We start from the raw sequence: 47,012 nt of genomic DNA, 5'->3' as shown, positions 1-47,012 counted from the left end.
CCCTGGAGGGTCGCCTCCCCCGCCGCCGAGGCAGCGGGCCCGGCGACCCTCCAGGGACACGGGGGGACGCTCGCCGTGGCGGCCGCCCGGGCGCACGGCGTCCGGGCGATGTTCACCCTCTCCGGGGCGCACGTGTTCCCGCTCTACGACGGGGCGGTCAAGGCCGAGCCGCCGATGCCGCTCGTCGACGTCCGGCACGAGCAGACCGCGGTCTTCGCCGCCGAGGCGACCGCCAAGCTCACCCGGACCCCCGGCCTGGCGGTCCTCACCGCGGGGCCGGGCGTGACGAACGGCGTGAGCGCCGTGACGACCGCCCACTTCAACGGCTCGCCGCTGCTCGTCATCGGCGGCCGGGCGCCCGCGTACCGCTGGGGCACCGGAAGCCTCCAGGAGCTCGACCACCCGCCGCTCCTCGCCCCCGTGACGAAGCGGTCCGCGACGATCGGCGCGACCGACGCGATCGCCGCGGAGGTGGACGCCGCCCTCACGCTCGCGACGAGTCCGCACCGCGGCCCGGTCTTCCTCGACGTCGCGATGGACGTCGTGTTCGGCGGTGCGGACGTGCCCGTCCCGGCCGCCCCCGAGCGGGTCCGGGTCGCCCCCGACACCGACGCCCTCGACCGGGCCGCCGCAGCCCTCGCGGCCGCCCGCCGTCCGCTGCTCGTGCTCGGCTCGGACGTCTGGTCGGACGGCGCCGAGGACGCCGCGGTGGCGCTCGCGACCGAGCTCGGGCTGCCGGTCGTCCCCAACGGGATGGGCCGCGGGATCCTGCCGCCGTCCGACCCGCACCTGGTGACCCGGGCGCGCGGCGCGGCCTTCGGCGGCGCGGACGTCGTCGTCGTGGCCGGCACCCCGCTGGACTTCCGGCTCGGCTACGGGCAGTTCGGCGGCAAGGACGGCGCGCCGCTCGCGCAGGTCGTGCACCTCGCGGACGACGTCTCCGGCCTCGCGCAGCACGTGGACCTCGCCGCCGGAGTGAGCGGCGACCTCACGCTCGTGCTCGACGGCCTGCGCGAGCGGGTCGCCCGCACCGGCCCGCACCCCGACGTCGCCGCCTGGACGACCGGCCTGCGCGCCCGGCACGAGGCGGCCCTCGCGAAGGACGCCGTGGAGCTCACCGCCGAGAGCGACCCGATCCACCCGGCCCGGATCTACGGCGACCTCGTCCCGCTCCTCGCCGACGACGCGGTCGTCATCGGGGACGGCGGCGACTTCGTCTCGTTCGCCGGCAAGTACGTCGAGCCCGCCCGCCCCGGCGGCTGGCTCGACCCCGGACCCTACGGCTGCCTCGGCACCGGGCTCGGCTACGCGGTCGCGGCCCGGCTCGCGCGGCCGTCGGCACAGGTGGCGCTCATGCTCGGCGACGGCGCGGCCGGCTTCTCGCTCATGGACGTCGACACGCTCGTGCGGCACCACCTGCCGGTCGTCATGGTCGTCGGGAACAACGGCATGTGGGGCCTGGAGAAGCACCCGATGCAGATGATGTTCGGCTACGACGTCGCCGCCGAGCTGCTCCCGCAGACCCGGTACGACGAGGTCGTCCGCGCACTCGGCGGGGCCGGCGAGCTCGTGACCCGGCCCGCCGACCTCCGGGCGGCACTGCAGCGCGGGTTCGACTCCGGGGTCCCCTACCTGGTCAACGTCGTGACGGACCCGGCCGTCGCCTACCCACGGAACACGACCGGCATCTGACAGTCACCGTGTGTTTCCCGCGCGTTGCACTGAGGTGTCACGGACATCACTCACCCGGACAGGTGACCCATCTCGCCCGTCGGATCATCGGGTTGTAGGATGAATTCCATGGAACCGATCATCATCATCTCCGTCCTGCTCCTCGTCTCCGTCCTCTCCCCGTTCTTCGGCACCGACACCCGGACCGTCGAGCTGGAGAAGCGTCGCTGGGGCGTCCTGCGCTGACCTGCGCCGACCTCGGCGTGAACCTGCGCCGGAACCCGCGCAGCACCCGCACCACCTGAGCGACCCGTGGCGCACCGCGGCTGCCAGGCGTCGTATGGTCCCGCCATGGACCGCACCGCCGGCACCGCGGACGCCACGACCGCCCTCACGACCGTCATGACCACCCCCGACGGCCTGACCGTCCGCCCCGCCCGGGCCGACGAGCTCGAGGCCGCCGGGCTCGCCGTCCGCGACGCCTACGCGGCGGACGGCTTCGCCGCCGAGGGCGGCTACCTCGAGACCCTGGCGGACGCCCGGTCCCGGGCCCGGGACGCGACCGTCGCGGTCGCCGTCGCGGCGGACGGCACGGTGCTCGGCAGCGTCACCTTCGCCCTCCCCGGCAGCCGATGGGCCGAGCTCTCCCGGCCGGGCGAGGCCGAGTTCCGCGCCCTCGGGGTCGCCCCGCACGCCCGCGGCCGCGGCGTGGGCCTCGCGCTCACGCAGTGGTGCCTCGCCGAGGCCGGCCGGGTGAGCGCCACCCGGCTCGTCCTGTGCAGCCTGGACCGGATGCACGCGGCGCACCGGCTCTACGGCCGGCTCGGCTTCACCCGCCGGCCCGACCTCGACTGGGCCCCCGAGCCCGGTGTCGACCTGCTCGCCTTCTCCCGCGACCTCTGACGCCCGGTCCCGACGCACCGGTCCGACACACACCCGCCCGGGGCACGCCGGGGGCCGTCACCGCCCGTTAGCCTTCGGTGTGACGTCCGTGAGCGACGGACGCCCGGCCGTCCGGCCGGCGGTGCGCAGGGGTGCGGGGGTGGGCGATGGCGATGTTCCGGCGGCGTCCGGCCGCCCGGGTCGGCGACGACCTGCCCGACCCCACGTTCTCCTTCCTCACCGTCGGCGAGGCGGCCCGGCTGCGTGCCCTGACCCGCGAGGCGTTCGCGCGGCACGGCCTCGAGGTCGACGTCCACGCCGACCACCTGCGCTCGGACGACGGCGCCGGGTACGGCCTGCACAACCTCTTCGCGCTGTGCCACAACGCGCGCAAGGGCGAGCGGGAGTGGCCCTCCATCGTCGGCGACCACGTCGCCCGGATGATCCGGGCCCGGCAGGGGCCGGAGCTCACGGAGCTGCCGCCCGAGGAGATCCTCGAGCACGTGTACATCCGGGTCGTCGCGGCGACGTCCCTGCCGGACCTGTCGGGCTTCGGCTACCGGCGCGAGGTCGTCGGGGACCTCGTCGAGCTGCTCGCGTTCGACACCCCGGACGCCGTCGTCCTCATGCCCGACGAGGTCGTCTCCCGGGTCGGCGTCGACGACCTGCGCGCGGCCGGCGTCCACAACCTGCTCACCGAGCCGTTCGGCGGCATCGAGTGGCTCGAGTCCGGCGACGTCCGGTTCGGGGTCGTCGCGGGCGAGTCCGTGCACACCGCGAGCCGGATCCTCACCGTCGACGACGTCCTGCGCCGGGTGCACGGCGAGCCCGACGCCCCGCACGGCACGCTGCTCGCGATCCCCTACCGGCACCAGCTCGCCTTCCACGTCGTGCGCGACGCGAGCGTGCTGCCGACGGTCGAGGCGATGGTGCGGTTCGCGATCGCCGGGTACGACGACGGCGTCGGGAGCATCTCGCCGCACCTGTACTACCGGGCGGCGTCCGGGGCGCTCCAGCAGCTCACGGTGCACGGCGAGGAGGGCGAGGTCTCGGTGCACGTCGAGGGCGCCTTCGCCGACGCCATCGAGGCGGTCATGCCCGAGGGGCCACCGCTCGACGACTGACGGCCCGACCGGCTCCCCCGGCCGCCGGCCCTGACCGACGGACGCAGGTCCTCAGCCCTCGTAGTCGTGCTCGACGACCCCGGCGGGCCGGTCGTAGTAGTCACCTGCCTCGGCGCACCACCACGCCTTGGCGGTGCGCAGCCCGGTCGGCCCGTCGAGGGTCCCGGCGGCGATGACGAGCTTGTCCGGCTGCGCCGACGTCCGCCAGAAGAGCGTGGACCCGCACGTGCCGCAGAACCCGTACTCCACCCCGGGCGCGGGCTCGTACCAGCGCAGCGTCCCGTCCGCGGTGAGGACGACGTCCGCCGGCGCGGCCGCGGTCGCGGCCATGTGGTGGCCGGTGATCCGCCGGCAGCGCGGGCAGTGGCAGTCCCAGACGTCGCGCAGCGGCCCGGTGACCTCGTAGCCGACCCCGCCGCAGTCGCAGCCGCCGCGGGCCCGCGGCCCCGCGCTCATCCCGCGTGCCCGAACGTGCGGCGGTACCGCGACGGCGGCGTCCCGCGCAGCCGGGTGAAGTGGTGCCGCAGCATCGTCGCGGAGCCGAAGCCGCAGCGCCGGGCGACCTCCTCGACGGCGAGGTCGCCGGTCTCGAGGAGCTCCTCGGCGAGCGCCACCCGGCGGGCCAGCAGCCAGGCGTGCGGCGTCGTCCCGGTCTCGTCGCGGAAGCGCCGGGCGAAGGTCCGCCCGGACATCGCCGCGCGGCGGGCCAGCACGGTGACCGACAGGTCCTCGTCGAGGTGCGCCACGGCCCAGTCGAGCACGGGCGCGAGCGTGCGCGCCTCGACGTCCCGCACCGGGCTCTCCACGTACTGCGCCTGGCCGCCGTCCCGCTGCGGCGGCACGACCATCCGGCGCGCCACGGTGTTCGCGGCCGCCGCCCCGAAGGCGCTGCGGACGATGTGCAGGCACAGGTCGATCCCGGCCGCCGTCCCGGCGCTGGAGGCGACCGGGCCGTCCTCGACGAACAGGACGTCGGGCACGAGGTCGACCTCCGGGAACGTCTCCTGGAACTCCTTCTCGTAGCGCCAGTGCGTCGTCGCGCGGCGACCGTCGAGCAGACCGGCCCGGGCGAGCACGAAGGCGCCCGAGCACAGGCTGACGACCCGGCCGCCGCGGGCGATGACGCCCTCGAGGGCGGCGACGAGGTCCGGCCCCGGTCGGTACCCGGTGCCGCAGGCCGGGACGACGACGAGGTCGGCCGTCGCGAGCCGGTCGAGACGGTGGTCGGCGACGACGCCCAGCCCCGCGTCGCCGCGGACGACGCCGGCCCGCGGGGACGCGATCGCGAAGTCCACCGCCGGCACGCCGACGTCGCTGCGATCGATGCCGAAGACCTCGCACGCGACGGCGAGCTCGAAGGGCGAGACGCCGTCGTCGACGACGGCCACGACGTCCGTCAGGGGGTACCGGCCGCAGACGGCCTGGTCGCAGGCGATGGACACCCGGCCATCATGCGCCGGGACTGGCCGGATGTCTACGAGAAGTGACTTTCCTGCCACTGGTGGCAGGGTTTCTCTGCACGCAGACTTTCTGCCATGACACCTCTTCTGATCCTCGCCCTCGTCGTCACCCTCGCGCTCCTCGCGCCGCTGCTCGGCACCGACAGCCGCGACCTCGCCGGCCGCGGCAACCGCGGCGACCACCCGCTCTCCCCCGACCCGCGCTCCCCGGGCCCGCTCTCCCCGGGCGGAACGGCCGTCACCGGCGGCCGGGCCCGGCACCTGCGCCGGCACCGGCCGCGGTTCTGAGCCGGGCGACGGCTCAGGCCTCGGGCAGCCGCCCGACGAACCGCTCGACGTCGACGACCACCCGGGTCACCTCACCGGTGCCGACGAGCCGGCCCGCCCGGTCGGTCGCGGCGACCCGGAACCGCAGCAGCCGCCCGTCCTGGGCGACGAGCTCGGCGGTCACCTCGACCCGGCCGCCGACCGGGGTCGCGAGCAGGTGCTCCAGGCTCACCCGGGTGCCGACGCTCGTGAGGCCGTCCGTGACCGGGCCGGCCGCGACCGCGCACGTGGCGGCCTCGCACCACGCGAGCAGCCGCGGGGTGCCGAGCACCTCGACGATCCCGCTGCCCAGCGCGAGCGCCGTGTCGGCGGCCGTGACGTCGAACACGAGGCGTGCGGTCGGGGGTGCTGCGTCGTCCGGCATGGCCCGAGCCTACGGACCGCAGCCGCCCCTGCACGTCAGGCGACGAGACCGATCCGGCGCAGCTCGACGGACAGGTCGTGCGGATGGCTGGACGCCGCCATCGCGTCGTCGACGGTGACGACCCCGTCGCGGACGAGTGCGACGAGGTGCTGGTCGAAGGACTGCATGCCGTAGTAGCCGCCCTCGGCGACCAGCGCCCCGATCGTGCCGGTCTTGTCCGGGTCGACGATCGCGTCGGCGATCCGGCCGGTGCTCACGCAGACCTCGGCGGTGACGCACCGCCCGAGCCCGTCGGCACGCTGCACGAGACGCTGGCAGACGATGCCCTTGAGGGCACCGGCGAGCGAGATGCGCACCTGCTTCTGCTCGTGCGGCGGGAAGAAGTCGATGATGCGGGTGACCGTCTCCTGGGCGTCCGTCGTGTGCAGCGTCGACATGACGAAGTGCCCGGTCTCGGCCGCGGCGATGGCCGCCTTGACGGTCTCCTGGTCGCGCATCTCGCCGACGAGGATGACGTCCGGGTCCTGCCGCATCGCGGCGCGCAGCGCGGTGGCGAAGTCCTCGGTGTCGACCCTGACCTCGCGCTGGTTGACCATGCCCATCTGGTCCTCGTGGAGGATCTCGATGGGGTCCTCGATCGTCACGATGTGGACCTCGCGCGTGGCGTTGACGAGGTTGACCATGCCCGCGAGCGTCGTCGACTTGCCGGAGCCGGTCGGGCCGGTGACGAGGACGAGCCCGCGCGGCTCGAGGGCGAGCGCGGCGACCGCGGGCGGCAGACCGAGGTTCTCCAGCGGGACGGCGCCCACGGTGACCCGGCGGAAGACGAGGCCGGCGGTCCCCCGGGCCCGGAACGCGTTGACCCGGAACCGGCCCAGCCCGGCGATCGAGTACGCGAAGTCGGCCTCGTGGGTGCGGGAGAACTCCTCGGCGAGGTCGGCGCGCATGACCTCGCGGACCATCGCCTCGGTGTCCTCCGGGGTGAGCACGGGGGCCTGGAGCTTGCGGAGCCGGCCGTCGATCCGGACCCGTGGCGGCGAGCCGACCTTGCAGTGCAGGTCGGACCCGAAGAGCTCGACGAGCGCGCGCAGGTACGGCTCGACGGTCGCGGAAGACGTCAGGGGGTCCACGTCCGTGGTGTCGGCCCCGGCGGTCCCCTCCTTGAGCGCCGCACCGTGAAGGACGTCGACCCGGTGTGGGACGATGAGCCCGTGCGCCGTCGCGCACGAACCACACCTCGAGGAGTTCCGATGAGCAAGCGCGCCCGTAAGCGCCGCGCCCGCAAGGGCAACTCCAGCAACCACGGCAACAAGCCGAACTGCTGACCCGGCGGTCGACGCCGTCCCGCACGGGACCGAGAAGGGCCCCGGCCGTCGGCCGGGGCCCTTCGTCGTGCGTGCCAGGTGATGCGGCGGGCGGGCTGGTCAGCCGAGCTCGAGCCGCACCTCGGTGATCCGGACCATGATCTTCGCGCGGAGCTCCTCCGGGGCGCTCTCGCAGGCGCAGCTGCGGCGCACGAGGGCCTTGAGGGCGACGTCGAGGTCGTACTCCGACAGGCACGGCGAGCACTCGACGAGGTGCTGGCGGATCTTGTCGATGTCGTGGTCGGTCATCTCGCCGTCGAGGTACTCGTAGACGCGGTCGAGAACCTCTCGGCAGTCCGTGTCGTGGGGGTTGCCGCAGCTCATTCCGCACCGCCCTCAGTGCCGTCCGCGCCGGTGCCGCTCGAGGCGGCGACGAGCCCGCGCTCACGCGCGTAGTCCTCGAGAAGAGCCCTCAGCTGCCGCCTCCCGCGGTGCAGCCGGGACATGACGGTGCCGATCGGGGTGCCCATGATCTCCGCGATCTCGCGGTAGGCGAAGCCCTCGACGTCCGCGAGGTAGACCGCGATGCGGAACTCCTCGGGGATCTGCTGCAGAGCGGTCTTCACGTCCGAGTCGGGCAGGTGGTCGAGCGCCTCGGCCTCGGCCGAGCGCAGCCCGGACGACGTGTGCGACTCGGCGCGCGCGATCTGCCAGTCCTCGATGTCGTCGGACTGGGCCTGCTGCGGCTCACGCTGCTTCTTGCGGTACGTGTTGATGTACGAGTTCGTGAGGATGCGGTAGAGCCACGCCTTGAGGTTCGTGCCCGGCTCGTACTGGTGGAACGAGGCGAAGGCCTTCGTGAAGGCCTCCTGCACGAGGTCCTCGGCGTCGGAGGGGTTGCGCGTCATCCGCAGGGCCGCCGAGTAGAGCTGGTCGAGGTACTGCAACGCGTCGCGCTCGAAGCGCGCAGCACGCTGCTCGGTGGTCTCCGTCGCCGGGGCGCGGCCCGTGTCCTCGCTCATCACCCGTGAGCCTATCGGCCGCGGCCGACGCTCACCTTCCCAGGACGGTGTGAGACCCGGACCCAGCAGACCGCCCGGTGCGAGATCGTCGACGGCTGTCAGCAGCAGCACGCGCGAGGCCACCTTCTCGTCGTGGGGCGCCTCGCGGCGCCACCTGCCCTGACGACCCTCCCGGCCGCCGCCGCGCACCTGCAGCGCGGCTCGCCGGTTCAGAACACCGACCCGGCCGGGGGCATTCCTGGCACCCCGGGCGGCCCGCGGGTCAGCCGGAGAACGTGGCGATGACCACCCGGACGGCGGCCGCGACGGCGCCGTCCGCACCGGCCGACGCCTTGAGGCCGTGGTCGCCGTCGACCGCGGTCACGAGGACGCCCTCGAGCCCCAGGGCCTCGACCTCCGCCGGGCCGCCGAACGGGTCCCTGCGGCCCTGGACGACGTGCACCGGCACGCCCGCTCCCGCCAGCTCGTCGGCGCGGGTCTTCTCGGGGCGGCCGGGCGGGTGCAGCGGGAACGCCAGGCAGAGGACGCCGTCGGCCCCGGTCGTGACCGCCGTCCGGCAGGCGACCCGGGCCCCGGCGCTGCGACCGCCGACGACGAGCGGCCCGGTGCCCGTGCCGGGGCCGGCGAGCGCGTCGTCCGCGAGCGCCGCGAGGACGGCGAGCCAGCCGGTGTCGAGCCGGGCCGGGGCCGGCGCGACCTTGCCGCCGGCGACCCGCCAGGGCTGCTCGACGAGCACGCACCGCCAGCCGGCGGCCACCGCGACCGCGGCCGTCACCTGCAGGTCCGGCGCGCCGATGCCGCCGCCGGCGCCGTGGCCGAGCACGAGGACGCCGGTCGGCCGGCCCCCGTGCGCCGGGTCGTGGACGGACGCCCGGGCGAGCCCCACCGGGGTCTCGACGTCGACGAGGGCGTCCGGCGTGCGGACGCCGTCGGCCGGGCCGTCAGAAGAGCGGGGCACTGCCGCCCCCGATGAGCTCGCCGGTCGCCGGGTCGACGACGCCCCGCAGGTCCGCGACGGGCACCGCCTCGAGCAGCTCGGGGCCGTTGTTGCCCACCGCGTTGACCCGGGTCGACACCGCCGTCGCGAGGAAGCGGCCGGCGACGGGCGGCTCGACGAGCGCGCGGACGTCGTCCGCGTCCGTGAGCCCCGGGTCGAGCCAGGCGTCCCAGCGGTCCCGCGGCAGCACGAGCGGCATCCGGTCGTGGATGACGTCGAGCCCGGGCTCGGCCGCGGTCGTGACGATCGTGAAGGAGGTGAGCCAGGCGGCCGGGTCGTCGGGGTGGACCGTCGGGTCGCGCCAGAACTCGTAGAGCCCGGCGAACGCGATGGGCCCCTGCGCGACGGGGTGGATGAAGAAGGGCTGCTTGCGCGGCTTGCCCTTGGCGTCGGTCTCGGTCGGGCTCTTCTGCCACTCGTACCAGCCGTCGGCGGGCACGAGGCAGCGCCGGGTGAGGGCGGCCCGCTTGAAGCCCGGCTTGTCGAGGATCGTCTCGACGCGGGCGTTGATCATCCGGTTGCCGACGGAGCGGTCCTTGGCCCAGGACGGCACGAGCCCCCAGGTGAGGAGCCGGAGCCAGCGCACCGGTTCCGCGGCCGCCGTGCCGCCGTCCCCCTGCGCGTCCTGCGCCTGCTCGACGGCGGCGTCCGCGGTGACGTCACCGTCCTCGTCGCTCGCCTCCGCCGCCTGCTCGTCCGCGACCTCGCCCGACGCGCCCTCGACGGGCCGCGGCCTGCGCTCGAGGACGACGGGCACCTGCTTGGTCGGGGCGACGTTGTAGTCGGGCGCCGCGGCGTCCGGGGTCTCGCCCGGCCCCGGCCCCTCGGTCGCGTCGACCTCGAACTCCTCGACGAGGTCCTCGGGACGGCTGCTCGCCGCGTAACGTCCGCACACCCCTCCCAGCCTGCCACGGCACGCGCGGTCCGCCGCGGAACCCGTGCCGATCCGCGGCCCGGAGCAGGACCGAGGTCGCCGATGGGCCGGGCACGCGTGCGCCCGGGGGCGGATGGGGGTAAGCAGGAGTCATGACCGTCGTCCGGCGCCTCGCCCGTCCCCTGCTCGCCGCCTCGTTCGTCTCGAACGGGCTCGACGCCTTCCGGCACCCGGCGCAGCGCGTCGAGGCCGCCCGGCCGCTCGTGGACCGGGTCGCCGAGCCGCTGGGCCTGCCGCGCGACCCGGAGACGTTCGTCCGGGCGAACGGCGCCGCGATGGCCGCCGCGGGCGCCCTCTTCGGGCTCGGCCGGCTGCCCCGCCTCTCCGCCCTCGTCATGGCCGTGACGCTCGCCCCGACCGCCTACGCCCAGCACGCGTTCTGGCAGGAGAAGGACCCGGTGCGCCGCCGCGACCAGCGCCGCGCGCTCGTCCAGGACGTCAGCCTCATCGGCGCCGCGCTCGTGGCGGCCGTCGACACCCAGGGCCGCCCGGGGCTCGCGTGGCGCGGCCGGCACGCGGTCGAGCAGGCCGAGCGGACCGCGAAGCGCGCGTCCCGGGACGCGAAGCGGGCCGGCAAGCAGGCCAAGCGGGCCGCGCAGCTCGAGACCCGGTACGCCGTCCGGACCGCGCGGAGCACCGCGCGCGACGCCGCGGCCTCGGCGAGGTCGGCGCTGCCGGGCTGACCGGACGGCCTAGGGTCGGGGCATGACCTCCGAGGTCGAGCCCGTCACACCGACCGCACCGCGCCCCGTCGGGCGCACCGTCTTCACCCAGCGCTGGGCGCACCTGACGTTCCTGCACTGGGCCGTCGAGCCCGACGTCGTCGCACCGCTCCTGCTGCCGGGGCTGCGCCCGGACACGATCGACGGTCTGACGTACGTGGCGCTCGTCCCCTTCGTCATGCAGGACATCGGGCTGCTCGGGGCACCCCGGATGCCCTACGTCGGCGACTTCTGCGAGACGAACGTGCGGCTGTACTCGGTCGACGGGCAGGGCCGGCGCGGCGTCGTCTTCCGCTCGCTCGACGCCTCCCGGACCGCCCCGGTGCTCGTCGCGCGCTGGGGCCCCGGGCTGCCCTACGTCTGGTCACGGATGCGGTTCTCCGCCCGGCCCTCGGCGGCCGGCGGGCCGGCCACCCCGCCGACGGACGGCGCAGCGCGGCTGCCACGGACCGCCTACGCCCCCGGGACCGTGCTCTCGTACACGAGCAGCCGCCGGTGGCCCGCGGGCGGTCCGCCGGAGCCGGCGCACCCGGCATCCACCGTGCGGGTCCGGGTCGGCGACCCGGTCACGGCGGGGCCGCTCGAGCACTTCCTCACCGCCCGCTGGGGCCTGCACCTGGCCGACCGGCGCGGCCGCACCCGGTACTGGCCGAACGAGCACCCGCAGTGGCCGCTGCACGCGGCGCAGGTCGTCCACCTGGAGGACCAGGTGCTCGAGGCGGCCGGCTTCCCGGGGCTCGCGGGGCGCCCGCCGGACAGCGTCCTGCACTCCCCCGGGGTCGACGTCCGCTTCGGCCCCGTCCTGCCATAGGCTCGCGGACCATGAGCCTGCCGACCTGGGCGGCCCCGAGGGCCGTCGAACCGGTCGACGCGACGGTCGCCCTGCCCGGGTCGAAGTCGCTGACGAACCGCTACCTCGTGCTCGCCGCGCTCGCGGAGGAGCCCTCCCGTCTGCGCGCCCCGCTGCGGTCGCGCGACACCGACCTCATGGCCGCGGCCGTCGCCGCCCTCGGCGCCGACGTCGTCGACGTCCCGACGACGCAGGCGCTCGGCGCGACCGCCGCCGCCGGGGACGACTGGCTCGTGACGCCCGGCCCGCTGCGGGGCCCGGCGCAGATCGACTGCGGGCTCGCCGGCACCGTCATGCGCTTCCTGCCGCCGGTCGCGGCGCTCGCGGACGGCGACGTCCGGTTCGACGGCGACCCGCGGGCCCGGGAGCGGCCGATGGGCCCGGTCGTGCGGGCCCTGCGCGACCTCGGGGTCGAGGTCGACGACGGCGGCACCGGGCTGCTGCCCTTCACCGTGCGCGGCACGGGGCGCGTCCGGGGCGGGACCGTCCGGATCGACGCGTCCGCATCGTCCCAGTTCGTCTCCGCGCTGCTGCTCGTCGGCGCCCGGTTCGACGAGGGGCTCGTCGTCGAGCACGTCGGGCCGCCGATCCCGAGCGAGCCGCACGTCGTCATGACCGTCGAGGCGCTGCGGGACGTCGGGGTCGTCGTCGACGACGCCGACCCGTCGGTCTGGCGGGTCGAGCCGGGCCCGGTCGGGGCCCTCGACGTCCAGGTCGAGCCGGACCTGTCGAACGCGGCGCCGTTCCTCGCCGCCGCGGCCGTCACCGGCGGCCGGGTCTTCGTGCCCGGCTGGCCGCAGCACACGACCCAGGCCGGCGACGAGCTGCGCGACCTGCTCGACCAGATGGGCGCCGACGTGTCGCTCGAGCGCGAGGGCCTCACGGTCCGCGGCACCGGAGACCTCTACGGGATCGAGGCCGACCTGCACTCGGCCGGCGAGCTGACCCCGGTCGTCGCGGCCCTGTGCGCCCTCGCCGACACCCCTTCGCACCTGTACGGCATCGCGCACCTGCGCGGCCACGAGACCGACCGGCTCGCGGCGCTCGCCCACGAGATCAACGCGCTCGGCGGTGACGTCACCGAGACCGACGACGGGCTCGTCATCCGCCCGAAGCCGTTGCACGGCGGGGTGTTCGCCACGTACCACGACCACCGGCTCGCGACCGCGGGCGCCCTGCTCGGGCTGGCCGTGGACGGCGTCCTCGTGGAGGACGTCGCGACGACCGCGAAGACGCTGCCGGACTTCACGGGCCTGTGGGCGCGGATGCTCGAGGGCGGGGACGCGCGCGGGTGACCCCTTCCCGGCGTCGCGCCATGGACGAGTCGGACGTCCGCGTCCGGCCGAACCCGCGCGGCACCAGGCCCCGGACGAAGGAGCGGCCCCGGCACTCGGACGCCGTCGCGGCCCAGGTGCTCACGGTCGACCGCGGCCGCTACACGTGCCTCGTCGGCGGGTTCGACCGCGACACCGGGGACGCGCCCGTCACCGGTCCGGCGCACGAGCGGGACGACTCCGGCCTGCAGGACACCGGTGTCCCCGGCACGGTCGTCGTCGCGATGAAGGCCCGTGAGCTCGGCAAGCAGGGGGTCGTCGTCGGCGACCGGGTCGCGCTGGTCGGCGACGTCTCCGGCCGCCCCGACACCCTCGCGCGCGTCGTCAGGGTCGAGGAGCGGGCGTCGCTGCTGCGGCGCAGCGCCGACGACACCGACCCCGTCGAGCGGGTCGTCGTCGCGAACGCCGACCAGCTCTGCATCGTGCTCGCGCTCGCCGACCCCGAGCCGCGGCCCCGGATGGTCGACCGCTGCCTCGTCGCGGCGTACGACGCCGGGATGGACGCGCTGCTCGTGCTCACCAAGGCCGACCTCACCGCCCCCGACGAGTTCGTCGCCGGGTACGCGCCGCTCGACGTCCCGTACGTCGTCACGCGGCGGCGCCCGGACGGCGGCATCGAGGGGCTCGACGAGGTCCGGTCGGCGCTGTCGGGCCGGGTCAGCGTGCTGCTCGGGCACTCCGGCGTCGGCAAGTCGACGCTCGTCAACGCACTCGTCCCCGGGGCCGCCCGGTCGGTCGGGGTCGTCAACGACGTCACCGGCCGCGGCCGGCACACCTCGACGTCGGCGCTCGCGCTGCGGCTGCCCGGCGGCGGATGGTGCGTCGACACCCCGGGGGTCCGCTCGTTCGGGCTCGCGCACGTCGACCCGGACCGGATCATCGGGCACTTCCCCGAGCTGGCCGCCGGCACCGACGAGTGCCCGCGGGGCTGCTCGCACGACGAGGAGGAGTGCGGCCTCGACGCCTTCGTCGCGGCCGGCGGGGCCGGCCCGGCGGGGGTCGCGCGGCTGGAGTCGCTGCGCCGGCTGCTGCGGTCGAGGGCCGGCTCGCCGGAGGACCCGAAGGACGAGACCCAGCACCTGTGAGGCGCGGCTGCGCCCCGGCCGGTCGGCGGCTCAGCCGAAGCTGTCGTGGTGCACCCGGTCGAGCTGGACGCCGTGCTCACGCAGCAGGGCCAGGACGGCGTCGGTCATGACGGGCGGCCCGGCGACGTAGAAGTCGGCCTCCCGCAGGGCCGGGAGGCGCTCGCCGAGCGGCTCCGTGACGAACCCGGTCGCGCCGTCCCAGCCGGCGTCCGGGCTCACGAGCGCGCCGTGCAGGTGCCCGTCCGGCAGCGCCGCGGTGTGCCCGACGAGCTCGTCCCAGCAGACGAGGTCGGCCCGGGCGGCGGCGCCGTAGAACACGTGGACCGGGCGCGGGACGTCCTCGCCGGCAACGGATCGCTGCGCCAGCTGCGCCGCCAGCGCCGAGATCGCCGAGATCCCGGTGCCGCCGGCGACGAGCACGGCCGGCCGGTCGCCGTCCCGCAGCCACATGTCGCCGTACGGGAGCTCGACGTCCAGCTCGTCCCCCGGCGCGAGCGCGAACGCCCGCTCGCTGCCGGGCCGGCCTGGGTAGCGCTTGACGACGAACGAGACCTCCGTCGAGCCCGGCAGGCCCGCCATCGAGTAGCACCGACGCAGCCCGGGGGCGAGGCCGAGGACGGCGTGCTGGCCGGGCCGGTAGACCGCCTCCCGGTCCAGGTGCAGCCGCAGCCGGACGATGTCCGGGCCGAGCTCCTCGCGGGTCCCGAGCCGGGCCCGGTGGTCCCGGGTCGGCCGCTCCGCCGCGGGGACGTCGGCCGCCCGCGGCGCCTTGACGACGAGGTCGCTCGTCGGGGTGGACTGGCACGCGACGACCCGGCCGCGCCGCGCGTCCCGGGGGTCCACGGCGGGCGCCCCGTCGAAGAGCAGCTCGGTCGTCCCCTCCACGACCTGGACCTTGCACGTGCCGCAGCCGCCCCAGCCGCACTCGTAGGGCAGCCAGACCCCGGCCCGGCGGGCGGCACCGAGGAGCCGCTCCCCCGGTGCCACCTCGAACGACCGGTCCGTCCCGGCGAGGGTCACGCGGTGCGGCCGGGCCGCAGGCGCGGTGCCCGTCGCCGGGACGGATGCGGTCATCGGCTCACAGCCCCGCGGCGTCGAGCAGCGCGGCCCGCTCGGCGAGCGCGGCCGCGGTGACCGTCGCGGCCGGCAGCGGCTGCGCCGCCGCGGCGAACAGCGGTGCGAGGCCCTCGACGGCCGCGTCGGCCCGCGGCTGCCAGGTCGACAGCCAGCCCTGGACGACGTCCCGCATCGCCGGGTCCTGCGCGACGGCGTACCGCACGAGGGCCGCGGTCCAGTCCCGGCTGCGGGCGGAGTCGAGCTGGAACTCGGCCATGAGCAGCGAGAGGTACTCGTCACCGTTCTGGGCGGCGAGCTCGGAGAGCCGGCCGTTGACGAGGGCGTCGACGACGGGCTTGACGGCGAGGTTGAGGGCGACGAACGCCTCGCCCCAGTCCCGGACGGCGAGCAGCTGCTCGAGCACGCGGCGCAGCGGCTGCCAGGCCTCGCCGTTCTCCCACGGGTCGCGGGCGGCGGCCGTGGCGGCCAGGTCGTCGCCGTGGGCGTTCGCGACGACCTTGGTGGTGTAGGCGATCCGCTGGATGCGGCGCAGCTCGTCGGCCGCCTGGAAGTTCGCGCAGTTGATGACGAACGCCGTCGGCGCCATCTGCCCGACGTACAGCCCGGTCATCTGCAGCACGTGCAGCGGGAAGCGCAGCGGCACGAACAGGTCCCGCAGGGTCGCGACCCACGCCGGGTCGAGGTCCGCCGCCGACTCGGCCGCCTCGTGGTGGTCGGTGAGCAGGTCGACGTACGTCTCGCGCTCGTGCTGGAGCGTCACGTAGTCGGCGTACGTGAGCTTGGCCGGGTCGCGGAAGCCCTCCCAGTCCTCGACGTTGAAGGGCGAGCCCTCCCGGTTGGCGAGGTAGAAGAGGTTGAACGGCGCCTGCGGGTCCATCTCGAACGGGGCAGGGTCGCGGCGGAAGTGGTAGTTGAACTTCGCCGCGGTGACGTCGTAGGCGCTCGGGCGCTTCTTGACGTCGCCGAGCAGGCTCCAGGTCCGGTGCGGCCTGCGCTGGGACACTGCCATGTCAGTCCTGCCTCTCGAGGAACCAGACGACCTCGTCGTCGGTGAGCTTCATACGGCCGGCGAACCCCGCGAGCTGGGGCTCGAGCTGGTGCAGGCGGAAGGTGCGGCCCAGGGCGTCCTCGAGACTCGCGCGCGTCATCCGGCAGACGTTGGGCGTCGCGATCCGGATGTAGCCGCCCTGGTCGTCGACGAGGACCTCGGCGTCGGGGTTGTCGGTCTCGATCGCCGTGATGACCGCCTCGGCGAGGTTGGCGTCGAGGCCGCGGACGACCGGGCCCACCATCTTCACGTGCGTGTCCATGCTCGACCTCTCGGTGGTCACGTCTGGAACCGGTTGTGGTGTCGGACGCCGTCCTGCGGGACGGCGACGCGGATCTCGTCGGACACGACCTGGACGGCGAACTCGTAGAGCTGGCAGCCGACGGGGTTGAGTCCCTTGCCCGTCGCCATGTCGAACTCCCAGCGGTGGCCGGGGCAGACGAGGACGTTCGTGTCGGGGTCCCAGTCGCCGTCGGCGAGCAGCACCTCCTGGTGCGGGCACATCCCCTGGTAGGCCTTGACCGGCCCGCCCTCGAGGTGGACGAGGAGGACCTGCTCGTCGTCCACCTCGACGTCCAGGACGTCGCCTTCCCAGAGGTCGCCGACGTCGGCCGCGTTCACCCACCGGACCTGGCCGGTCATGCGTAGAGGACCTCGAGGACGTCCATCGGTGCGCACCCGAGGCCGGCGATCGTCGAGTCGTCGGCGAGGACGGTGCCGTTCCAGCGCACCTTCAACGGACGGTCCTGCGGGGCGACCCGCTTGCCGATGCCGTGGTAGGCGATCTTCTCGGCGACGACGGTCATCGGGTCGGTGTCGTCCACGGGCACGAGGACGACGACGAAGTCGCCCTCGACGATGCCCTGCACGGGGAACAGTGCCATGCGTGCTCTCCTTCGCTCGGTCTTCGTGCTCGCGTTACCGGCCCACGCCGCCGGCGACGGGCACCGACGCGTGCGCCCACGCGTAGTTCGTGCCGTCCTGGCCGCACTCCTCGGGCGAGAGCCCCATGTAGGCGAGCGCCCCGGGGATCGTCGGCGGCTGGATCACCCCGCCGAGGAACCGGTCGATGATCGACAGGTGGCCCTTGAACTGGCCCGGGGCCTGCTCGAAGACCCACTTGCACGGCTCGGAGCAGAACGTGTACCGCCGGCCGTCGAGGTCGAGCAGCAGGGGCAGCGGGCTGCTCAGGTAGCCGGCGGCGTACCCGGCCGGGGTGCACAGCGGGATCTGGCAGCTGTTGCACACGACGGGGAACGTCTCGGGCAGCGTCAGCTCGGGGTGGCCGGCCCGGACGTTCTCGCCCATGACGTCCCAGTACTTGCCGAAGGAGTCGTTCCAGCCGGGGTACTTCTCCTCGAGCCAGGCGCGCTCCTCGGGCAGGGTGCCGGCGACCGGGTTCCACCAGACCGTCGGGCGCCAGTAGTAGACGCCGAGGTGGTAGGCGTGGTGCACCCAGTTCATCTCGTTGAGCAGCTGGTCCCAGTACCAGGGCGCCTCGAGCCCGAAGTCGCGGAACTGGTCGATGAACTGGGTGTTGATGAACTCCTCCATGAACTCCTTGAAGGAGTGCGTCCGGTGCTCCAGCGGCGTGTAGTAGTCCATGGAGAGCCCGGTGAGGAGGGCGAACACCTTCCACGCGCGCCAGAACATCCGGTCGAAGAGGTTCTGGGCGACGTCCTTCTTGCCGGCCGCGACGAGGATCTTCAGGGTCGGCTCGCCCTGCTGGGCGTGCCGCGCCTCGTCGGTCTGGATCGAGGAGATGAGCGCCCCGAAGTCGATGTCGCCGACCTTCATCGCGTCCGCGGCCATGCCGAGGAACTGCAGGTTCGTGAACCCGGTCTCGAACGTGAAGGTCAGCTGGATCGCCATCGAGACCGCGTCGTTCGCGGTGAACATGTCGTCGAAGAGGTGACGGGCGGCGATCATGCCCCACTCGTTGGTGTGGTACGCCTTGTGCGCCCAGTCCAGCCGCGGCTCCTTGTTGAGCGCCTGGTAGGGGAAGTACGTCTGGAGCTGGCCGTGCCGGGTCTCGTCCAGGCACCCGTAGGTCGCCATGTTGCGCCAGGACGCCGCCCGCCCGAAGCGGGCCATCCGGGCCTCGCCGATGCCGGCCTGGTACTCGCCGACGGCGATGGCCCCGTAGTGCGCGAGGGTGGCCGCCATCCAGCCGGGCTCGAGGTTCTCGAAGATCTTCGAGCGGCCGACGACGTTGTTCACCGTGAACAGCCCGGCGTCCTTGCCGGCCTGGTTGTGGACGTACTCGGCGTAGGTGATCTTGTACGGCTCGTCCCACGTCCACCAGTCCTGCTTCGGGACGCCGAACCCGTTCGACAGCAGCTCGGGGAAGACGTCCTCCTCGGTGACGTAGGAGAAGTCCCAGTTCATGTCCCGGGTGAGGTCGTACCAGTCGGCACGGGGCAGACGCGGCATTGTCGCTCCTTCGATCCTTCGAGCAGCTCGACGCGAGCAGGGTCGCCGGGGGCGGCGACGGCGCGCCATGCCCTCGCAGGGCCAGGAATGCCGTTCCGCTGGCCGGAACCGGCCAGGCGACAGACAGGCGATCACGGGGTCTAATGCCCTGGGTCGACCTGCCCGGGCGTGCCGTCCGGTGCTGCCGTCGTCCCGCCGGCTGCACGGACGAAGGAGTCCCCGATGCCCGCACAGATGCCCGCACGGATGCCCGCACAGATGCCTGCACAGATGCCTCGCCGGGTCGGCGCCACGGACGTCGCCCTCGAGGCGGGCGACCACGTGTGCGGCTTCTACTACGGGGACGACGAGCGCGACGCGATGCTGCTGCCGTTCCTGCGCGGCGGGCTCGAGGCGGGCGACAAGTGCCTGGCCGTCGTCGACTCGACGGCGCCGAAGGACGTCATCGCCGGGATCGGCGAGGGGCTCGACGTCGACGGCCTGCTCGCCTCGGGTCAGCTCGAGCTGTACGACTCGGACGAGACCTACCTGCGGACCGGAACGTTCGACCCGGAGCGGATGATCGAGTTCTGGGAGGACCACGCGGCCGCGGAGAGCGCGAAGGGCCGGTTCGCCTTCGCCCGCGTCGTCGGCGAGATGTCGTGGCTGGAGCGGGTCCCGCCGCTGCGCGAGCACGTCGTCCGGTACGAGACGTGGGCCGACGGCTTCGCCGCGAAGTTCCCGCACGCCGTCCTGTGCCTCTACGACCTGCGGCGGCTCGGCAGCGGCATCCTCCTGGACCTCATGCGCACCCACCCGAAGCTGCTGCTCGGCGGACTCGTCCTGGAGAACCCGCACCACCTCTCGGGCGACGAGTTCGCGGCCGCCCGCGCATGACCCCCGGCGGCTCCGCCGTCGACGACCTCGCGATGCGCGAGCAGGTATCGAGCCTGCGGGGCCTGCTCGCGATGTCGATCCTCATGATGGAGCGCCGCGACGAGCGCGAGGTCCTGCACCTCGCGGCGAGCGCGGTGCCGGGGCTGGTGCGCTGCCGCGCCGTCGGGGTGCACCTCGGCCCGGCGGGCTGGGAGGACGGCACGACGACGATCGGCGGGGAGGGGCTGCGGGGCCGGGTCGCCGTGCAGCTCGCCGGGTGCCCGCGCTCGGGCGGTCCCGTCGACGTCCCGGGCGAGCCGTGGGCCTGGGCGCTCCCGCTGCGCAGCATCGAGGAGCCCATCGGGCACCTGCTCGTCGCCGGCCCGGCGGAGCCGTCGCCGTCCGACCTGCTCCTGCTGCGCACGCTCGCCCAGCAGACCGGGATCGCGATCGCCAACGCCCGGCTGCACGCGAGCACCCGGACGACGAACGCGGCCCTCGCCGAGACCGTCGCCACGCTCCAGCGCAAGACGGCGATCCACGACCGGTTCACCCAGGTGGCGCTCGAGGGCAGCGGCCACGACGGGATCGTCCGGGCGCTCCACGAGCTGACGGGGCTGCCCGCCGGGATCGAGGACCGGTCCGGCAACCTGCTCTCGTGGGCCGGCCCGGAGGCGGATCGGCCGCGGCGGCCCTCGACGACGACCCGGCGCGAGCGGCTCGCGGACCGGGCGGCCCTGGCCGGCCGCCCGATCCGGGCCGACGGCCGGCTGTTCACAGTGGCCCGGCCCCGGGCGGACGTCGTCGGCGTCCTGCTCCTCGTCGACCCGGACGGCACGGCGGGCGAGCCGGAGACCGTCGCCCTCGAGCACGGTGCGACCGTCCTCGCGATCGAGCTCGCGCGGCTGCTCAGCCTTGCGGAGACCGAGCTGCGGCTCGGCGTGGACCTCGTCGCCGACCTCATCGGCGGCACCGACGGCCCGGGGGCCTCCCGGCGGGCGCAGGCCCTCGGGCACGACCTGGCCCGGCCGCACCGGGTGCTCGTCGTGGGCAGCCGCGCGCACCGCGCCGAGCCGGACGCCCTCATGCTCGCCGTCCGGGAGGCGGTCGGCGGCGGACGGCCGCCCCCGCTGCTCATGCAGCGCGCGAGCACCGTCGTCATGCTCGTCGCCGTCCGCTCCCCCGCCGACCGTGGCCCCTGGGAGGACCTGGCGGCCCGGCTGCGCCGCACCCCCGCCGGGCGCGGCTGCCGGATCGGGGTCGGCGGCCTGTGCGAGTCGACCGACGACTACCCGCGCTCCTACCGAGAGGGCCGGCTCGCGCTGCGGCTGGCGGAGTTCACCGGCGAGCAGTCGGCGACGGCGTACGACGAGCTCGGCGTCTACCAGCTGCTCTCCGAGGTGACCGACCCGAAGGGCGTCGACGCGTTCGTCCGCCGTTGGCTCGGGCCGCTCCTGGAGTACGACGCGCGGCGTGGCGCGAGCCTGGTCCGGACGTTGTCCCGGTACCTCGACGTCGGCGGCAACTACGACGCGACCGCGGCGGCGATGGCCCTGGGCCGCAGCACGGTGCGCTACCGGCTCTCCCGGATCCGCGAGATCTCCGGCCACGACCTGTCGGACCCCGACACCCGGTTCCAGCTCCAGCTCGCGTCCCGGGCGTGGTTCACGTTGCAGGCGCTCGCCGAGGGGTGAGGCGGGTGCGGCCCCATGGGCGCGGTGTCGTTCTCCCGGCAGGATGGGAGCGTGGACGGCGGAACGCGGGAGGACCTGTCGGACGGCCCGTCCGTCGTGGCCGGGGCAGCGCTGTCGGACGCCGGCCGGGAGCGTGTCCGTGCCGAGTGGGCGCGGCGGCTGGCGGCCCCGCCGGGGGTTTTCGCCGGCGCCGGGTCGCACGTCGTCGCCCGTGAGGACTCGACGGCCGTCGTGGCCGTGGAGCTGTTCGGCACGTGCGTGGTCACCTGCCCTCCGGCTGCCGCCGCACGGCTCGAGGGTCTGCACCCGGCGGCGCTGACGGACGTCGACGCGCTGGTGCGGCGGCTGCACCCGCTCCGGCTCCGGCCGATCGGGACGGCGGCGCTCTCGTACCGCGACACGGGACTCGCCGCGCGAGCGACCGGCACCGCTGCCCCGTCGCCGGCCGGCGACCTGGCAGCGGCCGGCGACCTGGAAGTGGCCGGCGACGTGGCAGTGGATCAGCTCCGTCGCAGCCTCCCCGCCGACGAGTGGGACGAGAGCGGCCTGGCGGCCATGCCGCTGCGGTGGGCGGCGTTCACCTCCTCCGGTGAGGTCGCTGCCCTCGCCGGCTACGAGCGCTGGGGCGAGGACGTCGCCCAGGTGGGCGTCGCCGCCGCCCCCGCCCACCGCGGGCTCGGCCACGCGTCGGCCGTGGCCCGCCGGGTCGTCACCGCGGCGCTCGACGAGGGTCTCGTCGTGCAGTGGCGGTGCCGGCTGGGCAACGAGGCGTCCGAGCGGCTCTGCGCAGCGATGGGCTTCGTCCGCGTAGGACGGCAGACCGCCGTCCTCGTGGGCGACGACTGACAGGTTCTGCGGGAGTCGTCAGCCCGCCCGTTCCCAGGTGTCGTCGGGTGGTGCCTGGTTCCAGATCGGTGGTGTGAGGTCGATCGGGGTGAGCCCGGTCCGGTTCGGGCCGACGCCGCGGGCGTCGGCGTCCTCGTCCAGAGCGAGCCGCAGCTGCTGGCCGATCCGCTGGGCCGCGGCGTGCGTCTGGTGGTGGAGGTTGCGGGTCCGGCGCCGCTGAGGGTCGATCCAGGACGGCGGTCGCACCCAGACGATCCCGTCGAGCACCTCGACCACCCACAGGCCCGCGTGGACCTGCTGATGATGGGCCGGGCACAGGCTCACCAGGTTGTGCAGGTCCGTCGGACCGCCGTGCTCCCAGGCCTGGAGGTGGTGGGCGTCGGTGCCCTCGTGCGGGACCGGGCACGCCGGGATCACGCACCCGCCGTCGCGTGCCGCGAGGGCCTTGCGCTGTGCCGGGGTCGCGAGCCGATGTGTCCGCCCCACGTCCAACGGTGCCCCGTTCGGGTCCAGCAGCACCCTCGTCAGCGTCGCCGCGCACGCCAGGTAGGCCAGCAGGTGAGACCCGATCGGCCCGTGCCGGTGCAGCGTCGCCAACCCCGCCGCCCGGCCGACCCGGCACGCGACTGATGAGCCGGATCCGTTGTTGGACAACGCCTCCGGGATCGAGCCCGCACCAGCCGCGCCCGCACCAGCCGCGCCCGCACCAGCCGCGCCCGCACAAGTACCAGCGCGTGCACCCGCATCGACGTCGGCAGCGCAGCCGAAGTCCGAACGGGCAGCGGCGTCGGCGGCGGTTGGTTCGTCCAGGTCGCCTCCGGCTCCGGCGGTGGCCCGTCGGCGGACCCGTTCGGCGGCCGCACCGGCGGCGGCGACCTGCTCGACCGTCGCGGTCACCAAGAGGTTCACCAGCGGCGAAGGCGCCTCACCACCGCTGTCGCCGGTGAGGCCGGCGCGGAGCAGTCCCATCACCGCGTCGTAGCGGCGCATCGCCACGGTCCGGTCGTCCTTCACCAGCGTGACCTGCTCGACCCCTTCGCTGTCGACGGTGAGCACTTCACGGGCAGGCCGCGGCTTGCCCGCCGCCGAGAGCATCGCGGACAGCACGGCGGTGTCTGCCGGGGTGAGGGTCATCCGCAGCGACCCCATGCCAGTGGAGTCCTTCACCAACGACAGGCCGCGGCGTAGGTGGGCGTCTTCGTCGAAGTCCTCTTCGCGGTCGGGGTCGAGGACCCGGACGAGTTCGTCGACGAGGCGGTGGATCGCCCGGACCGGGAACCGGCGGCACTGCTCGGCCAGGAACGCGTCCGCGATCTCCATCCCGGACTTCAGCTCACCGGTCGCTTCGTCCTCGAGGAGGACGACGCGGAGGCGTTTCGGGAGCCGCGCTACGGCGCGGACGCAGGCGTCTGCGTGCTCGCGGGTGATCTCACCGGCCGCGAGGGCCGCGCCGACCTGCGGCAGGCTCCCGGAGTCGGCATCCAGGGCGTGCGCGGCCCGCGCGTCGGCGTTCGCCCTGCCCTGGTCCACGTTTAACCGGCCGGTCAGGAACGCGGCCGCGACTTTGCCTTCGCTAGCGCCGGGGACGGCTTCGGGGCGTTCGTCGAGGACCTTGATCACCGCGAGGCGGGCTGCTTCGGCGGAGGCCATCGCCCGGGTGAACGCCTCCACCACGTCCCGTGCCTCGCTGTCCGACAGGGACCAGGCGCACCGCGACGCCTCCAGCACCATCGCGGTCGCGGCCTTCATCGCCGCGACCCCGGCCTGCAGGTCGTGCACCGGCATCGATATGTCGGACACGACATGAGCAGCAGGTATCACGGCGTCCGGCTCGCTGCCGGGCACCTCGCCCTGTGTCTGGTCGTCGCTGCTCACGAGACCAACACTAGGGACGGGGTCCGACAGTTTTGATCTCGCGAGACCCGTTCCAGCAGAACAACTTTGCGTCAGTGATCGTCACTAACCAACAGTCGCAGGAGACCACCTGCGCCTATGCGGGCATCGGGGTCAGGACCAGCTGGCAGGCGAGGGCGAGTAGAAGCGAGCGCGAGAGGGGTGGAGCGCCGGAGGCGAGGGCGAGAGGGTGGAGCGCCGGCAGACGAGGGCGAGAGGGGTGGAGCGCCGGAGGCGACGGCGAGGGAGCGGGCGAGAGTGAGGCAAGCGCGAGGGTACGGAGCCAGAACGAAGACACAGGCGATCAGACGTCGGCGGCTGCCAGCAGCGTCGCGTCAGGGCGCCACCCACGAGAGGTGGGCAGCCCACCACTACTCGTCCGACAACCGCGTCTCCACGACGAGAACCACGTCGACCGCCGACGTCACCGCACCGTCGCACACCCGCTCGACCCGCCCCGTCCCGCGAACATCGCCACCGCCCGCCGCCGCAGAAGCAGCCACGAACGTCGGGCGCAGGAACCGCTCCGCACCCGCTGCCTGCTCCACGACGACGCGGGAGCGGTCCGCCTGAGCGACGGCGACCTGCCCGGGGATCGTGAACGTGCTCTGGAGCACCCAGCCGGGCGGCAGGGTCACGCTCGCCCTCGTCAGGCACGAGTCGGCGAGCCGCAGCGGCTCGTCCCAGCCGAGGAAGGCGGTCGCCGCGACGGCGTCACTGGCGGGCACCCCGAGCGCTGTCGGTCGGCCCGGATCGGTCACGAGCGTCGCCGGGCGGAGCAGCAGCCTCGCAGTCGTCACCCTCGTGTCCTGCCACAGCGCGGGCACCGGCCACACGAGCAGTGCGACCATCGCGCCCACGACAGCGACGCCCGCCGCGACCCCGCGCACCCGACGACGACCCGCCCCAACAGAGTCGGCCTCCCGACCGGGCCCGTCGCCACCCGGCCGGCGGACGGCGTCCGGTGCGGACGACGCAGGACCCACCGTCATGCCGACCCCCTCCAGAACCGCCGCTGACGACGCACCCCGCCGAGCATCCACTCCGGCAGGCATGACCCCGGCGAACCTCACGGTACGACCGCGAACCCCGCCCCCGTCACCGGAACGATCTACAACCGCCCGCTGCCCCGCACCGGCACGACCGCCACACGGTGCCCCACCCGGTCACCCGCCCCGGCGGACGGCGTCCACACCGCAACCGGCGCACCCGCCACCACGAGCGGCGCACCCGAGGTCGACGCCCCCAGGCTGATCGTCAGGGTCCCCAGCGTGTTCGCGTCACGCCCGACCCAGCGCAGCGCCGACGCCCCGGAACCCGCCCCCGAGAACGTCAGCGCCCCACCCGCGACATAGTCACCGCCGAGCGCGAACGACCCCACGTTCGTCACCGCCCCGGCGACGGCGACCGTCAGCACGTCGTCGGCCCCCGCGTCGGTCACCGTGACGACGACCGCGCCGTCCCCGCTCACCGTGCCCTGCGTCGTCCCGCTCGTCCACCCCGAGAACAGCGAGTTCGGGTCGACTCCGCTCACCCCGTCCGCAAGCGTCACGGCGAGGCTGTCGCCGGGCCCGGCCGCGCCGGGCGAACCGCCGTCCGTGAGCACGACCGACGACACGGTCGGCCCCGAGCCGTCCTGCGGCACGTCCGGTGTCACCCGCCCGGGGACGGCGGCGTTCCCCGCGACGTCCCGCACCGTGAACGTCACGGCGGGCCGCCCGTCGGGAGCCGTGAACGAGAACCGCGCCGTCCCGCCGCTCACCCCGGCCACCCCGCTCGGCCCGCCCGCGACCGCCCAGTCGACGAGCGAGACCCCGCTCGTCACCTCGCGGTCGGCGATGCCGGTGACGGTCACCGTCGTCGCGCCCGCACAGACCCCGCCGGTCAGCGCCCCCGAGCACCCGGTGACGGCGGTCCCGGACTCGGGTGCAGTGGTGTCGACGACGGCAGGCAGGGTCTGGACGACGGACCGGTTGCCGGCGAGGTCCACCGCCGCGACTGCGACGGTCGCGTACGCCTCGACGGACGTGATCGTCGGCGTGGTCGCCAGCCCGGCCGCGAGCGGCAGGACGACGCCCGCCCCGGGCAGCGGCACCGGTGCCGGCATGGCGACCGTGCTCGTCGCTGCGGTGTAGACGACCGACGCGATGCCGCTCGTCGTGTCGGACGCCGTGAACGAGTACCGCAGGCCGTCCTCGCCGAGGGACGACGCGGTGCACGTCCACGACCCGCCGGTGAGCACGGCCGGCCCTCGCCCGCACGAGGCCGAGGCGACCGTCGGCGCGGCCGGGGGAGCGATGTCGACGACGACGGTGGTCGCGGGGCTCGCGGACCCGCGCGCGCCGCCGTTGAGCGCCGCCCGGGCGCTGAGGGCGTGGACGCCGGCCCCGAGCGGGCGGCCCAGCGCGACGACCCAGCTGCCGTCCGCGGCGGCGGTCGTCGCCGCGACCTGGGTCGAGCCGTCGAAGACGGCGACGGCGGCGCCACCGAGCCCCGGCGCGAGGTCGCCCGTGAGCGTCGGGGTCGTGACGTTCGTGATCCCGTCGACGGGGGAGACCCCCGAGTCGCTCGCCGGGGCGAGCCGCGGCGCCCCCGGCGGCGGTGCGGCAGCGGTCGTCACCCGCACGGCGAGCCCGTCTGTGCTCGTGGCGGGGCCGAGCGCCGAGCGCACCGTCAGCGTGTACGCCGTCCCGCTGCGCAGCCCGGTCAACGTGCACGTCGCGGCCGGCCCGCCCGAGCCTGCGCCCGAACGACCGCCCGGGGCGCACACCCGCGCCTCGCCGTCCGCCGCCGCGACCGTGTACCCGGACGGCGTCGGCCCGGTCGCCGGTGCGAGAACGGTGAGCGTGATCGACGTCGGCGTCACCGTGCTGCTCAGCGAGGACGGCGCGGCGAGTCCGGCCACGCTGCCCGGCGCCGAGGAGGTCTGCGAGGCCAGCCAGTACCCGGCCACCGGGGCGGCGACGAGCAGCCCGCCCACGCCGAGGGCCGCGGCGAGCGTCCGGGCGCGCGCCACGGCAGGGGAGGTCTCGCCCACCACCCCGGTGTCATCGGCTCACCGGGCCCCCGGCTCCAGTCCGAGCGCCCGGGAGCCCCCGGTCGGAGGGTTCCCGAGCCCGGACGCCGCGCCTACAGTCACCGGTATGACCTCGCCCGTCGTCCCCCGGCCCGCGCCGCCGAGCGCGCCCGAGGCCCGCGACGAGCTCGACGCGCTCACCGACCTCGTCCGCGAGGTCTCCAGCCAGCGCAACGTCGAGGACACCCTGGACGTCGCCCTGCGGCAGTGCCTGTCGCTCACGGCGTCCGAGTTCGGCTTCATCGGGCTGATCCGTGCATCGCAGCACGGGGACGGCGTCGGCGAGCTGGAGATCGTCGCGATCCACGGCTTCCACCCGGCGCCGCACTTCTTCGCCGAGCACCGGGTGATCCCGTTGAAGCCGAACATCTTCAACACGGTCGTCCTCGAGAACCGCCCGGTCCGCACCGCGGACGCCGCGGCCGACCCGCACCGCGTCGGGCAGCCGAGCGGGCACCCGCCCGTCGGGGCGTTCATGGGCGTCCCGCTGCGGCTGGACGGCGCCCCGATCGGCATGATCGGCCTCGCCAACCGCGCGGTGCCGTACGAGGACGACCACGAGCGCCTCGTGCTCACCTACGCCTCGCTCATCTCCGTGCTCGTGCACAACGCCCAGCTCTACGAGCAGCTCCAGCAGACGAACACGTGGCTCGAGCGGCTCGTCACCGAGCGGACGAGCGAGCTCGCCCAGGCCCGGGACGCGCTGGCGGAGAAGGCGTCCCGGCTCCAGGTCGTGCTCACCGACACCGTCGACACCCAGGAGACCGAGCGCCGCCGGATCGCCGCGGACCTGCACGACGGCGTCAACCAGCTCATCGTCGGGGCGCTGCTCGAGCTGACGAGCAGCCGGCACCGGGTCGAGGCCGGGCAGCACGACGCGGCCCTCGGCTCCCTCGACTCGGCCCGTGCGATCCTCTCGGACGTCGAGACCGAGCTGCGTCGCGTCGTCCACGACCTGCACCCGCCGGTTCTCGAGGGCCTCGGCCTCACCGCCGGCATCCGCGAGGTCGCGGACCGGTTCGCCGCGTTCAGCGGGATCGACTGCACCGTCGAGGTCACGGGCCGCCCCGTGCGGCTCGGGGCCGGCGCGGAGACGAGCCTGTACCGGCTCGTCCAGGAGGCCCTGAAGAACGTCGCCGTCCACTCCGGTGCGCGGAACGCGTTGGTACGGCTCGCGTTCGAGGCCGACGAGGGCTGCCTCACGGTCTCGGTCTCGGACGACGGCACGGGCTTCGACCCCGCGGACGCCGAGCGCACCGCCGGCGCCGGCGGCCGGCTGCACCTCGGGCTCGGCAGCATGCGGCGCCGGGTCGAGACGCTCGAGGGCCGCTGGGGGATCGAGTCGACGCCCGGCGGCGGGACGACGATCCGCGCCTGCGTGCCGCTGCCCTGATCCCGGGCCGGTCGCGGCCGCGGAGCGGACGGCGGAAGGGCACGTTCCCGACATACGTGCCGCCGCCCTCCTGTCGGGCGCCGAGGTGCCGTCGACCGTCATCCGTCCGGCCCATGCTCCCGGTCGCGCACCCCGGGACCTTCGACCTACGCTGCCCGCATGGCGACGTGGCCGGGAGCGGCGAGATGACGAGCATCCTCATCGTCGACGACCACCCCATCGTGCGGCAGGGCCTGCGCAGCCTGCTCTCCAACTACCCGGAGTTCGACGTCGTCGGCGAGGCCGCCGCGGTCGACGAGGGCCTCGCCGCCTTCCGCCGGTACCGCCCGGACGTGAGCCTCGTCGACATCCGGCTCGGCACCGGCTCCGGCCTCGACCTCGTCGACTCGATCCTCGAGGAGGAGCCCGGCGCCCGCGTCGTCGTCGTGAGCTCCTTCGACGACGACGAGTACGTGACCCGCTCGCTGCGCGCCGGCGCCCTCGGCTACGTGCTCAAGGTCGACTCGCCGTCCGTGCTCGTCACCGCGATCGAGACGGTCGCCTCCGGCCAGCGCGCGCTGAGCCCCCGGGTCACCGCGCACCTCGTCGAGCAGCTCATGGGGGAGGCGAGCTCCCCGGAGCCCGACCTCGACCAGGTCGAGCTGCGGATGCTCTCGATGCTCAGCCGCGGCATGAGCAACGGCCAGATCGCCGAGGAGCTCTACATGAGCGACACGACGGTGAAGCGCCGGCTGCGGGTCGTCTTCGGCAAGCTCGGGGTCAGCAAGCGGGCCGAGGCGGTCGGGGCGGCGGCGCGGCGGGGGTTGATCTAGCGGTCACGGACTCAGCAGGTCCGTCAGGTACGCCCCGTAGCCCGACTTCGCGAGCGCCTCGCCGTGCGCACGCAGCATCGCGTCGTCGATCCAGCCGTTGCGCCAGGCGACCTCCTCGACGCAGCCGACCTTGAACCCCTGCCGGGCCTCGATGACCTGCACGTACTCGGAGGCGTTCATCATCGACTCGACGGTGCCGGTGTCGAGCCATGCGGTGCCGCGTTCGAGCACCGAGACGCTGAGCCGGCCACGGTCGAGGTACGTCGTGTTCACGCTCGTGATCTCGAGCTCGCCGCGGGCGCTCGGCGTGATGGAGCGGGCGATCCCGAGCACGTCGTTGTCGTAGAAGTACAGGCCGGGGACGGCGTACCGGCTCTTCGGCCGCTCGGGCTTCTCCTCGATGGAGAGCACCCGGCCGTCGGCGTCGAACTCGACGACGCCGTAGGCCCGCGGGTTCGCCACGTGGTACGCGAAGACGTGCCCGCCGTCGATGTCCGTGCACGCGCGGAGCGCCGTCCCGAGGCCCGTGCCGTGGAAGATGTTGTCTCCCAGCGCGAGCGCGACCTTCTCCTCGCCGACGAACTCGGCCCCGATGAGAAAGGCCTGGGCCAGGCCCTCGGGCCGCGGCTGCACCGCGTACTCGATCCGCATGCCGAGCCAGTCGCCGTCCCCGAGGAGCCGCCGGAACGACGCCGAGTCCTCCGGGGTCGTGATGACGAGCACCTCGCGGATGCCGGCCATCATGAGCGTCGAGAGCGGGTAGTAGATCATCGGCTTGTCGTAGACCGGCATGAGCTGCTTGCTGATCGCCCGGGTCACCGGGTGCAGCCGGGTGCCGGAGCCGCCGGCGAGGAGGATGCCGCGCATCAGACGCCCGCCCCGCTGCGGACGGCGAGCGCGCGGCGGTGCTCGAGGCAGGCCGCGTACTGCGGCAGCAGACCGCTGTCGCGGGCCTGGGCGAGCGTCGGCGCCGCGGCGTCCTTGGGGGAGAGGAGCGGCTCCCCGACCCCGAACGACGCCCAGTCGACGGCGACGTCCGGGTCGAGCGGGGTGATGCCGTGCTCGGCGGCGGGGGTGTAGACCTCGCTGCAGAGGTAGACGACCGTCGCGTCGTCGGTGAGCGCCGCGAACGCGTGCCCGAGACCCTCGGACAGGTACACCGCGGTGCGGTCGGTCTCGTCGAGCCGCACGGCCTCCCATGCACCGAACGTCGGCGAGCCGACCCGCACGTCCACGACGACGTCGACGACGGCGCCGCGCACGCAGGTGACGTACTTGGCCTGGCTCGGCGGCACGTCCGCGAAGTGGACGCCGCGGACGGTGCCCGCCGACGAGACCGAGCAGTTGGCCTGCCGCAGGTCGAGCGGGTGCCCGACGTGCTCGGCGAGACCCTCGTGCCGGTACCACTCGAGGAAGACGCCCCGGTCGTCGCGGAACTGCCTCGGGGTGAACGCCCAGGCGCCCTCGATCCCCAGCGGGCGGATGTCCATGGTGGTGCTCTCCTTCAGCGGGGGACGGCGGGAGCGTCCGCCGTCGCGAGGTACCGGGTGAGGGCGTCGCGCCAGTGCGGCAGCGGTGCCAGGCCGGTGCGGGCCCAGGCGTCGTGCCCGAGCACCGACCGGGCGGGTCGTGGTGCGGGCCGGACGAACGCGTCGGAGGTCGTGGGCCGGACCCGCTCGGGGTCGTGGCCGCTGCCCTCGAAGACGGCCCGGGCGAGGTCGAACCACGAGCACTCGCCCGCCGAGGTGCCGTGATACGTCCCGGCGGGGGAGTCGGCGAGGACGAGGTCGACGAGCCGGCCCGCCAGGTCGGCGGACCAGGTCGGCTGCCCGACCTGGTCGGTGACGACGTCGACGGTGGGGCGTTCGGCGGCGAGCCGGCGCATCGTCGTGACGAAGTTCGGCCCGTGCGCGCCGTACAGCCAGGCGGTGCGGACGAGCCAGTGCGCGCCGGGCAGGGCCGAGGCCACGGCCCACTCGCCGGCCGCCTTGGTGCGGCCGTACGCCGATGCGGGCCCGAGGGCCGCGCCTTCCGCGTACGGCGTCCGGCTCGTGCCGGCGAACACGTAGTCGGTCGACACGTGGAGCATCCGTGCCCCGGCGTCGGCGCACGCCCGGGCCAGCAGGTGCGGGCCGGTCGCGTTGACGGCGAAGGCCGCGGCCTCGTGCGCCTCGGCGTCGTCGACGGCCGTCCAGGCGGCGCAGTTGACGAGCACGGCCTCGCCGCGGTGACCGCCGTCCGACAGCGCCGTGCCGACGACGTCCCGGACGGCGGCCGGGTCGGTGATGTCGACGTCCCCGCGGTCGAGGAGCCTGACGTCGTCCTGCCCGGCCGCGGCGAGTGCGGTGCGCAGGTCGGTGCCGAGCATGCCGGCGGCGCCGACGACGACCCAGCGGCGGGTCGCGCCGGGCGATGCGGCGCCGGTCATCGCACGGACGGCGCGGCCGCCTTGAGCGGCTCCCACCAGTCGCGGCGGGCGCGGTACCAGTCGACCGTGTCGGCCAGCCCCTGCTCGAACGGCACCTGGGGCGCGTAGCCGAGCTCCTCGGAGATCTTGCGGATGTCGACCGAGTAGCGGCGGTCGTGGCCCTTGCGGTCCTCGACCGGGACGACGGCGCTCCAGTCCCGCCCGGTGGCGGCGAGCAGCCGTTCGGTGAGCTCGCGGTTCGTCAGCTCGGTCCCGCCGCCGATGTTGTAGACCTCGCCGGCGCGGCCCTTCGTCAGCGCGAGCGCGAGGCCGCGGCAGTGGTCCTCGACGTGCAGCCAGTCGCGCACGTTGAGCCCGTCGCCGTAGAGCGGGACGGTGCCGCCGTCGACGAGGTTCGTGACGAACAGCGGGATGACCTTCTCCGGGAACTGGTGCGGCCCGTAGTTGTTCGAGCAGCGCGTGACGACGACGTCGGTGCGGTGCGTGCGGAAGTACGAGCGGGCGACGAGGTCGGACGACGCCTTGCTCGCGGCGTACGGCGAGTTCGGGTCGAGCGGGTGGGTCTCGGGCCAGCTGCCGACGTCGATCGAGCCGTAGACCTCGTCGGTCGAGACGTGGAGGAAGCGCAGGCCGGGCGCGCCGAGCGTGGCGTCGAGCACCGTCTGGGTGCCGACGACGTTGGTGACGACAAAGTCGGCGGCACCGGAGATCGAGCGGTCGACGTGGCTCTCGGCGGCGAAGTGCACGACGGCGTCGACGCCCTGCACGAGGCTCCCGACGAGCTCGCGGTCGAGGATGTCGCCCTCGACGAAGCGCAGCCGCGGCGACCCGAGCACGGTCGTGAGGTTCGTCGTCGTGCCGGCGTACGTCAGCTTGTCGAGGACGACGACCTCCGCGCCCACGAGGCCGGGCAGGGCGTCCGCGAGGGTCATCCGGACGAAGCAGGAGCCGATGAATCCCGCCCCACCCGTGACGAGGATCTTCATGCCGAGAATTGTCCCATCTGTCGTGTGCGCCGGGTCGTCCTCAGGACGCCGCGGCCGCGTCGGTCCGGAGCTCGTCGCTGGTCGTGCGGCGAGGGCTCGTCGGCCGCAGGGCCGCCGTGAACTCGCCGTTGGTGTCGCCGGAGTTCCGCAGCCCGCCGAAGGCGAGCCGGGCGGCAGACGTGCTGACGGTCAGGTCGAGGTGACCCCGGACGACGGCGAGCGGGGCGCCGTCCGGCAGGTGCAGCACGGTGCCCGCCCCGTGCTCGTGGACACCGAGGAACAGCGGCGCGAGCACGGCCGCGTCGTCGGGGTGGTCCGCCGCGAGGGCGAGGACGGTGCGCAGGGCGACGACGTCCTCGGCGGGCAGCGCGGGCGCCTGCGTGAGCCGGCGTTCCGCGGCGGTGACGACGAACCGGGCGAGCGTGCGGCGGCGCTCGCCGGGGGCGAGCAGCGTGCGGGCGAGCCCGCAGAGCGCCGCGGTGCCGGGGGCGTCGTCCTCGAGCATCTGCGCCGCGTGCAGGGTGGCGCTGTAGGGGCGCAACGTCGGCGGCCCGGCGACCGACCGCAGCAGCCGGAGCGTGGTGTCCGCCGTCCGCCAGCCGTGGAGCGCGACGGTGCGGTCGTGCACCCTCGCGAGACCGGTTGCCGTCGCCGCACCGGGCCGCTCGGCGCCGGTGAGGACGAGAAGCGCGCTCGGCCCGGTGAGCCGCAGCGCCGGCCCGGGGTCAGATCTCATCGAGCACCCGGCCGAGGAGGCGCGAGACCGGGGTGGGCTCTCGCAGGAAGGGGAGCGCGAAGGGACGCTCCGTGCCGGCGCACGTCGCGGGCGGCCCGAACTCGCCGACGGCCGCGGCGCGCCGGCCCCGCCGCCCTGCCGCCGTCGTGCGTCGCGCGGACGGAGGTGCGGTGGCCCGTCCGGAGAGCCGAGCGTCCAGCACCGCCCGGTACAGCGCCGCCTGGCCGGCGGCGACGACCGCCCACGAGCAGCCGGCGGCCTGAAGGGCGCCGGCGTCCCGGAGCTCCTTCCACAGCGCGCGGTTCTCGGCGAGCAGCGTCACCGCAGCACCGAGCCGGTCGACCTCGCCCTCCCCGACGAGCAGCCCGGCGTCGCCGACGACCTCGGGGATCGAGCCGCTCGCATAACCCGCGACCACGGCGCCGGCGGCCTGGGCCTCGACGATGACGCGGCCGAACTGCTCGACCCACGTCGTCGTGCCGGTGCTCGGCACGAGGATGACGTGCGCGGCGCGGTAGAGCTCCGAGACGGCATCGGGGCCCTGCCAGCCGAGGTGCTCGACGTGCTCGCGGACGCCGAGGCGCTCGGCGAGGTGCAGCGCCGGCTCGAGCTCGGGGCCGGTCCCGACGACCGTCAGGCGCGCGGGTGTCGTGGCGGCGACCGCGGCGAGCACGCGGACGGCGTCCCGCACGCCCTTCTCGGGCACGAGCCGGCCGAGGAGCGCGAGCCGGAACGGGCCGTCGTCCGCGTCCTGGTCGCCCGTCCGCAGCGCGTCCGCGGGCACGCCGAGCGGCAGCACGTCGATCCGGGCGTGCGAGCCCTTGCCACGCACGACGGACGCCGCCTGCAGCGAGCACGGGTAGAACCCGTCGACGCGTGCGAGGGCGGCCCGCTCGTACTGGTGGAACGGCGGCGGGAAACGCTTGTCGAGGTTCTGCGCCGTGTACATGACGACGGGCAGGTCCGCGGGGGCGCGGCGGAGCCACTGCCGGGCAACAGCGCTGAACGGCTCCTCGTGGAGGTCGAGGACGTCGGGACGGACGGCGTCGATGACGGCCCGGACCTGCGCGTCGTCCGTGTGCCGGTGCCGGTTGACGTCGCCGGGGCGGGTCACGTCGAGCTCGGTGACTGGGAACCGGGTCTCCGTGAGATGACGCTCGGAGCCGCCGTCCGGCCAGGCGGAGGGGACGACGAGGTGCACGTCGACGCCCGCCGCGACGAGCGCGGCCTCGCGCCGGCGGTGCGCCGCGTCACGACCTGCGTGGTAGACCCGCAGCACTCGCATCCCCGTCGTACCGCTCAGAACCGGTCGCCTGCCTGCACGTCGTGGACCCACTGCTGCACCTGGGCCGCGAACCGGTCGCTGCCGAAACGCAGCGCGTTCGCGCGCATGTCCAGGGGATCCAGGCGGTCGACCCGCCGGACGGCGTCCGCGAGGGCCGTCACGTCGATCTCGTCGACGAGGGCACCGGTCCGGCCGTCGACGACCGTCTCGGCGAGCCCGCCCCGGCCGAGACCGACGACAGGGGTGCCGCAGGCCTGCGCCTCGACGGGGACGATGCCGAAGTCCTCGTGGCACGGGAAGAGCAGCGCCTTCGCGCCGCGCATGAGCTCGCGGACCCGCTCGTCGGTCGGGCGCACCTCGAACGCCACCGGAACTCCGGAGGCGGCCGCACGCTCACGGAGCTCGCCCTCCATCGGGCCGGCGCCGGCGAGCACGAGCGGCAGCCCGGACCGCGCCGCGACGTCGATCATCGTGTCGAACCGCTTGTAGAGGATCCAGCGGCCGACGCCGAGCAGGTACCCGCGGTCGCAGACGGGCGTGGGTGCGTCGTCCGGGGTGAAGAACCCGGTGCGCACCGGCGGGTTGACGACACGCGCGTCACGGCCCCAGAACTCGCGGATCCGTTGCTGCACCTCGACGGAGTTCGCCGCGTAGCTGTCGACGTGCCGGCTCGTGCGGCGCTCGATCTGCTTCGTGACGCCGACCGCGAGGCTCTGCAGCCCCGCACGGCGCCGGCGGTCGATCTCCGGCAGGTGCACGTACCGGGCGGGCGTGTGCACGTAGGACAGGTGCGCGCCGCCGGGGTTCAGCGGGAAGCGTGCCGTGTGGTTCAGCGAGTGGCTCAGGCTGAGGACGACGTCGTACCGGCGCCGGGTCTGGGTGCGCCACACGAACGGCATGAGCGGGAGGGTGAGGGCCTTGCGGCCGCGCAACGGCGTGCGCGCCAGCCACGACTCCCTCAGGTGGGCCGGGGCCTGGGCGCCGGCGTCCTTCCAGAGGGCGTAGCCCTCCGCGCCGGGAAAAGCGTCGAGCATCGCGAGGAGGGTGCGCTCCGCGCCGCCGATGGACTCGAACCACTCGTTGAGGACGACCATCCGGCCGAGGTCGACGTGCGCTCCGGTGGGGGAGGCGGTCGTCGAGGTGCTCGTCGAGCTGGTGCGGAGCGACAGGTCGGACGTCGGTGACGGCGCGACGACGTCCACGGAGAGCCGGCCCTCGTGCAGCGCCGTGGCGTGCCCGGCCGGGGCCGGGATCCGGACGCCGTCGGGCAGCGTGGGCGCGTCCCGCCGTCCGGGCGCACCGGAAAAGCCCGCGTGGGTGCCTGTCGTCATGAAGAATTCTCCCCGTGTGGACGCATGACGTCCCGACCCCCACCGAGAACGGTGAAGGTCGACGTCGACATGAATTGCTGCACACCCCCGCGTGCTCCGGGGCCAGACATTACGCGCGTCTGCGACGACCGTCGGGCACTTCCGCACTTGACATTTTCCTGACACCACAGGTTCTCGGGTGCTCGGGGGAGGCGCGCATTCCCTTCGGGTGACCGGTGCATCGGCGGTTCGGAGGAGGAAATGCGCTCCGTGAGCGTGCTGCCGGGCAAATACTCGGAAATGCCGGCGGAGAGCGGTCCTCGCGTGTGCGCGCCGTCATGGCGGGCGAAACGCAGAATTAACTGATGACCGTGCGTAGGGCGTGTCGGATCTCCTCGGCCGTTCGGACGAGTTGTCCGCGAGAAGGCCCGGCGTGCGGCCAAGTCGTCCTCGCCGCCCGCAGAGGGGCGCTACTGTCTGTTCTGCACTGATCCCTCAGGGTGATCATTGAACTTCAGTGGGGGGAACCCGATGTCGCGCCGGAAGCGTTACCTAGCAATCACTCTCGCCGTTCTGGCGATCGCCGTGCCGGCCACGGCCGCTGCAGCGCTGCCGGGGGAGGCGTCGCCGGTGCAGCGCGTCGCGGCAGGGGTCGGCTTCCTCGCGCACACGCGCAAGATTCCCGACGACTGCGTGTACCCGCCGCACTCGGCGCCCACGGTGACGCTGTCGACGAATCGCTCCTCCGCGAAGAAGAACCAGGAGATCAAGCTCACGGCGGTCGTCACGTACAACGACTGCGGGCTGAAGAACTGGCGCGTCGTGCTGTACAAGAGCCCGACGGCGACAGGCACGTATACCAAGGTCTCCCGCAAGACGACGAACAGCCGCGGAATCCGGACGTTCGAGGACGTCAAGATCAAGGAGACCACCTACTTCAAGGTGGTCACCGAGAGTGCCGCCGGTCTCGGGCCGGGCACCTCGAACACCATTACCGTGACGTTCGTGCCGTAGGAAACGACCATTCTTCGGCGACGCATGTACTCCGCGTGTACCTTGATCCCCGTCGGCACCTCGGGGGTAGGTGTTTCACGAGGGAGTAACTCATATGCGTCGGTCCCGCCTCGTGCTGGGAATGGCTGCCGCCGCGGTCGCCGCTGTCGCGGTGACAACGGCCTCGTCCGCTCTCGGGGCGCAGCCGTCGGGCCGGTCGCCGGCCCTTCTCGCAGACTCCGTCCGGGTCCCGCGCGGCTGCAACTACCCGCCGCAGGTGCGTCCTGTCGTCACGCTGACCGGTCCGTCGTCCGTTCGCCCGGGGCGCTCGTTCACCCTGAGCGGCACGGTGCGGCTCAACGCGTGCGGCCTGCCGGACTGGCCCGTGGCCGTCTACTCGGCGCCGAGCGCCGACGGCCCTTTCGTGCTCGTGAAGCGGGGCGAGACCGGCGAACGTGCCCGGGCCGGGCAGTTCTCGTTCACGATCCCGGGCGTGCGCAGGACGACGTACTTCCAGGTCGTCAGCGCTGCCGGTGGCGGCCTGCAGACCGCCAGCTCGGGCACCGTCCAGGTCGTCGTGACGAACTGACGACGGGGCCGTCACCCGCTGGGTCCGGCTGTCCGTCACTGCCCGTCGCCAACGTGTCCGGAGGTGCGCGATGACTCGTCCGGTGGACGTCGTCCGCGCACCCGAGACGATCACGGGGCCGGCGCGGCACAGCAGGTCCGAGGGCCGGCTCCAGGTCACCAGGGGCACCACCGGCCGCGGACGGGCGGCCCGGCGGCGCCGCAAGCACACGGTGCGGTGGGTGCTCGGCGGCGCCGCGCTGCTGCTCCTGTTCGTCGTCAGCAGCGCGTTGTGGATCGCCTGGACCGGGCTGCAGGCGAAGTCGCAGCTCGAGGGGGCGCGGTCGGACCTGGCCCTCGTGCAGACGGCTTGGTCGAGCGGGGCGGGTGCCGACGCGATGTCCACCCTCGCGTCCGTACAGGTCGCGGCCCGGACCGCGAACGACCGGACCCACGACCCCGTGTGGTGGTTCTGGGGTCACGTCCCGGTCGCAGGCAGCCCCATCGAGACAGTGCGCGGCCTCACCGAGGCCGTCGATGCCCTCGCCTCGGACGCATTACCGTCGTTGGAGTCCGCCGCGGACGTCGCACAGCCCTCCCGGATGGTGACGAACGGCAGCACCGTCGACGTGACGCGGCTCGCGAACGCGGCCGGGGCCCTGCAGACGGCCTCGACGGTCATCGACGACTCGACCGCCCGGGTGCAGGACCTCCCGGCGTCCTACGTCCCGCAGGTGGCCGCGGCGCGCGCACAGCTGCTCGACCAGCTGACCACCGTGGGGCGCACCGCCCGCACGGCGGCGGTCGCTGCGCGGGTGGTGCCGCCGATGCTCGGTGCGCAGGGGGACCGGCGCTACTTCCTGGCCTTCCAGAACCTCTCCGAGACGCGGGGGACCGGCGGGCTCATCGATGCCTACGCCACCCTCGTCGCGTCGAAGGGGTCGCTGGACGTGCGCCGCGTCGGGTCCAACGCGGACCTGCCCGCGCTGCCGCTCGCGATCCCCGGCATCGACCCCGACTACGACGAGCGGTACGCCACACAGGGGGCGACGTCGTTGTGGGTCAACTCGAACCTCAGCCCCGACTTCCCCGAGGTCTCCCGCGCCTGGGCCGCGATGTGGGAGGCGGGAACCAAGGAACGCGTCGACGGAACCTTCGCCCTCGATCCGGTGGCGCTCAAGGGCATCCTCGCCGTCACCGGACCGGTGCAGGCCGGTGAGCTCGGCACGGTGGACGCCGCAGGGGTCGAGAAGCTCGTGTACGACGGCCAGTACCGGCTCGGCAAGGACGTCTACGAGCGCAAGCGGGTCATGCTCCAGGTCGGCACCGCGACGATCGACGCCGTGCTCTCCGGCCGGGGCGACCGGGCGGCGCTGCTGAAGACCCTCGTGGAGTCGGCCCGGACGGGGCACATCCTCGTGTGGAGCGGCCACGCCGACGAGCAGAAGGCCGTGACGGACGGCGGCGTCGGCGGGGCGGTCCTGCGGGACGGGACGCCCTTCGTGCAGTCGGTCTTCGTCAACGCGGCCGGCACCAAGCTCGACGCCTATCTGCAGTCGTCTCTGTCCTACGCGGTCACCGAGTGCTCGGGCTCCGCGCGCCGCTCGAAGGTCACGCTCAGCGTGAAGAACTCCGCGCCCGCGAGCGGTCTGCCGGACTACGTCGTGACCCGCGGCGACGTGCCGACGGGGCGCTACGTGGTGGGCCAGAACAAGATCGACGCGCAGCTGCTCGTCAGCAAGGGCTCGCGCGTGCTCGAGGCGACGCTCGACGGCAAGCCGCTCGGGCTGCCGCTGGGGGCGGGCGAGCTGCCTGACACGATCGTCGTCGGTGCGGGCGGCCAGATCCTCGGGTCCGGGGTGCAGGCCGGGCTGCCCTCGTACGGGCTCACGCTCGATCTCGAGCCGGGCCAGAGCCGGACCATGACGCTGACGCTCGCGGAACCCCCGACGAAGAAGCCGGCCGTGGTGCGCGCCCAGGCGCTCGTGCGTCCGACCACGGTGAAGACCGACCTCGGGCGGTGCGGATGAGCGCGGTGCCGTTGGACGCAGCGCCGATCGACGCAGCGCCGATGAACGTGGCAATCCCTTGCGGAACAGGCGAAAGCGACCGCGCGGGCGAAATGACCGACCTACGATGGCCGTCGGGGACGGCTGGACCAGGCGGGGGGCGACGCGACGACGCGTCCGCCACCGCGGGTCCCGACGATCGGACAACGGGTGGAACTGGCTGACTACCTCCGTGTGCTGCGCCGCCGCTGGTGGCTCGTGGCACTGGCGATCGTCGTGTGCGCGACCGGGGCCTTCGCGGCGAGCCTCACGCAGACGCCCCGGTACACGTCGGGGGTCCAGCTGCTCGTCGGCGGCTCCCCGTCGGAGACGGGGAACGAGGAGCTCGTGGCACGGCAGCTCGCCGCGCAGCGGGCGGGGTCGTACTCGTTGCTCATCCCCGCGCCGCCTGCGGTGGCCGATATCGCGCAGCGGGCCGGTGTGGTCGGCGGCAACCCGGTGGTGACGGCCACCGCCGACGGGACGAGCCCGTACATCAACGTGTCGGTGACGGCGGACAGCCCTCAGAAGGCCCAGAAGATCGCCGCCGGCTACGGCCGGTGGACGGCGCAGGTGGTCTCGACGCTCGAGCAGCGGCCGGCGACGTCCAGCGTGAAGATCTCCGTCATGGCGCAGCCGGGCCTGCCGACGTCGCCGGTGTCGCCGAACCCCTTGCGCAACCTGCTCATCGGAGCGGCGATCGGTCTGGTCCTCGGCCTGGGCAGCGCCCTCGGCCGCGAGGCACTCGACGCGCGTGTCCGGGACAGCTCCGAGATCGAGAAGCTCACCGGCGTCACCCTGCTCGGGTCGATCCCGAAGGAGCACTCCGGCGACTCGCTGCCGACGATCACCCGGCCCCGCTCCGGGCGCGCCGAGGCCTACCGGCACGTGCGGACGAACCTCGAGTTCACGAGCGTCGACGGGATGCCCCGCTCCATCGTCGTCACGAGCCCGGCACCGGGTGAGGGCAAGTCGAGCACGGCGGCGAACCTCGCGATCGTCGCGGCCCGGTCCGGGCGTAACGTCGTGCTCGTCGACGCCGACCTGCGCAAGCCGACCGTCGCGAAGTACTTCGGCGTCCAGGCCTCCGTCGGGCTCTCCGACGTGCTGAACGGCCGCTGGCGCTGGCAGGAGGCCCTCGTGCCGGTGCAGGGCGAGAACCTGCACATCCTCGCGAGCGGTCCGGTTCCGCGGTTCCCGAGCGAGCTCGTCGGCTCGGCCCGGATGGCCGCGGTGATCCAGGAGCTCGAGGAGGCCTTCGACTTCGTCATCGTCGACTCGCCGCCCGTCCTGCCCGTGAGCGACGCCCTCGTCATCGGTGTCAACGTCGGCGGGGTCGTCGTCGTCGCGCGGATGATCGAGACCCGCAGGGCCGCCCTCAAGCGCGCCGTGGACGCCGTGGCCAAGGTCAACGCGACCCTGCTCGGCGTCATCGGGAACGCCGTCGTCAAGCACGAGGAGAAGGCGTACGGCGAGGGCTACGGCTACGCGTACGGCTACACCTCGAGCGCGTCCGAAGAGCCCTCCGCGCCGCCCGTCGTCGCGCCTGCCGAGCGTCGGGCGCCGGAGTCGCACCGGCGTGGGCGGCACGCCCGGCCGGCGGACGGCCCGCCGCCCGCCGCCGTGCCCGTCGAGCCGTCCGCACCGGCCGGGGAGCAGCGGGCCCCCGACGTCGTCCCGCCGGCGTACCCCGCCTATCCCGCGCAGACGTATCCCGCGCAGACGTATCCCACGCAGACGTACCCCGCGCCGACGTACCCGGCACAGCCCGGCCCGGACCTCACCGTCGACCTCCGGGGCAGTCACCAGCCCGCACAGTTCGGGGCGTCCGAGCAGGGGTTCGGAGCGGGCCGGCCTCCGGCACAGCACCCGGCCCCGTACCCGGTCATCCCGCCATCGGCCGCCGGTTCGTTGTTCGCCGACGCGCAGTACCCGCCGGGCGGCTACCCGCAGGCGCCGGTCCCGCCTCCGCAGCCGCCGTTCGTCGCGCCGTCGTCGCCCCCGGCGTCGTGGGCCGACGAACCGTGGGGCATGCCGCCCCAGGGCAGCGGTCCGTTGTCGCCCCCGGACGCGCTGCGGCTGGACGACATCATGCGGCAGCGGCCGAAGGACTGACCCGGTGCTCCAGGCCACGCCACGGGGGCGCCTGCGGGTGACGGACCCGGTGGCGACCTACCTCACGGTCGGCACGCTCGTCGTGGCCGGCCTCGCCGGCTACCTCGCGGTGAGCACGCCACGCCTCGCCTCGTTGCTCGTCGTCGCGCCGGTGCTGCTCTGGCTGCTCGCGCAGCGGGTCTTCGCGATCACCGTGCTCGCGGTGACCTTGCCCTACGTCGCGGACCTGTCCGGAGGTGTCCTCGGTGTCAACATGGCGCTGAGCGACCTCCTCATGACGTTCCTCGTGCTCGGGCTCGTCTTCGAGTGGGTGCTGACGAATCGGGCCGACGAGCTGCGCGCTCTCTCACCGCTCAAAGGTGTTGTCGGGCAGTACCTCGCGGTCCTCACGGTGCTCCTCGTGGCCCATCCCGAGTTCGCCGTCCTCGTCGCCACGGGCCAGCGGGTCGAGCTCTTCGTGTTCCCTCTCCTCGTCGGCGCGCTCGTCGCACGGACGGGTCGCGAGCTGTGGTTCCTCCGGGCCTACATCGTCGCCTCAGCAGTCACCGGTGCGCTGTGGATCGCGGGCGTCGAGCTCGGGCAGAAGAATCCGATCGGCCAGTTCGTCGCGAACGCGTTGATTCTCCTGCTCGCGGTGAAGCCGTTGCGCCCCTGGCTGCAGTGGCTGACCCCGCTGCTCGTCGCCGGTCTGCTGTGGACGCAGAGCCGCGGCGCCATTCTCTCGGTCGGTGTCGCGCTCGCCGTGCTGGTCCTGGCCCAGCCCGGCTCCCGGTCCCGGCTGAGGTCGCTGGCGCTGTCCGTGCCCGTGGCCGTCACGGCGTACGTCGTGTTCCGGCTGCTGCCGGAGGAGGCCCAGGAGCGCAACCTCACGTACACCTCCGGCAACGAGACCGCCGGGGAGTGGGCGATCAAGATCCGGGAGCAGTACCACGCCGACGCCTGGTCGCTGATCCACGCCCACCCGTGGACCGGGGTCGGGGTCGGGAAGTACCTGGCGGGCAACCCCTACGAGGGGAACGTCACCGACGACCCGCACCAGGTGCTCCTGCTCGAGGGCGCGACCGGCGGGTACCTGCTCATGGGCTCGTTCGTCGTGCTGGTGCTCGGCGCGCTGTGGGTGGGGTGGCGTACGGTCCGCCGCACGGAGCTGGGCCCGGCAGCGCTCGCGCTCACGGCGGCGATCGTCGGGCACGGGCTCGTCGACGTGTACTGGGTGCGGGGCACCCCTGTCCTCGGGTGGCTCGTGCTCGGGATGGCGCTGGCGCAACGCCGTCGTCCGGGCGCCGCACCGGAGCAGTCGTCTGTCGACGTCGTCCGGGCCGACGTCCCCGCCCCCACCGTCCAGGAGGTCGCCCAGTGACCGCACGACCGGTGGAGGTGCTCGTCGTCGCCTACGGGCAGCCCGCGCTGCTCGACAGCACACTGGCAGCCCTCGAGGGCTGCTACGCCGTCCACGTCGTCGACAACTCGTCGAGCCACGAGGTCGCCGCGGTCGCGGCGTGTCACGGTGCCCGGTACACCGACCCGGGGCGCAACGGGGGGTTCGCTGCCGGCGTCAACGCCGGGCTCGCGCACCGGCTCGCCGGCGACCCGGCCGACGTCCTCCTGCTCAACCCGGACGCCGTGATCGCGCCGGACGGTGTCTCTGCCCTGCAGGCGGCGTTGCTCGCTCCGGGGCGCGAGCGGGTCGCAGCCGTGAGCCCGTCGCTGCGCGAGCCCGACGGGTCCGCGCAGCGGGTGATGTGGCCGTTCCCGCACCCGGCACGCGCCTGGCTCGAGACGCTCGGGCTGGGCCGGCTGAACCGTGCGGCGGACTTCGCCGTCGGCACGGTGCTCCTGCTGCGGTGGGAGGCCCTGCAGGACGTCGGCACCTTCGACGAGCGGTACTTCCTCTACGCCGAGGAGACGGACTGGCAGCGTCAGGCCCGCGCGAAGGGCTGGACGGCGCACCACGAGGCGGCCGTCGTCGCGCGGCACATCGGCGGTGCGACGAGCACCGACCCGGAGCGGCGGGAACGGCTGTTCCACGCCGGCACGGAGACGTACGTACGCAAGTGGTTCGGTACTACCGGCTGGCAGACGTACCGGGCCGCGTCATGGTGCGGGGCCGTCGCCCGTGGTGTCGCGCTGCCCGGCCGGCGTGGTGCGGCCGCCCGCGCTCGCGCCCGGATCCTCCGCCAGGGCCCCCGCCGTGTCGCCGGGCTGGGGGTGCGATGACGGCGCGGGTGCTCCAGGTCATCGTCACGGACAACTTCGCCGGGGCCGAGCGGTACGTCGCGACGCTGTCGCGCGCGCTCGCCGAGGCCGGCCGCGACGTGACCGTCGTCGGCGGCCGCCCGGATGCGATGGCTCGGGAGGCGGGGCCCGACGTCCGGGTCCTGCTCGGCCGCACGCTGCGGGAGGCGCTGCGGTCCGTCCGAGCCGCCGGGCGCTTCGACGTGTGCCATGCCCACATGACCTTCGCCGAGGCCGTCGCGGTGGCCGGTCGCAGCCGGCACCGTGCGCCGATCGTCGCGACGCGGCACTTCGCCGCACCTCGGGGTGCCTCCCTGCCGGGCCGGCTCGCCGCGGGATGGATCTCTCGCAACCTCTCCGCAGAGATCGCCATCAGCGAGTTCGTGGCGGGGCAGTTGGAGCGTCGACCGGCCGCGGTCGTCCTCAACGGTGTTGAGCCGCGCACGTCGCTGTGGCGCGCCGACAACCGCACAGTTCTGCTCCTACAGAGATTGGAAGCCGAGAAGGACGCGGCCACCGGTCTGCGCGCCTGGGCCGCGTCCGGACTCGCGGCCGAGGGCTGGCACCTACGGGTGGTCGGTGAAGGTCGATTGCGCCCAACGCTCGAGTCCACGGTTCAGCGCGAACGGATCCACGGTGTCACATTCGTCGGTTGGGTCGGTGACGTCGACGCCGAGCTCGCGGCTGCCGGGTTGATGCTCGCCACCGCTCCCGCGGAGCCCTTAGGCTTGTCGGTCCTGGAGGGAATGGCCGCGGGGATCCCGGTCGTCGCGGCTGCAGGCGGCGGACACCTGGAGACGACTGGGCTTCTGCCCATGGCGCCTGTGTTCACCCCCGGAGACGCAGCCGGGGCAGCCCTGCAGCTGCGAAGGGTCGCAATGGACGAGTCGCTGCGACGGCAGCTGAGTGAGACGGGTCAGGAGCTGCAGCGACTGCGCTTCTCGCTGGGCCAGCACGTAGAGGCGGTGGTCGGCCTCTACGCCAAGGTCTCCGCGTCGGTGGTCCATGCCTGAGCCTGGGCCGCCCGCGATGCGGCCGGGTGCAGGCTCCGTGGCCCGCCAGTTGCGCCTCGACCAGGTGGCACTCCGAGCCATCGGTGCCCTCAGCGATGCCGCCGTCCCGCACGCGCTGATCAAAGGCGTGACGACCGCGACGTGGCTCTACGACCCGCCGCGCGACTACCGGGACGTCGACCTGCTGGTGCCGGCTTCGCGCCTCGGCGAGGCGGTGAACGCCCTCGTCTCGAACGGTGTGGTCGTGCCGGTGCACGGCGCACCGGGCGAGGAGGCGCCGCACAGCCTCGTTCTCACCACCCCACGCGGCGCGGAGGTCGACCTGCACGTCGGGCTGCCGGCCCTGCCGCCGGTCGGTCGGTCGGACCGGCTCTGGGAAGTCCTCGCCTCCCACATCTCGTCGTTCGAGGTGGGAGGCCGGCTCGTTCCGGCGCTCGACGTCCCGGCCCGTTGCGTCGTGCTGGCACTGCATGCCGTGGCGTCCGGACATCTCAGCGCGCAGGTGCGTGAGGATTTCCGCAGGGCACGGGAGGTCGTCACTCCCGGCGAGTGGGGATCGGCCCTGGCGCTCGCGTCGGAACTGGGTGTGACTGACTACGTCACCGGCGCCATCCTGGTGACGGATGGTGTTACTGCGGGTGGTCTCGAGGCGTCGGTGTCCCTGCAGATCGAGGGTGCGAGCCCGTCGGCGATTCAGCTAGAGCGCGTTCTTCGGCTTTCGCCCCCAGCAGCGTTCCGCATGGTTGCAGCAGAGCTGTTCCCGTCGCGGCTCATGATTTCGAGAATGTTTCCCGATGGCGCGGGCAGAAGAGCCTCCTACCTGCGGGGATCCTTGCGGCGGTTGCGTTTTCTGGCCGCACGGCTGCCGGGCGCCGTCCGTGAGGTGCGTCGTGCGAGGAGCAGTGCGCGCAGCGGGGACCGGCGCCCGGGAAGCGTCTCTGGAAATGGCCCGAACGACCCATTCGCATCGGCCGGTCATTGAGCCTGTCTGCTATTCGTTCCTGACATGATGAATCCGCCCGCGACGATGGTGCCGCGTGGCTACAGTCGAACCGATAGAAGTCTTTCTGGGGGTACGGGGTGTGGAGGAGAACGTGGACGCACACGAGCAGGTGACCGTCCCGCAGCGGGCGGGTCACGTCGTGAGCCGTGAGCTCGACGGGGGGGTCGTCGTTCTCAACACGGTCACGGACGAGGCGCACCACTTGGACGGCGACGTGGCCGTGGTCTGGCGCGGGACGGCCGACGGCGTGGTCGCCGGGCTGGACGCAGAGTCGGTGGCTCGCATCGTCGACGAGCTCAGCGACCGCGACCTGCTGGCCCCGGCGCCGGGGTCGCCGAGCCGTCGGTCGATGCTCCGCGCGGGCGCGGCTGGGGGCGCCGCCTTGGCGGCGGTCGGCATCCAGACCATCGCCCTTCCGACGGCCGCGTTTGCGGCGAGCAATGATCTTCCTTACCAGAGCCCTGGGCCGGGTACGCAGACGATCAACGTCCCGGCGTACGTCAACACGATCTCGTTCACGCTCAACGGTGGTGGTGGCGGCGGCGCGAGCCGTCGCGGTGGTCATGCGGCGTCCCTCGAAGGCACGATTACGCTGCCGACCGGCCGGACCGCTCCCACGCCCGTGAAGATCACGGTCGGCGCCGGTGGCAGCGCGAGTGGCACCGGGGGCAGCGGGTTCCGCAGCGGTGGTACGGGTGGCGCCGGGGCTGGGGGAGGCGGCGGGGCCACGGCGATCGAGGTCGCTGGTGTCGTGGTCGTCATCGCGGCCGGAGGTGGTGGCAGCGGCGCCTTGGACGGCGCCGTGCAGGGCGGTCGAGGCGGCGATGCCGGCGTCTTTACCGACGAGGCGATCGTGGTGACGACCAACACCGCCGAGAATGGCAGCAACTACAACGTGAACGGGGCCCCCATCGAAACAAGAGGCGGCCGAGGGGGCCAGACGACCGCTGGCGCGGGGCGCGTCGCCGGCGCCGGTGGCACCGGCGGAAACGACGGCGGCCCCAGTGGTGACCAAGGCAGCCCGAGTGGGAACGGCGGGGCCGGAGGTACGGAACCGGGGTTCCCCGGCGGCGGTGGCGGCGGCGGTGGG

46 protein-coding genes and 1 pseudogene are annotated in these 47,012 nt (G+C 74.0%); 23 read left to right on the top strand and 24 right to left on the bottom strand.

The genetic code is table 11. The features are described 5' to 3' along the window. Window positions 1–75: 75 nt before the first annotated feature. The 3 genes from ECOMGDLI_RS26290 to ECOMGDLI_RS26280 all read left to right on the top strand — a co-directional run bounded on the left by ECOMGDLI_RS26290 (window position 76) and on the right by ECOMGDLI_RS26280 (window position 3,677). Window positions 76–1,692, top strand: coding sequence for an acetolactate synthase (locus ECOMGDLI_RS26290; protein ID WP_088319798.1), 1,617 nt, complete (start codon window positions 76–78; stop codon window positions 1,690–1,692). A 330-nt stretch (window positions 1,693–2,022) separates the two neighbouring features. Next, window positions 2,023–2,574 (top strand): GNAT family N-acetyltransferase, encoded by a 552-nt coding sequence (locus ECOMGDLI_RS26285; RefSeq protein WP_198955196.1) that lies wholly within the window; start codon window positions 2,023–2,025, stop codon window positions 2,572–2,574. Window positions 2,575–2,720: 146 nt separating this feature from the next. After that, complete coding sequence (locus ECOMGDLI_RS26280; RefSeq protein ID WP_088319797.1) at window positions 2,721–3,677, top strand: hypothetical protein; 957 nt, start codon at window positions 2,721–2,723, stop codon at window positions 3,675–3,677. Window positions 3,678–3,728: 51 nt separating this feature from the next. Here the strand turns inward: ECOMGDLI_RS26280 and ECOMGDLI_RS26275 are convergent, their stop codons facing one another. Both ECOMGDLI_RS26275 and ECOMGDLI_RS26270 read right to left on the bottom strand, forming a co-directional pair. Further along, the gene (locus tag ECOMGDLI_RS26275) at window positions 3,729–4,133 is read right to left on the bottom strand and encodes a GFA family protein (protein WP_088319796.1); all 405 of its coding nucleotides are present in this window, start codon (window positions 4,131–4,133) and stop codon (window positions 3,729–3,731) included. Beyond that, complete coding sequence (locus ECOMGDLI_RS26270; protein WP_233153636.1) at window positions 4,130–5,119, bottom strand: helix-turn-helix domain-containing protein; 990 nt, start codon at window positions 5,117–5,119, stop codon at window positions 4,130–4,132. Before ECOMGDLI_RS26270 ends, ECOMGDLI_RS26275 begins: the two co-directional genes overlap by 4 nt. Window positions 5,120–5,212: 93 nt before the next feature. Between ECOMGDLI_RS26270 and ECOMGDLI_RS26265 the strand changes: the two genes are divergently transcribed. After that, window positions 5,213–5,425, top strand: a complete 213-nt coding sequence (locus ECOMGDLI_RS26265; protein WP_088319795.1) for a hypothetical protein — start codon at window positions 5,213–5,215, stop codon at window positions 5,423–5,425. 13 nt (window positions 5,426–5,438) lie between these two features. Here the strand turns inward: ECOMGDLI_RS26265 and ECOMGDLI_RS26260 are convergent, their stop codons facing one another. Then, entirely contained in the window at window positions 5,439–5,828 is a 390-nt protein-coding gene (locus ECOMGDLI_RS26260; RefSeq protein WP_088319794.1) for a thioesterase family protein, read from the bottom strand. 35 nt (window positions 5,829–5,863) lie between these two features. Next, window positions 5,864–6,958, bottom strand: a complete 1,095-nt coding sequence (locus tag ECOMGDLI_RS26255; RefSeq protein WP_198955195.1) for a type IV pilus twitching motility protein PilT — start codon at window positions 6,956–6,958, stop codon at window positions 5,864–5,866. 120 nt (window positions 6,959–7,078) lie between these two features. On the opposite strand from ECOMGDLI_RS26255, the gene ECOMGDLI_RS37040 reads away from it, so the two are divergent. Next, window positions 7,079–7,153: a 50S ribosomal protein bL37 gene (locus ECOMGDLI_RS37040; protein ID WP_369812550.1), complete on the top strand. Its 75-nt coding sequence runs from the start codon at window positions 7,079–7,081 to the stop codon at window positions 7,151–7,153. Window positions 7,154–7,252: 99 nt separating this feature from the next. Here ECOMGDLI_RS37040 and rsrA read toward each other — a convergent pair whose 3' ends face one another. The 4 genes from rsrA to ECOMGDLI_RS26235 all read right to left on the bottom strand — a co-directional run bounded on the left by rsrA (window position 7,253) and on the right by ECOMGDLI_RS26235 (window position 10,046). After that, on the bottom strand, window positions 7,253–7,516 hold the full coding sequence (rsrA, locus tag ECOMGDLI_RS26250) for a mycothiol system anti-sigma-R factor (protein ID WP_088319793.1): 264 nt from the start codon (window positions 7,514–7,516) through the stop codon (window positions 7,253–7,255). After that, window positions 7,513–8,154, bottom strand: coding sequence for a sigma-70 family RNA polymerase sigma factor (locus tag ECOMGDLI_RS26245; protein ID WP_088287575.1), 642 nt, complete (start codon window positions 8,152–8,154; stop codon window positions 7,513–7,515). Before ECOMGDLI_RS26245 ends, rsrA begins: the two co-directional genes overlap by 4 nt. Before the next feature lie 262 nt (window positions 8,155–8,416). After that, entirely contained in the window at window positions 8,417–9,112 is a 696-nt protein-coding gene (locus tag ECOMGDLI_RS26240) for an alpha/beta family hydrolase (protein WP_198955194.1), read from the bottom strand. Then, entirely contained in the window at window positions 9,096–10,046 is a 951-nt protein-coding gene (locus tag ECOMGDLI_RS26235; RefSeq protein WP_088319792.1) for an SOS response-associated peptidase, read from the bottom strand. The genes ECOMGDLI_RS26240 and ECOMGDLI_RS26235 overlap by 17 nt, the downstream gene beginning before the upstream one ends. Window positions 10,047–10,177: 131 nt before the next feature. Between ECOMGDLI_RS26235 and ECOMGDLI_RS26230 the strand changes: the two genes are divergently transcribed. From ECOMGDLI_RS26230 to rsgA, 4 genes are read left to right on the top strand one after another with little or no spacing between them, the layout of a single operon-like run. Then, on the top strand, window positions 10,178–10,768 hold the full coding sequence (locus tag ECOMGDLI_RS26230) for a DoxX family protein (RefSeq protein WP_088319791.1): 591 nt from the start codon (window positions 10,178–10,180) through the stop codon (window positions 10,766–10,768). Between the two features lie 22 nt (window positions 10,769–10,790). Next, window positions 10,791–11,618, top strand: a complete 828-nt coding sequence (locus ECOMGDLI_RS26225; protein WP_088319790.1) for a YqjF family protein — start codon at window positions 10,791–10,793, stop codon at window positions 11,616–11,618. 11 nt (window positions 11,619–11,629) lie between these two features. Next, on the top strand, window positions 11,630–12,952 hold the full coding sequence (gene aroA, locus ECOMGDLI_RS26220) for a 3-phosphoshikimate 1-carboxyvinyltransferase (RefSeq protein WP_088319789.1): 1,323 nt from the start codon (window positions 11,630–11,632) through the stop codon (window positions 12,950–12,952). A gap of 20 nt (window positions 12,953–12,972) precedes the next feature. Continuing rightward, on the top strand, window positions 12,973–14,076 hold the full coding sequence (gene rsgA / locus ECOMGDLI_RS26215) for a ribosome small subunit-dependent GTPase A (protein WP_088319788.1): 1,104 nt from the start codon (window positions 12,973–12,975) through the stop codon (window positions 14,074–14,076). Window positions 14,077–14,106: 30 nt separating this feature from the next. Here the strand turns inward: rsgA and ECOMGDLI_RS26210 are convergent, their stop codons facing one another. From ECOMGDLI_RS26210 to ECOMGDLI_RS26185, 6 genes are read right to left on the bottom strand one after another with little or no spacing between them, the layout of a single operon-like run. Next, a complete protein-coding gene (locus tag ECOMGDLI_RS26210) occupies window positions 14,107–15,150 on the bottom strand; it encodes a 2Fe-2S iron-sulfur cluster-binding protein (RefSeq protein WP_088319787.1) in 1,044 nt (347 codons plus the stop codon). A 4-nt stretch (window positions 15,151–15,154) separates the two neighbouring features. Continuing rightward, complete coding sequence (locus tag ECOMGDLI_RS26205; protein ID WP_088319786.1) at window positions 15,155–16,162, bottom strand: toluene hydroxylase; 1,008 nt, start codon at window positions 16,160–16,162, stop codon at window positions 15,155–15,157. Between the two features lies 1 nt (window position 16,163). After that, window positions 16,164–16,463 (bottom strand): MmoB/DmpM family protein, encoded by a 300-nt coding sequence (locus ECOMGDLI_RS26200; RefSeq protein WP_088319801.1) that lies wholly within the window; start codon window positions 16,461–16,463, stop codon window positions 16,164–16,166. A gap of 17 nt (window positions 16,464–16,480) precedes the next feature. After that, complete coding sequence (locus ECOMGDLI_RS26195) at window positions 16,481–16,843, bottom strand: Rieske 2Fe-2S domain-containing protein (protein WP_088319785.1); 363 nt, start codon at window positions 16,841–16,843, stop codon at window positions 16,481–16,483. Further along, complete coding sequence (locus ECOMGDLI_RS26190) at window positions 16,840–17,085, bottom strand: toluene-4-monooxygenase system B family protein (RefSeq protein ID WP_088319784.1); 246 nt, start codon at window positions 17,083–17,085, stop codon at window positions 16,840–16,842. Before ECOMGDLI_RS26190 ends, ECOMGDLI_RS26195 begins: the two co-directional genes overlap by 4 nt. A 34-nt stretch (window positions 17,086–17,119) precedes the next feature. Beyond that, on the bottom strand, window positions 17,120–18,634 hold the full coding sequence (locus tag ECOMGDLI_RS26185; protein WP_088319783.1) for a YHS domain-containing protein: 1,515 nt from the start codon (window positions 18,632–18,634) through the stop codon (window positions 17,120–17,122). Window positions 18,635–18,856: 222 nt separating this feature from the next. Between ECOMGDLI_RS26185 and ECOMGDLI_RS26180 the strand changes: the two genes are divergently transcribed. Genes ECOMGDLI_RS26180 through ECOMGDLI_RS26170 form a run of 3 tightly spaced genes read left to right on the top strand, consistent with a single transcriptional unit; the run spans window position 18,857 to window position 22,029 of the window. Further along, window positions 18,857–19,510: an MEDS domain-containing protein gene (locus tag ECOMGDLI_RS26180; RefSeq protein ID WP_143447950.1), complete on the top strand. Its 654-nt coding sequence runs from the start codon at window positions 18,857–18,859 to the stop codon at window positions 19,508–19,510. Further along, the gene (locus tag ECOMGDLI_RS26175) at window positions 19,507–21,183 is read left to right on the top strand and encodes a CdaR family transcriptional regulator (RefSeq protein WP_088319781.1); all 1,677 of its coding nucleotides are present in this window, start codon (window positions 19,507–19,509) and stop codon (window positions 21,181–21,183) included. Before ECOMGDLI_RS26180 ends, ECOMGDLI_RS26175 begins: the two co-directional genes overlap by 4 nt. A gap of 51 nt (window positions 21,184–21,234) precedes the next feature. Next, a complete protein-coding gene (locus ECOMGDLI_RS26170) occupies window positions 21,235–22,029 on the top strand; it encodes a GNAT family N-acetyltransferase (protein WP_158221165.1) in 795 nt (264 codons plus the stop codon). An 18-nt stretch (window positions 22,030–22,047) separates the two neighbouring features. On the opposite strand, the gene ECOMGDLI_RS26165 is transcribed toward ECOMGDLI_RS26170, so the two are convergent. From ECOMGDLI_RS26165 to ECOMGDLI_RS26155, 3 genes are all read right to left on the bottom strand, one after another. After that, on the bottom strand, window positions 22,048–23,904 hold the full coding sequence (locus tag ECOMGDLI_RS26165) for an HNH endonuclease signature motif containing protein (protein WP_088319779.1): 1,857 nt from the start codon (window positions 23,902–23,904) through the stop codon (window positions 22,048–22,050). Between the two features lie 389 nt (window positions 23,905–24,293). Beyond that, window positions 24,294–24,812: a hypothetical protein gene (locus ECOMGDLI_RS26160; RefSeq protein WP_088319778.1), complete on the bottom strand. Its 519-nt coding sequence runs from the start codon at window positions 24,810–24,812 to the stop codon at window positions 24,294–24,296. 221 nt (window positions 24,813–25,033) lie between these two features. After that, window positions 25,034–26,959 carry an Ig-like domain-containing protein gene (locus ECOMGDLI_RS26155; protein WP_088319777.1) on the bottom strand — a complete coding sequence of 642 codons (1,926 nt, stop codon included), beginning with the start codon at window positions 26,957–26,959 and terminating at the stop codon, window positions 25,034–25,036. Window positions 26,960–27,065: 106 nt separating this feature from the next. Here ECOMGDLI_RS26155 and ECOMGDLI_RS26150 point away from each other — a divergent pair, with 106 nt between their 5' ends. Both ECOMGDLI_RS26150 and ECOMGDLI_RS26145 read left to right on the top strand, forming a co-directional pair. Continuing rightward, on the top strand, window positions 27,066–28,391 hold the full coding sequence (locus ECOMGDLI_RS26150) for a GAF domain-containing sensor histidine kinase (RefSeq protein WP_088319776.1): 1,326 nt from the start codon (window positions 27,066–27,068) through the stop codon (window positions 28,389–28,391). Between the two features lie 185 nt (window positions 28,392–28,576). Then, the gene (locus ECOMGDLI_RS26145) at window positions 28,577–29,203 is read left to right on the top strand and encodes a response regulator transcription factor (protein WP_158221164.1); all 627 of its coding nucleotides are present in this window, start codon (window positions 28,577–28,579) and stop codon (window positions 29,201–29,203) included. A gap of 3 nt (window positions 29,204–29,206) precedes the next feature. Here the strand turns inward: ECOMGDLI_RS26145 and rfbA are convergent, their stop codons facing one another. Genes rfbA through ECOMGDLI_RS26110 form a run of 7 tightly spaced genes read right to left on the bottom strand, consistent with a single transcriptional unit; the run spans window position 29,207 to window position 35,969 of the window. Then, window positions 29,207–30,070: a glucose-1-phosphate thymidylyltransferase RfbA gene (rfbA, locus tag ECOMGDLI_RS26140; protein ID WP_088319774.1), complete on the bottom strand. Its 864-nt coding sequence runs from the start codon at window positions 30,068–30,070 to the stop codon at window positions 29,207–29,209. Further along, a complete protein-coding gene (locus tag ECOMGDLI_RS26135; RefSeq protein ID WP_088319773.1) occupies window positions 30,070–30,693 on the bottom strand; it encodes a dTDP-4-dehydrorhamnose 3,5-epimerase family protein in 624 nt (207 codons plus the stop codon). Before ECOMGDLI_RS26135 ends, rfbA begins: the two co-directional genes overlap by 1 nt. Window positions 30,694–30,707: 14 nt before the next feature. After that, window positions 30,708–31,631, bottom strand: coding sequence for a dTDP-4-dehydrorhamnose reductase (gene rfbD / locus ECOMGDLI_RS26130; RefSeq protein ID WP_088319772.1), 924 nt, complete (start codon window positions 31,629–31,631; stop codon window positions 30,708–30,710). Beyond that, entirely contained in the window at window positions 31,628–32,617 is a 990-nt protein-coding gene (rfbB, locus tag ECOMGDLI_RS26125; protein ID WP_088319771.1) for a dTDP-glucose 4,6-dehydratase, read from the bottom strand. Before rfbB ends, rfbD begins: the two co-directional genes overlap by 4 nt. Window positions 32,618–32,657: 40 nt before the next feature. Then, a complete protein-coding gene (locus tag ECOMGDLI_RS26120; RefSeq protein WP_088319770.1) occupies window positions 32,658–33,353 on the bottom strand; it encodes a hypothetical protein in 696 nt (231 codons plus the stop codon). Then, on the bottom strand, window positions 33,343–34,638 hold the full coding sequence (locus tag ECOMGDLI_RS26115) for a glycosyltransferase family 4 protein (RefSeq protein WP_143447949.1): 1,296 nt from the start codon (window positions 34,636–34,638) through the stop codon (window positions 33,343–33,345). Before ECOMGDLI_RS26115 ends, ECOMGDLI_RS26120 begins: the two co-directional genes overlap by 11 nt. 14 nt (window positions 34,639–34,652) lie before the next feature. Continuing rightward, a complete protein-coding gene (locus ECOMGDLI_RS26110) occupies window positions 34,653–35,969 on the bottom strand; it encodes a glycosyltransferase (protein WP_198955193.1) in 1,317 nt (438 codons plus the stop codon). Between the two features lie 510 nt (window positions 35,970–36,479). Between ECOMGDLI_RS26110 and ECOMGDLI_RS26105 the strand changes: the two genes are divergently transcribed. From ECOMGDLI_RS26105 to ECOMGDLI_RS36480, 9 genes and pseudogenes are all read left to right on the top strand, one after another. Further along, a complete protein-coding gene (locus ECOMGDLI_RS26105; RefSeq protein WP_143447948.1) occupies window positions 36,480–36,962 on the top strand; it encodes a hypothetical protein in 483 nt (160 codons plus the stop codon). A gap of 94 nt (window positions 36,963–37,056) precedes the next feature. Then, on the top strand, window positions 37,057–37,530 hold the full coding sequence (locus ECOMGDLI_RS26100) for a hypothetical protein (protein WP_143447947.1): 474 nt from the start codon (window positions 37,057–37,059) through the stop codon (window positions 37,528–37,530). A 70-nt stretch (window positions 37,531–37,600) separates the two neighbouring features. Continuing rightward, the gene (locus tag ECOMGDLI_RS26095; RefSeq protein ID WP_088319766.1) at window positions 37,601–39,538 is read left to right on the top strand and encodes a DUF4012 domain-containing protein; all 1,938 of its coding nucleotides are present in this window, start codon (window positions 37,601–37,603) and stop codon (window positions 39,536–39,538) included. A 189-nt stretch (window positions 39,539–39,727) separates the two neighbouring features. After that, window positions 39,728–41,671 (top strand): polysaccharide biosynthesis tyrosine autokinase, encoded by a 1,944-nt coding sequence (locus tag ECOMGDLI_RS26090; RefSeq protein ID WP_088319765.1) that lies wholly within the window; start codon window positions 39,728–39,730, stop codon window positions 41,669–41,671. 4 nt (window positions 41,672–41,675) lie between these two features. After that, window positions 41,676–43,031: an O-antigen ligase gene (locus tag ECOMGDLI_RS26085; RefSeq protein ID WP_088319764.1), complete on the top strand. Its 1,356-nt coding sequence runs from the start codon at window positions 41,676–41,678 to the stop codon at window positions 43,029–43,031. Then, window positions 43,028–43,888 carry a glycosyltransferase family 2 protein gene (locus tag ECOMGDLI_RS26080; RefSeq protein WP_158221163.1) on the top strand — a complete coding sequence of 287 codons (861 nt, stop codon included), beginning with the start codon at window positions 43,028–43,030 and terminating at the stop codon, window positions 43,886–43,888. The genes ECOMGDLI_RS26085 and ECOMGDLI_RS26080 overlap by 4 nt, the downstream gene beginning before the upstream one ends. 8 nt (window positions 43,889–43,896) lie before the next feature. After that, window positions 43,897–44,919 carry a glycosyltransferase family 4 protein gene (locus ECOMGDLI_RS26075; protein ID WP_158221162.1) on the top strand — a complete coding sequence of 341 codons (1,023 nt, stop codon included), beginning with the start codon at window positions 43,897–43,899 and terminating at the stop codon, window positions 44,917–44,919. Window positions 44,920–44,956: 37 nt separating this feature from the next. Then, window positions 44,957–45,901 (top strand): nucleotidyltransferase family protein, encoded by a 945-nt coding sequence (locus ECOMGDLI_RS26070; protein WP_158221161.1) that lies wholly within the window; start codon window positions 44,957–44,959, stop codon window positions 45,899–45,901. 55 nt (window positions 45,902–45,956) lie between these two features. Next, window positions 45,957–47,012, top strand: a pseudogene (locus ECOMGDLI_RS36480) (hypothetical protein); the annotation flags it as partial.

Source organism: Kineosporia sp. R_H_3 (assembly GCF_002198675.1).
Taxonomy (GTDB): domain Bacteria; phylum Actinomycetota; class Actinomycetes; order Actinomycetales; family Kineosporiaceae; genus R-H-3.
The sequence above is the reverse complement of the archived record's forward strand: the minus strand, read 5'-3'. Positions and strand labels throughout refer to the sequence as shown.

What these genes read in the sequence shown, in the direction of transcription:
- ECOMGDLI_RS26135 (WP_088319773.1), bottom strand. Translation starts at nt 30,693, where the DNA reads ATGGACATCCGCCCGCTGGGGATCGAGGGCGCCTGGGCGTTCACCCCG.
- ECOMGDLI_RS26175 (WP_088319781.1), top strand. Translation starts at nt 19,507, where the DNA reads ATGACCCCCGGCGGCTCCGCCGTCGACGACCTCGCGATGCGCGAGCAG.
- ECOMGDLI_RS26260 (WP_088319794.1), bottom strand. Translation starts at nt 5,828, where the DNA reads ATGCCGGACGACGCAGCACCCCCGACCGCACGCCTCGTGTTCGACGTC.
- ECOMGDLI_RS26225 (WP_088319790.1), top strand. Translation starts at nt 10,791, where the DNA reads ATGACCTCCGAGGTCGAGCCCGTCACACCGACCGCACCGCGCCCCGTC.
- ECOMGDLI_RS26105 (WP_143447948.1), top strand. Translation starts at nt 36,480, where the DNA reads ATGTCGCGCCGGAAGCGTTACCTAGCAATCACTCTCGCCGTTCTGGCG.
- ECOMGDLI_RS26180 (WP_143447950.1), top strand. Translation starts at nt 18,857, where the DNA reads ATGCCCGCACAGATGCCCGCACGGATGCCCGCACAGATGCCTGCACAG.
- ECOMGDLI_RS26120 (WP_088319770.1), bottom strand. Translation starts at nt 33,353, where the DNA reads ATGAGATCTGACCCCGGGCCGGCGCTGCGGCTCACCGGGCCGAGCGCG.
- ECOMGDLI_RS26245 (WP_088287575.1), bottom strand. Translation starts at nt 8,154, where the DNA reads ATGAGCGAGGACACGGGCCGCGCCCCGGCGACGGAGACCACCGAGCAG.
- ECOMGDLI_RS26115 (WP_143447949.1), bottom strand. Translation starts at nt 34,638, where the DNA reads ATGCGAGTGCTGCGGGTCTACCACGCAGGTCGTGACGCGGCGCACCGC.
- ECOMGDLI_RS26265 (WP_088319795.1), top strand. Translation starts at nt 5,213, where the DNA reads ATGACACCTCTTCTGATCCTCGCCCTCGTCGTCACCCTCGCGCTCCTC.
- ECOMGDLI_RS26110 (WP_198955193.1), bottom strand. Translation starts at nt 35,969, where the DNA reads ATGACGACAGGCACCCACGCGGGCTTTTCCGGTGCGCCCGGACGGCGG.
- ECOMGDLI_RS26285 (WP_198955196.1), top strand. Translation starts at nt 2,023, where the DNA reads ATGGACCGCACCGCCGGCACCGCGGACGCCACGACCGCCCTCACGACC.
- rsrA (WP_088319793.1), bottom strand. Translation starts at nt 7,516, where the DNA reads ATGAGCTGCGGCAACCCCCACGACACGGACTGCCGAGAGGTTCTCGAC.
- rfbA (WP_088319774.1), bottom strand. Translation starts at nt 30,070, where the DNA reads ATGCGCGGCATCCTCCTCGCCGGCGGCTCCGGCACCCGGCTGCACCCG.
- rfbD (WP_088319772.1), bottom strand. Translation starts at nt 31,631, where the DNA reads ATGACCGGCGCCGCATCGCCCGGCGCGACCCGCCGCTGGGTCGTCGTC.
- aroA (WP_088319789.1), top strand. Translation starts at nt 11,630, where the DNA reads ATGAGCCTGCCGACCTGGGCGGCCCCGAGGGCCGTCGAACCGGTCGAC.
- ECOMGDLI_RS26185 (WP_088319783.1), bottom strand. Translation starts at nt 18,634, where the DNA reads ATGCCGCGTCTGCCCCGTGCCGACTGGTACGACCTCACCCGGGACATG.
- ECOMGDLI_RS26190 (WP_088319784.1), bottom strand. Translation starts at nt 17,085, where the DNA reads ATGGCACTGTTCCCCGTGCAGGGCATCGTCGAGGGCGACTTCGTCGTC.
- ECOMGDLI_RS26100 (WP_143447947.1), top strand. Translation starts at nt 37,057, where the DNA reads ATGCGTCGGTCCCGCCTCGTGCTGGGAATGGCTGCCGCCGCGGTCGCC.
- ECOMGDLI_RS26195 (WP_088319785.1), bottom strand. Translation starts at nt 16,843, where the DNA reads ATGACCGGCCAGGTCCGGTGGGTGAACGCGGCCGACGTCGGCGACCTC.
- ECOMGDLI_RS26150 (WP_088319776.1), top strand. Translation starts at nt 27,066, where the DNA reads ATGACCTCGCCCGTCGTCCCCCGGCCCGCGCCGCCGAGCGCGCCCGAG.
- ECOMGDLI_RS26145 (WP_158221164.1), top strand. Translation starts at nt 28,577, where the DNA reads ATGACGAGCATCCTCATCGTCGACGACCACCCCATCGTGCGGCAGGGC.
- ECOMGDLI_RS26280 (WP_088319797.1), top strand. Translation starts at nt 2,721, where the DNA reads ATGGCGATGTTCCGGCGGCGTCCGGCCGCCCGGGTCGGCGACGACCTG.
- ECOMGDLI_RS26095 (WP_088319766.1), top strand. Translation starts at nt 37,601, where the DNA reads ATGACTCGTCCGGTGGACGTCGTCCGCGCACCCGAGACGATCACGGGG.
- rfbB (WP_088319771.1), bottom strand. Translation starts at nt 32,617, where the DNA reads ATGAAGATCCTCGTCACGGGTGGGGCGGGATTCATCGGCTCCTGCTTC.
- ECOMGDLI_RS26205 (WP_088319786.1), bottom strand. Translation starts at nt 16,162, where the DNA reads ATGGCAGTGTCCCAGCGCAGGCCGCACCGGACCTGGAGCCTGCTCGGC.
- ECOMGDLI_RS26230 (WP_088319791.1), top strand. Translation starts at nt 10,178, where the DNA reads ATGACCGTCGTCCGGCGCCTCGCCCGTCCCCTGCTCGCCGCCTCGTTC.
- ECOMGDLI_RS26210 (WP_088319787.1), bottom strand. Translation starts at nt 15,150, where the DNA reads ATGACCGCATCCGTCCCGGCGACGGGCACCGCGCCTGCGGCCCGGCCG.
- rsgA (WP_088319788.1), top strand. Translation starts at nt 12,973, where the DNA reads ATGGACGAGTCGGACGTCCGCGTCCGGCCGAACCCGCGCGGCACCAGG.
- ECOMGDLI_RS26275 (WP_088319796.1), bottom strand. Translation starts at nt 4,133, where the DNA reads ATGAGCGCGGGGCCGCGGGCCCGCGGCGGCTGCGACTGCGGCGGGGTC.
- ECOMGDLI_RS26200 (WP_088319801.1), bottom strand. Translation starts at nt 16,463, where the DNA reads ATGGACACGCACGTGAAGATGGTGGGCCCGGTCGTCCGCGGCCTCGAC.